The organism is Chloroflexus sp., assembly GCF_034431535.1.
GTDB lineage: Bacteria > Chloroflexota > Chloroflexia > Chloroflexales > Chloroflexaceae > Chloroflexus.
Window position 1 is genome coordinate 1 of sequence record NZ_DAOUDC010000066.1, and the last position, 47563, is coordinate 47563.

Here is a 47563-nt window from a genome sequence, read left to right on the forward strand (position 1 = left end):
GCTGAATTATTCAATCCAACATGCGTTGTGATGGGGCAGGAGACGGACAGCCGTCCGTCGCTGCCATTATCTTCCCTTTGCGTACCTTTGCGCCGTTGCCCTCTCTGCGCCTTGGCGTTGACCCCTTTGCCCCCTCTGCGCCTTGCTACCGCAACGCTACCGCCACTTCACTCAACCGCGCCGCCAGCGGACGCACCGCGGTATCGATCAATTCGGTCATCCACGCCGGGTACAACCCCAACCCCACCAGCACCACCGCCAGAATCAGGGCGCCGGTGTACTCTTGCCACGTCAGCTTGGGCAGGTGCAAAAATTCAGGATTCTTCACCTCATCGTAAAACACCGACCACACCGCGCGCAGAATGTACGCGCCGGTGATCGGGATGCTCAACGCGGCGATCACCGCCACCAACGGGTAGCGTTCCCAGACGCCGATGAAGATGTTGAATTCGGCCCAGAAGCCGGCCAACCCCGGCATACCCATCGAGGAGAGACCGCCAAGAATGAACATCGCCGCTGCAAACGGCATCACCCGGCCCAACCCGCCTAATTCAGGCAATTGGCGGGTATGGGTACGGTCGTAGATCATCCGCCCCACCACCGCAAAGAAGAGGGCCGTCATAATGCCGTGAGCAAACATTTGCAACACCGCCCCCAACAACGCAATCTGAGTGCCGGCGGCCAGTGCCATCACCACCAAGCCCATGTGGCTCACCGACGAATAGCCGATGATGAACTTGGCGTCGCGTTGCACCATTGCGATGCTGGCGCCATAGACGACGTTCAAGATGGTGAGCACGGCAATAATCGGCAGCCAATCGCGCGCTCCCACCGGCATCAGCCACATCGCTGCCCGCAAACAGCCATACGCGCCGAGCTTCATCAGCACCCCGGCGTGTAACATACTCACTGCCGTCGGTGCCGCCACGTGACCGGTCGGGCTCCACGTGTGGAAGGGGAACATACCGGCCAGCACGCCAAACCCAACAAACAACGCCGGGAAGAGCAGCCATTGCAGATTGCCGGAGATGAAGCCTTGCTCGGCCAGCACCAGCATGTTGAAGGTGCGTAAGCCGCTGCCAAAGTAAAGCCCGATCATGCCGATGATTACCAACGCGCTTCCGGCCATCAAAAACAGGGTCAGCTTCATAGCGCCGTACTCTTTGCGCGTGCTGCCCCAAATGCCGATCAGCAAGTACATCGGCAAGACCGCCAGCTCGTAGAAGACAAAGAAGAGGAACAGATCGAGCGCGCTAAAGACGCCATACACACCGGTGGTGAGCAGCAACAGCCAGACCCAATACTCTTTGGTGCGCTCTTCGATGTTCCAGCTCATCAGCGCGCCGGTAAAGATGACGATCCCGTTGAGCAGCAGCATCGGCAAGTTGATCCCATCAACGCCGAGCAAGTAGCTGATGCCGAGCTGCGGAATCCAGTCGAGCTGTTCGATGAACTGGAAGCCGCCCTTCACCGGATCGTAGGCCAAAAAGACCAACAGCGACAAGATGAGCGACAGCAGCGCGAATCCCGCTCCCACCCACCGCATCAGGTCGGGGTAGCGATCGGGAATGACGGCGATGATGATCGCCGGTACCAGCATGCTCAGCCAGATCAGGCTCAGCCACGGCACATCGGCGGGAAGTGTTATCAACCCCATGCAATCACCTTTGCGCAATCCGGCGCTGGTTGCGAGGGTTTCTTGCCAACCACAGCGCCGGTTTCAGACCTACCCCAACACCCGCGTAAAGATAGCGACCAATTGCCCGGCGGCAGCGTTGCCCAAGTTCATCAACGGCGCTGGATAGACACCGATCACCAATGACAAGAGCACGATCGGCGCCATCGTCCAGAATTCCTGCGGACGCAGATCGGCGATTACGCGCGGGTTGCCGGTGGCCGGGCCGAGGAAGATGCGCTGGAACATGAGCAGCAAGGCCAGCGCCGTCACCACCAACCCGATCACCGCCAGCGCGGTGAAGAAGGGCAGGGTCGCCCACGCGCCGCGGAAGATGAAGAATTCGCCCACGAAGCCGGCCAATCCCGGCAAGCCGAGGTTGGCAAAGAGAGCGATCCCCATCACGCCGGCAAAGGTTGGCGCACTTGCCCGCAAGCCACCCAAACCGCTCAGCTCCCAGCGTCCGGTGCGCTCGTACAAGGCCCCCGCCAGATAGAACAGCGCACCGGTGCTGAGGCCGTGGGCCACCATCTGCACCAAAGCGCCGTTGATCGCGCTGGCCCGCGCCGCCACCCCGGCTTCGCCCGCCGCCGCTGCGCCGGCAATCGCCAGCATCACGTAACCCATGTGGTTGATCGAGGTGTAGCCGATCAGGCGCTTGATGTCGCCATTAACGTGGTTCAACGCACCGAAGGCCCCCGCCACCACGCCAACCACTGCTAGCGCCGCCAGCACCGGCGCGAAATACTGCGCCGCGTCAGGGGTGAACGGCAGCAACAGCCGCAGCATGCCATACGCCCCCATCTTGCTCATCACCGCCGAGAGCAAGATGCTGGCCGCGATTGGCCCTTCGGCGTAGGCATCGGGCAACCACGTGTGGAATGGCCATACCGCCAGCTTGATCGCAAAGGCAATGAAAATCGCCCACATCGCGATGCTGCTGTAGAGCAGCGGATAGCGGCCCAGCGCATTGGTCACGCCGAGCTGTTCAAGGTAGGCAAAGAGAATATCGCGCAAATTGCCTTCGACCCCGGCCACCGGCAAGCCTTGCCCCAACCGGCCCAGCGCGATCAGATCGAAGGTCGGATAGCCGGCCTGCCGCACCGACAGATAGATTAGTTGGAAGAGCAGCAGCATACCGAGCGAGCCGGCCATCGTGTAGACAAAGAACTTGAAGGCGGCGTAGCGGCGCTGTTCACGGCCCCAGTTTTGAATCAGGAAGAAGGCCGGCACCAGACTGAATTCCCAAAAGATGAAGAAAAAGAAGAAATCAAGCGCGACAAAGTAGCCGAGCATCGCCGCTTCAAGCAAGAACAGCAGCGCCAGATGCGCTCGCACCCGCTCGCTGACGCCCCAACTGGCGATCACCGCCACCGGCGTCATCACTGCGGTCAACAACACCAGCGGCAGACTCAGACCATCAACGCCGAGAAAATAGTCAACCCGGATGGCCTGAATCCACGGCACCCGCTCGACCAACTGCACCACGCCTTGCCCGCTCGCCACCGCGTTCGGATCGAACCGCGCCCAGATCAAGCCGGCCAACAACAGCGGCACCCCCGTCCAAGTCAGCACGCCGGTCTTGATCGTCCGCTCATCGAGCTTAAGCAGCCATGACAGTCCGATCAAGGCAATGCCAACCAGCGGCGACAGCACTAGCAACGTCAGCCACGGCACGCCATCGGCGGCAGGAAGAAGATACTCTGGCAGATTCATACGCTATCGCCCAATCACATACAGCCAGAACACAGCCAGCGCCAAGAGACCGCTAAAGACATAGATCAAGTAATCTTGGGCCTTGCCAGTCTGCAACCGGCGCGCTTGGCGGCCAGTGCCTTGGGTGCCGCTCGCCAAGCCATCCGGCCCGTCGTTGAGCAAGGTATCGTCAATGATGAAGTTGACCTTGCCCAAACCGAAGGTAAAGCGGCCCATCCCATCAACCAGCCGGTCAATCACCGAACGGTCGATCAGCGACCATGCCGTTGCGAGGCTAGCGGTCAGTCGGCCCAACGTCGCCGCGTACAACTCATCGATCCGGTATTTGGCATTGAGAATGGCAAACACCCCCGGCGCACGCGCCGCCAGCGGGTCGGTATCCGCCGCAGTCGCGAAGGCGTTGCGGTAGCTATACCAGCCCAACCCAATCCCGGCCAGCGCGATCAGCAACGACAACCCGGCCACTAGCGGATTCAGCTTGGCCGCCTCTTGCCCCCACAGGCTCGCCAGCCAATGCCCGCCGGGGCCGTCGAACGGCAGGTTAAACGCGCCGGCAGTGACGGCAAAGCTGGCCAGCACCACCAACGCCGCAATCATGCGCGGATCTTCGTGCCAGTGCTCGCCGTGATCGTGGTGATGGTCGTCGTGGTGATGGTCATCGTGCCCATGTTTAGCATAGCCAGCGGGAGCGTCAGGGTTCTGGAACACCACCGGATGCGCGCCGCGATACTCGCCAAAGAAAACCAGCCACCACTGGCGGGTCATATAGACCGCGGTCAAGAACGCCGCTGCGCTCAGGGTCAGATACACGGCCAGATTATGCGTAAAGGCGTCGAGCAAAATCTCGTCTTTGCTCCAGAAGCCGGCAAACGGCACAATGCCGGCCAGCGCCAGATAACCGGCGGTATACGTCCAGAACGTCCACGGCAAGCGGGTGCGTAACCCGCCCATATTGCGAATGTCTTGGGCCGTCTGTTGGGCGGCGTATTCGTCGTGGTGATGGATGCGCTGGATCGAGGGCTGCTGCTCCATGGCGTGAATAATCGATCCCGACCCAAGGAAGAGCAGGGCCTTAAAGAAGGCATGGGTAATCAGGTGGAACATGGCCGCCACCCAACCTCCCACGCCGAGCGCCGCCACCATAAAGCCGAGCTGCGAGAGCGTGCTATAGGCCAGAATGCGCTTGATATCAAATTGGGCCAAGGCAATCGTCGCCGCGAAGAGAGCGGTAAATGCGCCGATAAAGGCCACCACTCCCAACGAGGTCGGGTCGACGGCGAAGATGGGGAAGGTGCGCGCCACCAGAAAAACGCCGGCAGCCACCATTGTCGCGGCGTGAATGAGGGCCGACACCGGCGTCGGACCTTCCATCGCGTCGGGCAACCAGACGTGCAGCGGGAACTGGGCCGATTTGCCGACCGTACCGCCAAAGATCAGCAGCGCAATTCCGGCAGCGTGGCTCAGACCGAGCGCACCAGTTTCGCTCGCCAGTCGCTCAAGCAGCGGCGGATAGAAGACGCCGCCCTCTTCATTGCCGAAGGAGATCCCGCCAGCCTGCGCATAGAGGTAAACAATCCCCAACAGCAACAAAACATCGCCGATGCGGGTGGTAATAAACGCCTTCACCGCGGCGCGGGCCGCGCTAGGCCGCTCGTAGAGGAACCCGATCAGCAGGTACGAGCAGAGACCCATAATCTCCCACGCCATAAAGAAGAGGAGCAGATTATCGGCCATGCTCATCAGCAACATCGCCGCCGTAAAGAGCGCGATAAAGCTGAAGAAGCGGCTCTGGCGCGGGTGCGCGGCCATATACCCGATCGAGAAGAGGTGAATGCAGGTCGAGGTAATCGTCACCATGGCCAGCATCGCTGCTGCTGCGCCATCAATGTAGATCCCCATCTGCAACACCGTATCGCCGATCGGCGCCCACACCAGCCGCTGCACCACATTCGGTTCGGGGAAGGCAAACGCGCCGTGCTCGCCGTGATGGGCCGCGAGTTGCACCAGCTCACCGTGGTGCAATGCCCACCCGCCGGCCACCGCCGCCAACAAGCCGAGCGCCAGCACCGTCGCCACCATCATCAGGCCGGTGGCCAGCCACGCGCTCGCCATCGCCTGCCGCCGGATCGGCGTGAGCGTAATGATGGCGCTGGCCAATAACGGCAACAGCGGAATCAGCCAAGCATTTTGCAAGAAAAATGCCATACGCGCTCCGGGTTAGATCAACACCACCACACTCATTCGCTCGTACCGTTACCCACGCAATTGATCCACTTCATCGGCATTGACGGTCACATAATGGCGATAGACCGCAATCACCATCGCCAAGCCGACCGCCGCTTCGGCAGCGGCTACCGCAATAATAAAGATGGCAAAGGTCTGGCCGGTGATGTAGCGCGGCTCGAAATAGCGCCAAAACGCGATCAAATTGATATTGACGGCATTGAGCATCAACTCAACCCCCATCAACACCCCAATCAGATTGCGGCGCGAGAGCGCGCCAAACAACCCAATGCAAAAGAGGGCGGCGGCCAGCGTCAGCACCGCCGGCAATGGCACTGCATTCAGCATCTGTCACCCCTCACTGGCGGGGCGCGTCTCGCGCGCCACCGGCTCGGCCTCTACCGGTTCAAGCATTTCGGTCTGGGTTGCGCGTTCACGCAGGCGCTTCAACTCCAACTCTTCGGCCAACGTCAACACTCTGCGCCGCCGCGCCCGCTCTTCAAACGCAATTACAATCGCGCCGATCAGGGCCACCGTCAACAGCACACCAACCACTTGAAACTGGATCAGGAACTCGTTCACAAACCCGCGACCCAACTCGGCGGGGCCGGCGATCGGTTCCGGCGTGCCCAACGGCGGGGCCGGCGGCACATTCCACTGCTGGTTGATCAAGGTCGGCGCCATCACCGTCGCAAAGAGCAACACAGTGACAACCAGCACCACCGGCCAGCGCGAGGTCAGTTGGCGCACCCCCTCGCCGCTGATTTGGCGGGTGAGCATAATCGCAAACAAGATCAGCACCGACACTGCGCCGACGTAGACCAGCACCTGCACCACCGCCAAAAACTCGGCTTGGAGCAGCAGATAGAGCGCGCCAACGCCAAAGAAACAGGCGATCAGCCACAGCGCCGAGTGGATCACGTTGCGCACCGAGACCACCATCGCCGCCGCGACCAGAATAAAGAGGGCTATGAGCCCAAAGACAACTTGAACAACGACTTCCATCACACGTTCCTGCTGTCTGAATTGCGTAACGCAACGACGCAAAGGCGCAGCGATGCCATCACGACCCCGCCGCAATCAACTCTTCCAGCTCGACCCGGCGCCGTTCAGCCTGCGACGCCGCGTAGACTCGCGTCAGCCACAGATAGACACCCAGATTGATCGCCAACGTTACCACAAACGCCGCGAGCCAGCGCAATACTGGCGACCAACCAACCGTGATCAGCATGCCTTCAGCGGGGCCCCAGCGGGCGAAGGCCACCCACAACGCGGCGCTAAACAGATTGGCCAGCGTCAACGGAATGAGAAACTTCCAGCCGAAATCCATCAACTGGTCGATACGCAGCCGGGGGAAGGCGCCGCGCAACCAGACCATCACAAAGAAGAAGATGTAGGTTTTGAGCAAGAAGTAGAACACTCCCAGCACCCCAGCCAGCACATTGAACAAACCGTTCCCGTTGGGATTTTCCGGCGTAATGCCTTGCGCGTAGAGCCAATCGACCCCCGGCCCTTGCCAGCCGCCAAAGAAGATGATCGCCGTGATCGCGCAGAGCAGGAAATTCAACACGTATTGGGCAAGGTAGAAGAGACCAAACTTCATGCCGCTATACTCGGTCATATAGCCGGCGACAATCTCTGAGTCGGCTTCGGGAATATCAAACGGGGTGCGTTCGCCTTCGGCTAAGGCAGCAATAAAGAAGGCGATAAAGGCGACAAAGCCAACCGGCGTAAACACAAACCAACCCAACCCCAGATCGGGAATGCCGGGCAAGTCGCGGTTGCTCACAATCAAGCCAGTCTGATAGGCGATAATATCATTAATCGAGAGCGACCCAACGATCATCACAATTGCAATCAGGGCCAATACCGCTGGAATCTCGTATGACACCATCTGGGCCACGGCCCGCATCGCCCCCAACAGGGAAAACTTGTTGTTGCTGGCCCAACCGGCCATCATCAGCCCCACCGCACTGATCGACGAGATCGCAAAAAAGAAGAGCAGGCCGGTCGGCAGGTCAACCGGCACCATCCCCGGTCCCCACGGCACCACCGCAAACATCAACACCGTCGGCGCCACGACCACGCATGGAGCGAGGAAATGCACGATCCGGTCGGCAGCCTGCGGCACGATGTCTTCCTTGGTAAACATCTTGACGCCGTCGGCAATCGGTTGCCAAATGCCTTCGGGGCCGACCCGGTTCGGGCCGACGCGGTCTTGCATGCGCGCAATCACGCGACGCTCGTAGTAGGTGAAGAAGAGCATCTGGAGCGGCGCTACCACGAGCACGATCGTCACGACCAAGATATAACTGAGCAGGTTCAGCGCCCATTCCGGCCATCCCCAACCCAACGTGCCGTTGATCAAGGCAGCGAGCATATCGTACATGGATGTCTCCATCTATGGGGCCGCACACCGTGCGGCTGCACATCCCTCTCTCCATAGGAGCCGCACCGCCGTGCGACTGCACATCCCTCGCTCTGGCTTATTATCAGGAGCCGTACGCCGTGCGGCTGTCCTATGCGGCATTGGTCATATCTTTGGGAGCCGCACCGCCGTGCGGCTCTACGAGCCGTTGCCGGATTGTTGTTTCTTGGCCGCATTGGCGGCGCGGATGGCCGCCAGCCGGGCGGCTTTGTCGCTCGGTGGCGCGGCGGGTGGCGCGTCTGCCGGTGTATCTGCTGCCGTGCCGCTCTCCGGTGCGGCGGGTGGCGTGGCCGGCGCTTCGCCCGCCGCCGCCTTCTTGGCCGCATTGGCGGCGCGGATGGCTGCTAGCTTTGCCGCTTTGTCAGCCGGCGGGGCAGCTTCGGCAGCCGGGGCCGGCGGCGGTGTGGCCGGCGCAGCTTCTGCCGGCAGTGCGCCTTCGCCGGCCTGCGCTGCCTTAGCGGCGCGGATGGCCGCTAGCTTCGCCGCCTTCTCTTCTGGCGTCAACTTACGCCCTTCCACCGGGGCCGGTGCAGCCGCTGGCGCCGCTTGCGCTGCTGCCGCTGCTTGGGCCGCCTGCGCTGCCAATTCAGCCCGCCGTGCCGCGATCTTCTCGGTCAGGTGCGGCGCTAACCCGATCACATCAGGCCGGCGGCGGATGTTACCCTGCAACTTCTTCAACGCCCCCTCGCGCACCTCGGCCCACATCGTGGGCGCGATCTGGGCGTAATAGCCGATTGGCCGGTTCAACCGCTCTTTATGAACGGTCAGGCTGGCATGATCGTCAGTTGACAGCTCAAACTCGTGATCCATCTTGATCGCGTCGAACGGGCAGACTTCAGCACAAAAGCCGCAACTCATGCAGGCATCGTACTCGATGATAAACTCGGCCACTGCCGGCACCGGCTTGCCGGTAGCCGGATCTTTAGCCTGCGTCATGTGGATCACCTGCGGCGGGCAGATCCGTTCGCATTGGAAGCACGAGGTGCAAAGTTCATGCCCCGTCTCGTCATCGTAGAGCAGGATCGGCATGTTGCGGTAGGCTTCCGGGATGCGTGGCTGCTCTTCCGGGTACTCGATCGTAAATGTGCCGTGGATCTGGCTGTAACTGCGATTGAGCTTAAATGACTCCTTCCAGTGCTTCCAGATCACCGCCATCCCGCGCAGCAGACCGCCGCCGCGCCGCACGCGGGTATCGTCGCGCTGCACTTCGATCACCCGTCCACGCGGAATCTCGATCTCAAACGGCGAGGCTGTCATCGATCCACCTCCCCCATCACGATGTCAATACTGCCAAGGATGACCACAATATCGGCCACCTTATACCCGCGGCACATATCGGCCAGCGGGGTGAGATTGATGAACGACGGCGCGCGCACTTTGTAGCGGTACGGTCGGGGGCTGCCATCGCTGACCAGATAGAAGCCAAGTTCTCCTTTAGGCGATTCAATGCGGGCGTAGGCATCACCAACCGGCGGGCGCACATTCTGGCGAGCTTTGGGGTTAATGTGGCCGCCTTTCGCGTCAGGCAACTGCTCAAGCACCTGCTCGATAATCCGCTTGCTCTGGCGCATCTCCTCGATCCGCACCAGAAAGCGGTCGTACACATCGCCAACCTTGCCGACCGGCACATCAAAATCAAACCGGTCATAGACACTGTACGGCTCAGCTTTGCGCACATCGTAGGGGATGCCGGAACCGCGCAGCACCGGGCCGCTAACACCATACGACAAAGCAACTTCCGGCGGCAGAATACCGATCCCGATCGCCCGTTGCAGCAAAATCTCGTTATCGCGCAGTAACCGCTCCAGCTCATCGATATACGCCGGCAGCGCGCGCAGCAACTCGCGCACATTGGGAATAAATTCCGGCGGCAGATCGCGCACCACGCCGCCGAACCGGAAATAATTGCACATCAAACGCGCGCCGCTCGCCATCTCGAACAGATCGAGGATCTTCTCGCGCTCGCGCATCCCAAACGCCAGCGGCGTCTGCCACGCACCCATGTCGTTGATCATGAAGCCGACTGCGCTGGCGTGATTAAGAATGCGAGTCAGTTCGACCATCAACACCCGGATATACTCGGCCCGTTCGGGCACTTCAATCCCGGCCAGTCGCTCAACCGCCATCGCATAGGCGTGATTATTAGCCATCGAATTGAAATAATCGAGCCGGTCGGTGTAGGGCATATTCTGCAAATACGAATTCACCTCGGCGATCTGCTCGTGGTTGCGATGCAGATAGCCAAACACCGGCTTCAGATCAATCACCGTCTCACCGTCCACCGTCACCAGCATGCGAAACACGCCGTGGGTGGACGGATGTTGCGGGCCGATATTGACTTGCAGCTCTTGGGTCTGAAGCATAGCAGCACCGGTTTTTTTCTATGCTGATAGCCCATTCGCTTGTGGCGATATCAGGCTATGTTGATTGATTGAGCGTCAAACGATCGACGAGTGTCACTGATCGTTTCGCGAATGCGGCAGTTTCACAGTCACACTCCCTACGTATCAGCCTGCATTCGGCGCACCCAGTGAATCCACGATGATGTTCACTGGCAAGGAAGCCAACAACGACAGCGCCATCACTACTCTCTCAACCCTCGCTCTCACCACCCAAATACTTATCACCCTGCCGGGGAAAGTCTTTGCGCATAGGGAAACCTTCAAACTCATCCCACATATAGATGCGGCGCAAGAAGGGATGGCCGGTAAACTCGATCCCAAACAGATCGAACGCCTCGCGCTCGTGGAAGTTGGCGGCGGGCCAGTGCGGCGTCAGCGACGGCACCACCGCCTCATCACGCGACACGCGCACGCGCAATACGATACTAGGGCCGCCGGATGGATGGTAGAAGCGGTAGACCAGCTCGAAGCAACCGGCATACAGGTAATCGACCACAACAATATCGGACAGATAGGCATAGCCGAGCGTGTCGCGCACAAAGAGCGCCGCGGCGACCAATTGATCGGGTCGCACCATCGGATCAGGCGGGTTAAACAGGCCGGGTTGAGGGCCATGCGCAGGTGGCGGCGTAATCGCCAGCGGTTCCGCCTCGACCAACGCAGCTGGCAATGACTCGGCAAGGCGGGCGCGCAGCTCAGCAGGAGTCATCTCAGGCATCGCTCACCCCGCTCCGCTTCAAATCATCGGCGGCGATCTCAGGCGAGATACCGCGCGCCTTCAAGGCATGCTCCAATTCAACTTCCGGATCCATAATCGGGAACTGGCGCACCACTTCGGGATGCTCGATCTGGCCCGACCGCCGTTCGCCGTGGCTGGGTGAGGTATACGAGCTGAGCAACGGCAACCCGCCGACCGGATCGACCAGCTTGCCATCAATCTCAAGCCCTTTCGCGCCGAAGGTCGGCACCGGAAAATCGTCCGTTTGCGGTTTCTCGCCGCTGCCGTACCAGCGCACCCGGCCAAGCTTCTGCTGATCGATCTGCTCTTGCAAAGTCATCAGCGCATGGAGGAGGGCTTCAGGGCGCGGCGGGCAACCGGGAACGTACACATCAACCGGGACGAGCAAATCGATCCCGCGCAACACGTTGTAGCCATCGCGAAATGGGCCGCCGGACGTAGCGCACGCCCCCATCGAAATCACATAGCGCGGCTCGGCCATCTGATTATACAGCCGCACCACCTGCGGGGCCATCTTCTTGGTCACAGTGCCGGCCACGATCATCAGATCGGCTTGGCGCGGCGACGCGCGAAACAGCTCAGCGCCAAAGCGAGCGACATCGTAGCGACTCAGACCAAACGCCATCATCTCGATCGCGCAACAGGCCAATCCAAACGCCATTGGCCAGATCGACGAACGGCGGCCCCAGTTGTAAAATCGATTGACGGTCGTTAACAACACACCCTGCCGCTCAAGTTCGAGCTGGGTCGGATCGACATCAGCCATAATCACACCCACTCTAGAGCGCCTTTGCGCCATTCGTAGAGCAAGCCGGCAAACAGCATGAGGAGGAAGATCGTCGCCGCAATCAGGCCATAGAGACCCACTGCATTAAATGCTACCGCCCACGGATACAAGAAGATCACTTCAATATCGAAAATCACGAAGGCAAGCGCATAGAGGTAATACTGCACCTTGAATTGGACGTGGACATCGCCGAGTGCTTCCAACCCGCACTCGTAGGTGCTGGTTTTCAGCGGCGTCGGTCGTTTGGGGCGCAGGAAGAAGGCGAGCACGAGCGGGATCAGCGGGAAGCTGATCGCAGCAAGCAGAAAGATGCCTATCAGAGCATAATCGGCAAGCATTGCCTATCCTCCGTTGGGCGGGTGAAACAAAAAGGCGATGAGAAGTATATCACAAATGCGTACCAACCGGCGCAACCTTCCGGCTAGAATTGTAATGAGTATTTATCATAGTTGGTAGCGAAATGACAACTATCTGCCGACTGACGGCTCGAAGCGCAGTTCGACCCGGCCAACCCGAATCGCATCACCGGGATGGACTTCGGTCGGCTCGGTCACTTCAAAGCCGTTGAGGAAGGTGCCGTTGGTGCTATTGAGGTCTTCGAGGATCCAGACGTTGCTGCGACGCTTGAGGCGCGCATGCTCGCTGGAGAGAAAGGTATCATTCAGCACAATATCACAGTGCGGGCTCCGCCCGATCAAGGTATCGGGATTGAGCGGAAAAGTCTTGCCAACCGCTACCCCGCTTTGACCAGAAATCGTTACCACCAACTGGCCATACGGGCTCACGACAGTGGGAGCTACGGCGGGACGAGCCAGATCACGCCGGATCACCTGCACGACCTGCCAGAGAAAGAAGTACAGCAGAAAGACAACCGCTACCCGCAGCAAGAGCAAGATAATGCCGATCGAGATGCTGGCGATATCGAAAAACATCGGCTAGCCCTCGCGAAAGGTCAACTCAAGCCCGCCCAACGAGACGACATCACCATCGCGCAGCGCGCGTTCGGCAATCCGTTCGCCATTCACAAACGTCCCGTTGGTACTGCCAAGATCAAACAGCCAGAACTGGCGTTGGCGGTAGCGCAACTGGGCATGCTTGCGCGACACACGCGTATCTTCGAGGATAATATCGTTGTCGAGGCCGCGGCCAATCGTCACCGTGGTCGTCTCGATCGGCAGCGCCTGCGGTTCGTGACCGGTATGCAAGAGCAAAAACGCTCCTGACGAGCGGCCAACACCCCGATCAGCCTGCATAATCATCGTCATATTCGGCTGTTCGGCTTGACTATCGCTCATTTCGGCCACCACCTGTATCGAACGGCGCGGCACCGAGGGGTCTTCGGCCAGCACGACCCGCGGCTGGTCAAGCAGGGTGAAGTTGCGTTCGGCAGCCAGTTCGCTCAGGTACGTTGCCATCTCTTGTTCGAGCTGCTGGCGCACCGGTTGGAACGCGGCAAAATCTTGCGGATGCAGATAGGCACGGTAAAAACTCGGCACAATTACCCGCTTGATACTAATCTTCTGATTGCTCTCCATGGCCCTCTCAAGCCGGCGAGCAATTTCGACGGGCTGGATCGGGCTGCGGAACATCCGCGCCACCGATCCTTCGACCATCTGCTCCATAAACTGTTCAAAGCGACGTAGGGCAGACATAGCTTCCCCCCGCAGAAGATCAGCTTGGCCGCGCACCGGCAGCAGGCGCGCGCACGGGTTCGCCAAGGTAGATTGGTTCAAGCGTGGCCAGATCGTCGTAACGCTGTTCGAGGTGGCGGTGCCATGCCAGCTCGGCCAAAAAGGCGGGCCGGCGCAAACGAGCGGCGGGCAGCGGCAGCAGCGCCCGGTCACCCAAACCGCGTTGCAAACCGGCGATCGTGGCCGCGTCAAGATCGCCGCAGAACAACGCCGGGCCGTTCATCTCAGCGCACAGCTCGCTGAGCGTCAGATTACGGTCAGGAGCAAGGCGTTCGAGCCGGTCGCGCGCAGTAAATGGCGCGGTCGCGTAACGTTCCCGGCCCAACCGGATCAGCGGATAGATCGGCAACGTTGTAGGCAGATACTGATACGCCAGCGCATCGAGCGTCGGGATGCCAATCAACGGGAGATCACCGGCCAAGGCCATCCCCTTCGCCAGACTCAACCCGACCCGCAAGCCACTCCAGCTCCCCGGCCCCAACCCCACGGCGAGCACGGTAAGATCAGCCGGCGCCGCGCCGGCATAGCGTAACAACGCATCGATCTGCGGCAACAGTTGAGCAGTATGGTTCCGACCTGACTCCCACACGCTTTCGGCGAGTGGGCCATGGGGGCCATAGAGCGCCAGACCGGTGAGGGCGGTAGCGGTATCGATCGCGAGCAACATTAGCCGAACGTCGCCTCCTTAAACATTGCCAGCAACTCACGGTAGCGAACGCCGTGCGGCGCCAACCGCAACCGCCGCTTGGTTTCACTCACATAACTTAGGGTAATATGCACATGGTCGGGCGGCAACGCCGCTGCCGCGCGTTCAGGCCATTCGATCAAGCACACGCCATCGGCCAGCCAGAGTTCATCAAGACCGATCGTGGCCAGCTCGGTAATGCCGCTGACGCGGTAGAGATCAACGTGATAGATCGGCAACCGGCCATGCGCGGCATCGGTGCGATACTCATTGATCAGCACAAAGGTGGGGCTGGTCACCGGGCCGTCATACCCCAACCCGCGAGCAATTCCCTTGATCAGATGCGTCTTGCCGGTGCCGAGCGGCCCCGACAACAGCACCACATCGCCAGCGCACAACAAATGGCCGAGCCGGGCGCCGATCCGTTCGGTTTGCGCCGGGCTATGGCTGATAAAATCGAGCTCGTGCGGCGTTTGCGCCGCCGGTAACAATGGTTCGGTCATAGCACTATTGTACCATAGGGGAGAACGTGGATCAGAGCAGCATTAAGGGCGGGTGTGCAACCCGCCCTTGCTCCATGCGCCAAGCTATCCACTCCGATTACCCAAGATCGATCGCCGGATTAAGATCGGTGGCCGCAATCGTACTAGCCGGGGGGAGATCAGTGGCGAGCGTCATCGAAACGTGGCGCAACTCTTGGGCGGTGCGACGGGCTTCATTACTAAAGACGCCATCAACCGCAACCAGCAGGCCGCAAGTCAGGCGACGGAGGAAGAGCATTTCAGCGAAATCTTGCACATCAGCGGCGGTAATGAGCGCGCGGCGCTGAACCAGCACTGCAAACGGTTGGTTAGATGATTCGGCCAAGACCAACAAGCAGCGCGTCGCGCGCAACTGTTCGGCAGTGATCACCTGATAGCCAAGCCGGCGAGCATGGCCGGCGGCTTCACGAGCAACTACATCCATCGTTATCCTCCTCCATTGAGGACACTGGCCTCGTACGCGGGCAACGTGGCATTACGCTGATGGGGGAGATATTCAATTCATAGTATACCATACTTTACGCAGATTTTGGCAAACTCGCTTGAGATGATGTTGCTTTTGGCAACAACGATGCGCGGCTGCGCTGGCAAGAGCGCGTAGCGCTGTCTGTCATTGCGAGGGCGCGCAGCCCCCGAAGCAATCTCCTCCTGCAGCGGATTGGATACCTAAGCGGTTCGCTCCCGTGCTCGCGGGAGATTGCTTCGCCTCGCGGGGCAGAGCGCTGCTCTGCCCTTACGCTCGGCTCGCAATGACAGGGGGGCGGGATGGCGTCGCCACCGGTGGCGGCTCGCAATGACAGGAGGGGCGGGATGGCGCTCCTCAATACGCATTCTCTTGCCGGCCAGTGATGAAGTTAATAATAGTGCGCAAAATGATCTTAATATCGAAGAGCAGCGACCAATTTTCCACGTAATACAGATCGTAGCGGGTGCGTTCTTCGATGCTGGTATCGCCACGCAAGCCATGCACCTGCGCCCAACCGGTCAGACCGGCCTTCTCTTTATGGCGGCGCATATAGCGTGGAATCTGCTGGCGGAACTGCTCAACCCAGCGCGCCTGTTCGGGACGGGGGCCGACGATCGACATCTCGCCGATCAAGACATTGATCAACTGCGGCAATTCATCGAGGCTGGTGCGGCGTAACCAGCGCCCGACGCGCGTCACCCGCGGATCGTTTTGCACCGTCCATGTACTAAACCGTTCAGCATCGGGGCGCATGGTGCGAAACTTAATCATCCAGAACGGCTTGCCATCGAGACCAACGCGCTCTTGCAAAAAGAAGACCGGGCCCCGCGACTCAAGCCGGATAGCGAGGGCAATCAACAGCATCACCGGCGACGCAAACAACAACACCAGCGATGCTACCACCAGATCGAGGCCGCGCTTGAGCGCCCGATTCCACGGATTATCGAGCGCGGCATTCTTAACGCTGACCAGCGGCAAATCGCGCAGATCGCCGATCGACACCTCGTTGTTGGTGATCAGTTGGAAGGTATCAGGATAGACCTTAATCTCGACCGACTCATCTTCGGCCAGCGCAATCACTTCCACCAGATCCTGCGAGGAACGGCCAGAAAGGGCGATAATCACCTCATCAGCGCGGGTCGCCCGGATCACGCGGCAAATATGTTCGGCGCGACCGAGCACCGGCAAGCCATCGACGATCTCACCAATCGGGACGGTATCGGACAGAAAGCCCTGCACCCGATAGCCCAATTCGGGCCGGCGGCGAATGGTATTCCACACCAAGCGACCGGGTTCACGTGCGCCGACGATCAACACCCGACGGGTATCAATGTCGAAATAGCGGCGCAACACATAGACCAGCGCGCGATGCAGGAAACGGCCAAACAGGCAGGCCACCGCTGCCAAGCCCCAACCTTGAAAGAGAATATCGCGCGTCCATGGCATCTCTTCGCCGCCGAACTCGCCGATGAGGGCATTGATGAAAATGACCAAGACCATCGTAAACGACACCGCCGTCACTACCTTCACCGCTTCATCGAGGCGTGAGGCACCGCGTTTCATCTCATAGAGGCCATGGCTGGCAAACACGATCAGGGCGGTGACACTGCCGATCACACTCAGGCGGATCGGAGTCAACGGATCGGCAGGCATGCGAAAGCCGGCGGCAGCGAGCGAATCGGCGCCGAAGGCATAGGCAAGCTGCGCTGCCAGATTCAGCGCCGCCACATCAATTGCGACTAACAGCAAGCGCAGCAGCGCGCGCCATGAGCGCGGGCGCAGCAACGACCGCGCTTTAACTGGCGCGACGCGCGTTGGATGGGAGGAGGAGATTGCGGCCAAGTGCCCACAGCTCCTTTACCGTAATACCCAGCTCGATCAGGCCATTGAGCGGTGCCGGCGTGGTTGCGGCGTAATGTTTGCGATGAAACAGCCGCATCGCATCGTAAAAGGCGCGGATCGACGGGATCGGGCGGCGGCTCGAAGCGGCCCGCTTGTAGTGGTAGACCGTCACCGCGGGATAATAGACGATCTTCCAGCCATATTGCTTGATCCGGTAGGCCCAATCGAGATCTTCGCCATACATAAAAAACGTCTCGTCGAGCAGGCCAACTTCGCGCACCACTGACGTGCGCACCATCATACAGGCCCCCACCACCGAATCGACTTCGGTCTCAACATCAGGATCGAGGTAGGTCATGTTGTAGGCGGCGAAACGGCGGTTGCGCGGGAAGAGACGGGACAGACCGAACAGGCGGTAGAAAGCGATGGCCGGGGTGGGAAAACTCCGCCGGCAGGCCAGATCGAGCGAGCCATCGGGCAAGAGCAATTTTGGCCCCACTGCGCCTACTGCCGGATGGCGTTCGAGATAATCAACCAAGCCGTCAAGCGCACCCGGCGGCACAATCGTATCGTTATTCAGCAACAGGATATAGGCCGGCGGATCGGGCAAGGCCAGAATTTGGCGCAAGGCCAGATTATTGCCGGCAGAAAAGCCGCCGTTGACCGGACTTTCAATTAAATGCACCCATGGAAACCGCTCGCGCACCAGCGCCGCACTGCCATCGGTCGAAGCATTATCAACCACCCATACCGACAGCATACCACGGCTGGGAGCGGCGGCGATCGAGGCCAAACAATCAGTGAGTAGATCGGCCCGGTTATAGTTCAGAATGACAACGGCAAGACTGGTCATTGAACGCCCGTTCGGTCAGTTTTGGCTTGCTGACGCACCCTCAGTATACCATAAGTCCCTCTTGTTTTATATGCAAGAAGTAAACAAGAGATGTTCAAGGTGCAAGTAACGTGTTTTGAGGCTTTATAATGCAAAATTAAATATCGACACCTGTAGCTTGACAATGCCTGTCAAGCGTATTATACTGGCCGAAAAGGGCGCGAGATTTTGCTTATCATTACACGCTGTCGCTGTCAGGGCAGTGGAAAGGCGCGATGAAGAAGGCGGTCGCCGCGCCAGCCGTCAGCAGAGGGAGTCGCTATGAGCAGAGCAAAAGCGAAAGACCCCCGCTTTCCCGACTTTTCGTTCACCGTGGTTGAAGGTGCGCGATCGACACGGGTGCCGGGAGGGCGCACGATCGAAGAAATCGAACCGGATTACAAGATCAAAGGGCGCACAACGTTTAGCGCGATCTTCCGCTACGATCCCTTCGATTTCTGGGTAGGCCCGTTCTACGTCGGCTTCTGGGGCTTTATCTCGGTCATTGGTATCATTTTTGGGACATACTTCTACGTCGATGCCGCCATCTTGAACGGCCCCTACTCGATTCCGCAAAACTTCTTCGCCGGGCGCATCGATCCGCCGCCGGCTGAACTTGGGCTTGGGTTTGCAATGCCGGGCCAACAGGGGTTTGCGTGGCAGATGACGGTGCTATTCGCAACTATTGCTTTCTTCGGCTGGATGATGCGGCAGGTTGACATCAGCATGAAGCTCGATATGGGCTACCATATCGCAGTAGCCTACGGTGTGGTCTTCTCGGCGTGGCTGGTGTTGCAAGTGATCCGCCCGATCGCGCTCGGGATGTGGCACGAAGGCTTCGTGCTCGGCGTGATGCCGCACCTCGACTGGGTGTCGAACTTCGGCTACCGCTACAACAACTTTTTCTACAACCCCTTCCACGCGATAGGGATCACGGGTCTCTTCGCCTCCACATGGCTGCTGGCCTGCCACGGCTCGCTGATCCTGAGCGCGGCGCAGTACCGCGGCCCCGAAGGCGGCGACATCGAGAACGTCTTCTTCCGTGATGTGCAATACTACTCGGTCGGCGAAGCCGGCGTCCACCGCCTTGGCTTTATCTTCGCCTGCGGCGGCGTCTTGTCAGCCGATCTGTGCATCTTGTTGTCGGGTTGGCCGGTGCACGACTGGGTGAGCTTCTGGAACTTCTGGAATAACCTCCCCTTCTGGAGCGGCGTCTAGAGAGGAGCAACGTAATATGGCGACAATCAATATGGCGCCGGGCGATCTGGAACTAGGCCGTGATCGCGGTCGCATCGGCAAACCAATCGAGATTCCGCTGCTTGAGAACTTTGGGTTCGATAGCCAGCTTGGCCCGTTCTACCTTGGTTTCTGGAACGCAGTGGCCTACATCACCGGCGGTATCTTCACCTTCATCTGGTTGGTGGTGATGCTGGCGCAGGTGAACTATAATCCGGTGGCGTTTATCAAGTATTTTGCGGTGTTGCAGATCGACCCGCCATCATCGCGCTATGGGCTGAGCTTCCCACCGCTGAACGAGGGCGGTTGGTGGTTGATCGCCACCTTCTTCCTCACGGTGTCGATCTTCGCGTGGTATATGCATCTCTATACCCGCGCCAAGGCGCTCGGTATTAAGCCCTATCTAGCTTACGGCTTCACCGGCGCAATCGCACTCTATCTGGTGATCTACATCATTCGCCCGATGTGGATGGGTGATTGGTCAGAGGCACCGGCCCACGGGATCAAGGCCCTGCTCGATTGGACGAATAACGTGAGCGTGCGCTACGGCAACTTCTACTACAACCCGTTCCACATGCTCTCGATCTTCTTCCTGCTCGGCTCGACCGTCTTGTTGGCGATGCATGCCGGCACGATTTGGGCGCTTGAGAAGTATGCCGCCCACGAGGAGTGGAATGAGATTCAAGCTCCCGGCACCGGTACCGAACGGGCGCAACTCTTCTGGCGCTGGTGCATGGGCTTCAATGCCAATGCGTACTCGATCCACCTGTGGGCCTTCTGGTTCGCATGGCTGTGCGGTATTACCGGCGCGCTCGGTGTCTTCTTCTCGATGCCTGATTTCGTCAATAACTGGTTCCAGTGGGGTGTCGAGGCTGGCATTGCTTATCCGCAAGGGCCAACACCCTTGCCCTAACCCGTACACCTTCCACCTTCCTCCCACCGTACGCCCGCCGGTTGGCGGGCGTACGGTTTTGGTAACGCAAAGGCGCGCCATCAGCGACCTTGGACTAACGCAGCTCGTTGACCCGCTCGACCGGCATCCCCAATGCTAGCACCATCGCATTGACCAGCGGTTGCAACGCCGCCGGCACGACGGCGCTATCAATAATCCACACTTCATCGCCAACTAGCAGCTCAAACGCTAGCACCGGCTGCAGGCGGCGAACCAGACCGCCGGCGACGATCCGGTAGGGGCGCAAACGCAACCCCGTGATTGCAGCACGATCGATCTGCTGCTCGCGTGGCCGCCCGACCCGGCTAATTTGGCGAATGGTGAAGGTCTCGGCGTCGAGCGTAATTTCATTGGCGGTAGTGGCAATCGCATAACCGCCAATCAACCGCTGGATCGCCAAACCGCCAAACAACCCACCGGCAGCGGCGCTGAGACCAGCCGTGGCAAAACCCAACTCTTGCAACGATGCTAACACGCCAGCGAGTAACGCGACCACAGCAATGGCCATTAACACCCCGCCACCCACAAAGAGCGGGAGCGCCGCGGCCCGATTCGCTTGCGGGTACGACCGTAAATGCACGCGATCAGGTTCCGCAACAACAACTTGATAGTACGGGGTAAGGCCGAGACGGCGACCGAGGCGTTGGCGCAGAGATGATGATGTCATAGCATTCCACATGAACGATCAAGGCTTCCTTGCACCGATCCTACCACACTTGCACGAATCGACAGATCGTGCTATACTCTAAGCGCGATGCGGGAGTGGCTCAGTTGGTAGAGCGACACCTTGCCAAGGTGTAGGTCGCGGGTTCGAATCCCGTCTCCCGCTCCAATCAAGACCGGCGCCGGCGCGCTGGTCTTTTCTATTGTAAGAACCAAACTTATGACCCTGCTCAACGCAACCAATCTCAGCAAATACTACGGCGCTGAGCTGATCTTCCAAGATGTCAGCTTCCAAATTGCGCGGGGTGAGAAGGTGGCGATCGTTGGCATGAACGGCGCCGGCAAGAGCACTTTGCTGCGCATGATCGCCGGCTATGAGACACCGGATAGCGGCAGCCTCAGCCTTGCCCGCGGCGCCCGCGTCGCCTATCTGGCCCAAGAGACGCGCTTCAGCGGCGATCTGACCCTCTGGCAAGAGATGGAAGCGGCGCTGGCCGAGATCCATCACTGGCGGGCCGAGCTAGCCGCCCTTGAGGCCCGGCTGGCCGATACGTCCGCCCCCGATTGGGAAGCGGTGATGGAACGTTACGGCGAACTGAGCGCTCGCTTTGAGCACGCCGGCGGCTACGAGATCGAGCATCGCATCGAGCGCACCCTGCACGGCCTCGGCTTCCGGCCCGACCAGTTCCACCAGCATATGGGCCAGTTTTCCGGCGGGCAAAAGACGCGGGCCGCACTGGCCGCCGCCTTGCTCAGCGACCCTGACCTGCTGCTGCTTGACGAGCCGACCAATCATCTTGATATGCAGGCGCTCGAATGGCTCGAACAGTTCTTGCGCACGTGGGACGGCACGCTGGTTGTGGTCTCGCACGACCGCTACTTCCTTGAGCGGGTGACGAAGCGCACGCTGGAGATCAGCTTTAACCGGCTAGAGGATTACCCCGGCAGCTATGAAAAGTACTTGGCGCTGAAGGCCGAGCGTATAGAACGGCGGCTGAAAGAGTACCAAGCCCAGCAAGCGTTCATTGCCCGCACCGAAGAGTTCATCCGGCGCTATAAGGCCGGCCAGCGCGCGCGCGAGGCTAAAGGGCGCGAAAAGCGGTTAGAGCGGCTCAAACGCGAGCAGTTGCTCGACCGCCCGAAAGAGGCGGCCAAACTGCGCGTTGTGCTCGACAGCCAATTGCGGTCGGGAGAGCTAGTCTTGCGCCTCGATGGGTTGGTGGTTGGCTATCAGGGGCCGCGCGGCGAGGGCAAGACGCTGCTGCGGGCCGATGATTTGACTATCCGGCGCGGCGAGCGGGTCGGGTTGCTAGGGCCAAACGGCTGCGGCAAGACGACGCTGCTCCGCACGCTGATCGGCCAATTACCGCCGCTGCAAGGCGCGGCCCGCTTTGGTCACGAAGTGCGGGTAGGGTATTACGCCCAAGGCCACGACGTGCTGGAATGGAACAACACCGTACTGGATGAGGTGCTGCGGGTCGCGCCGAGCCTCGGCGAGGGACCGGCCCGCAACCTGCTCGCCCGGTTTCTCTTCACCGGCGACGATGTGTTCAAGCGGATCGCCGACCTCAGCGGCGGCGAACGATCGCGGGTGGCGCTAGCCCAACTAACGCTGCTGCCGGGCAATCTGCTCTTGCTCGACGAGCCGACCAACCACCTTGATATCGATGCGCGCGAGGCGCTCGAAGCGGTGTTGAAAGAGTACACCGGCTCGATCCTGTTTGTCTCGCACGACCGCTACTTCATCGACACACTGGCCGACAAGTTGTGGATCGTCGAGCAAGGCCGGATCAAGCAGTTTGCCGGCAACTACAGCGAGTATATGGCTGCGCAGAACGCCGCGCCGCCCGCGCCCAAAGCCGCCGAACCGAAGGCGGCGCCGGCCAAACCGGCCCGGCCCGACGACGCCGAGCGGGCCAAGCAGCGCCGGCTGGCTGCCTTGGAAGCCGAAGTGACCGCGTTGGAACAAGACCTTGCCCGCCTCAGCAGCGAACTTGACGCGGCCAGCCAAGCGCGGGACGTATCCCGGCTGACGGCGCTGGGGGCGCAGTACGCCGAACTGGAGCGGTTGCTGGCCGAAAAATACGCCCAGTGGGAACAACTGGCGGCGTGAGCGGGCACGGCGAACCGCTCAAAGAGTCTATGATCTACCACGACTACGCTCCGATCTACCATGCCGCCGGCCAAGCGGCATTTGGCACGGCGCTGGCGCAAATCATCCTTGCCCAACTGCCAGCGCCGCCGCAGCGCGTACTTGATCTCGCTTGCGGCACTGGCGCTGCGGCGTTAGTGCTGGCGGCTGCCGGAGCGACGGTGGTGGGAGTTGACGGCTCGCCGGCGATGCTGGCCATTGCCCGCGCGCAGGCACGCCAACGCGGGTTGGTGATCGAATGGATTGAAGCCGACATCCGCGCACTGCCGGATGACGCGCGGCTGCCGCCAGCGAGCTTCGACCTCTGCACCTGCCTCTTTGACAGCCTCAACCATCTCACTGATGATGATGATCTGGTCAAGGTCTGCCGGGCAGTAGGCCGATTATTGCGTCCCGGCGGACAATTCATCTTTGACCTCAACACCCTTGCCGGCTTCCGCACGTGGTACGAGTATGATCAGGTGCTCTTCGACGGGCCTGATCTGCTGGTCGTCAACCGGCTCCACTTTGACCACGAGCAACAGCGCGCGTATGGCCGCTTCGTATGGTTCCAGCGTCGCGGCGAGCGGTGGTGGCGCAGTGAAGAGACCCACTGCGAACGGCCATGGCACGATGATGAGATCGCCGCGGCGTTAGCGAGCGGTGGCTTGCGGTTGGCAGCGCGCCTCACCTCAGCCTGGACGCCGGCAGCAGACGATGCGTCGCGGGTGGTGTATGTGGCTGAGCGACAGCGAGATAACTAAAGGTCGTCTATGCTAGCAAGCACGTTGCTAACTGATGGCGCTGCTCAATGAAAGATGATTATCTTCACTCGGGGCTTTCCTGCTACGTTTGGTAAAACCTAGTCGCCAAACTTTTAACAACATCTTTACCAAATCACAAAAATCTGCTAACATTTATCATATAAACTTCGTCAGCAATCACGAGTAAGTGAGCTTGACAAGCATTGTCGCTACTGCTGCTCTCGCGTAATTACAGATTTGGCAGACGTTGGTTGGGTATCAAGCTACCATGCTCGCGTGATGACGATAATCCTAAGCAATATCTCGCGAAACTGCACAGCGCAAGCGCTCCAGTAGAAGCAAGTTTTATTGATTAATAAACCAAACGAGCAAAGCACTGACTCTTGCAGAGGAGAAAGCTGTGCCAAACCCCTCAAACCGCTTACCCTCCTTGTATTCTTCGATCCGCGAGATCGTAGCACCAGACGTCGAGCCATTCATGGCCACGAAAACCACGCTGGTTGACTTGAGCCACACCTTAGAAAATTGCATTCTGCGCAACAAGTTGCCGAGCGTTATCTTCACCGGCTTTCAAGAGAGCAGTCACTGGCGGGCAGAAACGCAACGCTACCTCGAATTAGCGAATATTGCCACTGCGATTTGCATTTTTGCCGGCGGCATACCGCCAGTGCCCGAAGAGCGTCACATCGCAGTGACATTAGAGCCAAGCGATCCGCTGCGCCAAGAATGGTTTCTGCTAGTGCTGACGGAATGGTTTTGTGCGTTACTGTGCGGGCTTGACAATCAACTCCCGGTCACGGAAGAAGGCGACCGCAGCTTTGAAACGCTGCTCACGTTTCAGCCGGAAGTGATTGAGAAAGCGCTCGACTTTCTGATTCCGGCAGTCTATCGTTACCGGCCCGATCGGGCAGAAGAGCTGGAACAAGCCCGCCGGCGCTTCCCGCCGCGCGTGCCAAGCGGGCCATTCTTTACACAGATTATAATCGATATCGTGAGCCACATGCAACGGCGAAACGATCGGCAACGCCAACTGCTGAGCGAACTCCAAGCGCTGTATGAACAGCAACAAACGCTCGAAGATACCATCGCGCAACTCGCGGTGCCGGTCGTGCCTCTGTTTGAGGGGGTACTGCTCTTGCCACTGATTGGCAATATCGACTCACGGCGCGCGCAGCAAGTGATGGAACACCTCCTCACCAGCATTGCCGAACGGGCGGCAGATGTGGTGATTATTGACATTACCGGCGTGCCACTAGTTGATTCGGCAGTGGCAAACTATCTTTTGCAAACCATTCGCGCCGCCCGGCTCTTAGGGACGCAAGTGATTATCACCGGCATCAGGGCCGCCATTGCGCAAACCATGATCAACCTTGGGATTGACCTTGGCAGCATCATGACCCGGAATACGTTGCGCGAAGGGATTGCAGCGGCGCTTGCGGTGTTGGGGTATGAGATACAGCCCAAGAAGAGTATCTGAAAGAAATGGCATGCGGCAGGGGGACTACCGAATGCCATAATCGATCACACGTACTCGCGGTCACGCCGCTGCGACGTGATAGTAGCATCCAGAGGCGGCAGCGGGACTGCCGCACTCCACAACAGAATCACTCGCCGTAGAGTTGGAGCAACTCGCGCCACTCGCCGGTCAATTCTTCGCGGCGGGCAGCGTAGTAGACGTGAGTGACCCCCTGCTCGTCAACATAGACCAGATCGACTTGCGAGCGCATCGGGCGGAGGTAGCCGATATTGCCCCACCAGCGCACCTTGTCTTGGTCGAGCGGTATATCTTGGTGGAACATACGCGCCGCATACTCACGCACCGTGCCGGGTTCGATATCTTGCAAGCGCCATGGCGCGCTGCTGACATCACCGGTGCGCAGATTGCGGAAGACGTACAGCCACTCACCCTCTTCGTTGCGAGTGGCGCTCACGACCTCGATGCCGGTGCGCGGACGGGGCACCCGGATCAGCGCCAGCCATGCGTCAGAGAGCTTCTCACGGGGCACGTTGTTATACTCTTGCACCACGCCAGTCTCTTTATCCTTCATGACTAGATCGAAGCGCGGCTGGCCGTCGTTATCGACCGAAATCCGCACCAAACCGCCTCTACCGCGCCAGCGGACGCGGCGTTCACCCCACGTCTCAATTTCAGACGGCGGCGGCACTTCAACCGTCTCTTCCTGATCGAAATCGGCGGTATCGGTCTCAACGCGGGTACCGGCCTCGTTGAGCAGGCTCATCCACGCTTCACCCAACCCCCAATCGCTCACACCGTAGAAGATATGGTCGATCACACCATTCTGGTCGCGATGCACCAGATCGTACTTCACACGCGAACCTTGCCGGTAAGCGCGCCAGAGACCAAGCCGGCCCCGCCAGCGCACTTGGCTTTGCAGATCGATCCGGCCTTCGCGCAAATCCTCGTGGCGACCAATTGCATAGGCCCACAACCCCTGCGCGCGGTCGCGGGTCACGCCGGCAGTCGTGCGGAGATCGCGCACCTCGTAGACCCACGTCCCGCCGCGGCGCTGGCTGGCGACAATCTCGACGCCAGAGCGGGGCAGTTCGAGCGTCTCGCCATTATCAAGCGGCGACGGCTCGCCAGCGGCGATCGCCTGCCGGCAAAGCTGGATAATCTCGCTGCGATTAGCGGCAACCGTCTCGCTATCGCGGCGGACATACACCGTGCCGTTGCTGCCGACATAGGGCGGCGGCTCATTCGCCTTCACCTCAACCCGGATCACATCACGACCCTCATAATGCATCAGCTCGAACGACAAATAGGGTGCGGGGGTCAGATTATCAACCACACTCTGGCGGAGCGCCTCGGTAATCTGGTCAGGCCGTTCGACCCCAATCACCTTGCCGCCGGGATCGCACCCCACGATCAGCACCCCGCCGCCGATATTCGCCAACGCCGCCACATCGGGCCAGAGCGCCGCCGCCGCGGATGGATCGGCCACCGCGCGCAGCAATTGGCGATCGGTGCTGCCGCTGAAGCGGGCAACATCGAGCGACCACTGCTTCTGATCGCGCTTAGGCACGCGCACCCGATCGAAATCTTGGCTGGAAAAGAGCGCCTTGAGGGCCTCGAAACTACGGTCAGGCAAGAGAGCCTCGAAATAGCGATCGCCGATACCGTGGCGGTGAGTCGCCTGCGCGTCAGACTCGGCCAAGCGGCGCAGACGGTGCGCATCACTGCCTTGGATGCAGAACATGCGCCGCTCGTAATGCTCGGTCTTGCCGTTGTAGAAGCCGGGTGAAGTAAACTTCTCGTGATCGGTGTAGAAATTGACAAACTCCAGCGCGTGGAGGTAGGGGCTTTGCGTCACCGCCACGCGCGCTTGACCGCTGGTACCCATGCGCAAGGTCTCGGTAATCACGCCGTTGGGGCCATTGGCATGGGCGGCGATCACAATACCGCCAGCGCGATGAATGATCTCGTAGGCCTCGGTGACGTGGCGGGTATTGGCCACGCTGCACACCCCACCCTTCAGCGACTCGGCGGGAATACCGAGCTGGAGCAAAGTAGCTTCAATCAGGCTCAGCGGACGGTTAGGCGGAAAGATGCCAAGAATATGCGCGCCAAAGTGTGACGTAAACTCAAAGCCGGGCAATACGGTGATCTTGGCCAGCAAACGGCGGTACTCGGCCAAGCGCGCCTCTTCCTCACCCGTGAGCCGCCCAGCCTTTTCGAGCGTAGTCAGAAATTCAATCTCGCGTTGAAACTGCTCGTAGCCAGCGACGGTATTATGATCGGTAAAGGCGATGATTTCAAGACCGCGCCGTTCAGCTTCCTGTAGAATTTCAAGGTAAGAAACGTTTGGTTCGGCGTAATCCTCAGACGCAGGCGTGTGCAGATGCAAATCAACCCGGATCCAGCGCATCCCGTTGCGCGCTTCTCCTACTGTATTCATATTATGAAAACCTTAGATATTCAGATCTTTTTTAGCCATGTTTTTCTGTCTTTTTTGTTTTTATCTTGGCTCTTCTTGTGATCAAACGATAGGAAGCTCCTCCTTCCTAACGACAGAGTGAGCCGACCGCACAGGGTCATAGACACACTTTTCACTATGTACCGATAGTATACCAGATCAACGCGGGGTTGATAACACAAACCGCTGCTCGCGCAAGAGAGTCCGGCAACGTGGCGCCTGCTTGACCAACGGCGGCGGCGAAATTAATCACGCTCGCCGGCGCTGGGACGCAGCCATTGCTTGAAACCAGCATAGCCAGCTCATGACCGCCGGTGCTTCCCAACAATCTGTTGCTGTCATTGATTTGGCTGCAAACTTGATTCAAAGCCATTGTCAATATTTAATCAATAGCAAAAATATTCATTTTTAGAACTAGCATGATGTCAAAGTATTTGCTATAATGCAAGCAACGCTGAATATGACGCTGATGTAACGCTTTTGCGCGCCGAGGCCGCGCCATTATGGCTGTGACCGGCAAGCAATGGGTAGCCACTGCGCGCGGCTTGTCTCCGGCAAGCAAGCCGTCTTCCCACCGGCTCGCTCAGCAAGCGCTGCGGACGGGAGCGCGCAAGTAATGGTTGGCACACCGGCAGGCGGGAAGATGGATGACCGGGCATCAGTTTGCGTCAATGGTTTATGCACTGATGTTGCTCAGTACAGCGAAGACACCTTACGCAATCGGGAAGATTGCGGTGGTTGGTCGCGATACTGCACGGATCGCGGCCTTTGCCATACCACAACACACACTTGCGCTTCATCGCAGAAGCGACAGCATCGCAACCCTACCGCTCGCTGGCAAGCGCATCATCTGGCGCGGCGAGCAGCTCGCTGCGGATGACATCGATTGCCGAGCGCTGTCATCACGGCAGGAGAGAGGAGAGTCCTATGTCTAATGCAAGCGGATTCGGCCTGCAGCAGGCGCGCACCATCATCAGCGAGTTAGAACAGTTTCTGGCCGATCTGAAGCAGGAAGATGGGTTGAGCGAAAACACCATCACCTCGTACCGTTGCGATTTGCGCACGGCGGGAACCGCCTTGAGCCAAGATCTCACGGCCATCACCACCAGCGATATCCAACACTTTCTGGCCAGCCGGCAAGAACAGCCGGGCACGACGAACCGGCGGATTGCGAGTCTGGGCCGGTTTTTCCGCTGGGCGCTGGCGCGCGGGTATATCAGCCATAATCCGGTCGAGCAGATCAACAGCCGGATTCCGACCGAACACCATCCGCAACCGATTGCCAACGAGGCCGAACTGCGCGCGCTGGATCAGGCGATCGCAACCGCGCCGCAACCCTACCGGCTGATCTTCACCCTATTGCGCGAGATCGGCATTCGCACCGACGAGGTACTCAACCTCAACCTTGGCGATGTCATCCTTGAGCCGGGGCGCGAGATGTTGCTGGTGCGCGACAGCAAGAGCGGGAATAAACGGATGATTGCGCTGACCCCTGACGCGATGCCTCGTTCGTTGCGCGGGTTGCGCAGTTGGGTGCGCGAGATGGAGCATTTGCCGCCCGATACGCCACTCTTCCGGTCGTCACGCGGCACGCGCGCATCGTACGATACGCTGCACCGGCGCTGGGTGGCGGTATGCAAGGCGGCCCGGCTGATCGATATTGTCGATGGGCGCGAACAGCCGCGCTACACGTTGCATCATCTACGCCACACCGCTGCCGCCGAGCTGATCACGTTTTACCCAGAACAGGTGGTGCGCCGGATTTTGGGCCATCGCGATCCGCGCTCAACCCGCCGCTACAGCGAGCTAGTGCGCAACCAGCCACGAGCCGCCGAGCGGACGGCCAATCTACACACGCCACCCCGGCGCGAGGCAATGTGAGGTTACGACAACGGTGCGGCGAGGAAGGCGCGGATGGCCGCATACGTCGGGCCATACCCCGGCCCGCGCAGCATATTGTGATTCGTGCCGGGAATGAGCTGCATTTGCACGAGACCCGGCGACGCAGCGGCCAGTAGTTCGGCTTGCACTGCCGGCGGTACAATCGTGTACTCCGGTTCGGCCAGCAAGATCAGCAGCGGCGCCTGCACCAGTCTAATCCGCGGCGCCAGCGTCCAGTCTTCTGGCATAAGGAATAAGCCGGCCACTTGCTCGTAGCGGCACTCGACTAACGCCTGCGCTTTCCAATAGTAATCGCACGGATGCCAATCCGGGTTGGTCTCGCGCAACATCGGCAAGGTCACTTCCGGCGGCTCACCCACCCCCCGGCTAAACTGCGGCAGCCACGACGGGGTCACCGCCGCTTCTTGCCGGATCAGTGGATCGACCAGCACGGCCCGCCGTACAGCGGCCCGCGCCGGATGGTCGCTGCTCAGCAAGGCCAGCGTCGTCGCCCCGCCCCACGAATGGCCAACCAACGCTATGTCGCTCAGGGCCAAGGTCTGGATCAGATCACCCACAATGTTCGCCACCGTATCAATATCGTAGGCCGGGCTCAGATCGCTCTGGCCATGGCCGGGCATATCAATCGCGATCACCCGCCAGCCTTCAGCGGCCAAATCGGCCCCCAACCGCCAGAGGGTAACGGCGCTGCTGGTGATACCGTGGCAAAGCAGCACGGTGGGGCCGGCGTTGGGCCATTCGAGAAAACTGACCCGGCCATGGCCAAGTTGGACAAAGTGGCGTTGGGCATTGATGCGGCATGGTTCGGTCATTGGCTTGCTCCCTCTGGCGCAATGGTGACGAAATCGGCCAGCACCGCCTTAAGCGCCGCTAATGATGTTTCCTGAATGTACATCATGTGGCCGGCAGGGTAGAAGCTCTCGCTGATCTGGCTGCGCAACGCCGGCTCGAGGGCGAGATGGTTGAGCGTATAGCGAGTGGCGAAGTAGGGTGTCGCCAGATCGTAGTAACCGCTAGCGACATGCACCCGCAACGCCGGGTTGCGGTGCATCGCTCGCCGCAGCGTCTCGGCGACATCAACGTAGCGGTTTTGGTGATCGTTGAAACTCCACGGCCACACCCGCTCGGTGAGGATTTCGTAGGGCAGATCGCTGCTAAAGCCCAACTGCTCGCGCACATAATGGTTGAGCGCGGCAGTGTAGGGGCCGGTAATCGCGGCGAGGCTCGGATCGAATTCAACCGTCTCGCCTACTGCGTCGCGGTCGCTACCGGTAAACCGGCTGTCGAGCCGGCCCACCGTGCGGTACTGGTCGCGCAGCAACTCCTTCACAAATCGATCGTCGCGAATCCGCAAGCGCGAGCGGGCAATATAGTCGCGGCTGAGACCGGTGTAGCGGGCCAGTTGGGTGACGATGCGATCGAAGGTGGCCGGATCGAGCCGATCGCCCTGCAACAAGGCCAACGCATAGTCGCCGAACGCAAACGCTTCAGCAGCGTGCAGGGTCTCGATCAGATCACGTTGCAATTCCGGTTCGAGCCGGCGGTGATAAAAGGCGGTGGCGGTATAGGCCGGCAAAAAGAGCATGTAAGGCAGATCGTTGCCGTAATCGAACGAGAGGGTCTGAAAGTGCAACACCGCCGAGATCAGCATCAGGCCATTGAGGTAGAGACCGTGCCGTTCTTGCAGATAGCCGGCCAAGCCGGCGGCGCGGGTGGTGCCATAGCTCTCGCCGGCCAGATACTTGGGTGACAGCCAACGCCCGTAGCGGCTAGTGTACAGCCGGATAAAATCACCCACCGACTCGATATCTTTGCGGAAATCGTGAAACTGCTTGGCCGACTCGCCGGCGACGGGACGGCTATAGCCGGTACTGACCGGATCGATAAAGACTAAATCGCTCACATCGAGCAACGAGTACGGGTTAGGCGCGAGACGACCGGGAGGCGGCAACGGCCAGCCCTCTGCATTCAGCAGCACCCGCTGCGGGCCAAGCAAACCGAGGTGCAGCCAGACCGATGATGAGCCGGGGCCGCCGTTGAAAGCAAAGGTAATCGGACGCCGGCTATGATCGCTCACATCATCGCGGGTATAGGCGACAAAGAAGATCCCGGCGCGCGCCTGCTCACCGGCGCTGACACCATCCTTCTCCGCCTCCTCCTTCATAATGATCACGCCGGCGGTGGCCGTATACGCGATCTCAACACCATTGATCACCACCGTGTGTTGGGTCTGCACCAGCTGATCGGCGGGTGGCGTCGCCGGAGCAGCAGCAGGTTGGGTTGTTGTCATGCGATATGCCGTCCGCTATCATCCCACACCAATTCGGCGCGCCCAATGCGCACCAGATCACCATCTTGAACGCCAGCCGCCATCAGGGCCTCGTTAATGCCGCTCGCTTCGAGCACGCGCTGAATCCGGTCAAGCGCCTCGTCTTGGTTGAGATTGCTCATCGCAATCAGGCGTTCGATCTTGACGCCGCGCACCCGGAACGCATCACCTTCGCGCTCGATGGTAAAGGCATTCTCATCAACCGGCGGCAGCGGCCACTCGAGCGGCGGTTCATCAGGATCGACCGGCTCGCGCTGGGGCGGCGGATCGGCGCGCAACAACTCGGCCACCCGCTGCAAGAGCAGTTCGATGCCGGCGCCGGTTGCCGCCGAAATCACAAGCAGATCCTCCGGCGTCACCGGCAAGCGGGCACGCAAGATAGGCAGGTGTTCTTGGGCGGCGGGCAGATCGGCCTTATTGAGCGCCACCACCTGCTTGCGCAAGGCCAATTCAGGCTGGTACAGGCGCAGTTCGGTATTAATCTGCTCGTAGTCATCCCACGGCGCGCGACCATCAACCCCGGCGGCATCGATGATGTGAATGAGCACGCGCGTGCGCTCGACATGGCGGAGAAAATCGTGACCGAGACCGACGCCAGCATGCGCCCCTTCGATCAAACCGGGAATATCGGCCACCACAAACCGCTGCAAGCCAACCTCGACAATACCGAGATTGGGGGTGAGGGTGGTAAACGGGTAGGCGGCAATCTTGGGCCGGGCGGCACTGATCACCGAGAGCAGAGTCGATTTGCCGGCATTCGGAAAGCCGACCAATCCCACATCCGCCAGCATCTTCAGCTCAAGCTCAAGCGTCAACTCTTGGCCGGGTTCGCCCAACTCGGCGAGCCGCGGCGCTTGGCGGGTAGGGGTGGCAAAATGGATATTACCCAAGCCGCCGCGTCCGCCGCGCGCGGCGAGCAGGCGCTGGCCGGGCCGGGCAAGATCGACGGTATAGGTCACGCCATCGATTGTGGCCCGCACCACCGTACCGGGAGGCACAGGCACAACGACATCGGCGCCATTGCGGCCATGCATCGCATTCTTGCCGCCGTGACCACCATTCTCGGCGACAAACTTGCGCTGATAGCGAAAGTGCAGCAGGGTATTGTATTCAGGGTCGGCGACGAGGTAAACGTGGCCGCCGCGCCCGCCATCGCCGCCATTGGGGCCGCCGCGCGGCACATACTTCTCGCGGCGAAAGGTCGCTGCGCCGTTACCGCCATTGCCGGCCCGCACCACAATGGTTGCCTGATCAAAAAAATCGGTTGTCATACGCAAACAGCTTGAGGCGCGTTGCACCGCGCCCGGTTTTTGTCCACTAACAATCATACAAATACGTTGATTTCTCAGTAGGCTTCCCCTGCATACGTCAAGGGGATGGGCGTAAGGGGGTGCAAATCTCGCGATACCGCACAATGCCAAGGGAATGAGCAAACCGTTACCAGCGCCAAGCAAGCGGGCGTTGTTCACAATGAAGGTTACGCCATAAGCCTTACCACAAATGTGTAACGTTGGGCAAAAAAACTGCTTCCTCGATCAAGCCATTATGGAGTGCGGCAGTTTAATTGCCGCACTCCATAGAGGAGCCGTTTCTTATGGATGATCACGCATTCACCACATGCACCGCGCCGTTACAGCAGGTGATCAGCCCAACCACATCGCAACGGATTGGAAACCGGCCGCTATGAGGGGTTACAAACCCGCCGCTACGCTTTGGTTTCGCCCTCGGTTTTGGCGTCATTGCGCGACTCTTCGTCGCCCTTCACCGCCTTGCGAAACTCGCGGATGCTGCTGCCGAGCGCGCCGCCGAGGCCGGCCAGCTTGCCGGCGCCAAAGATCGCAATCACGATCACGAGGATAATTAACAGCTCACCCCAGCCAAGACCACCAATCATAACCTGCACTCCTTCCTCGTGCAACCGGCGCGCACCAGCGATGCGCGTCCCGAATCATTATACCCCAGCGCGGGGGTGTGTCAACGTAAGCGGTGACAGTTGGTGTTGGGCATCGCCGCCAAGCAACCCCGCTAGCGACCGATCCCTACACCGTTACCGCCTCGCGATAGGCCGCCAGCGTCTTGGCGGCGGTATCCGCCCACGAAAAGCGGCGGGCGCGGGCCAAGCCGCGTTGGCGCAATTCGGCACGGAGATCGACATCAACCAACACGCACCGGATCGCCTCGGCCAGCCCGATCGTGTCGGTAGGCGCGACCATCAACCCCGCATCACCAACCACTTCGGGCAAGCTCGACGTATTGGAAGTAATCACCGGCGTGCCGCAGGACATCGCCTCAAGCGGCGGCATACCAAACCCCTCATAGATCGACGGAAAGACGAAGACGGTAGCCGCCGCATACCAGAGCGGTAACTCCTCTTCGGGAAGATAGCCGGCAAACTTCACCCGATCACGCAGATTCAACTGTTCCAGCCGGGCAAAGATCGGCTCGTACATCCAACCCTTGCCGCCACCGATCAACAACGGCACATCAGGCACGCTCCGGCTCACCAGCGCGAACGCCTCGAGCAGCGTGGTCAGATTCTTGCGCGGCTCCAGCGTGCCGACATAGAGCACAAATCGCTCTGGCAAGCCATGGAAGGCGCGCAATTGTTCGATAGCTGCCGGCGCTGGCGGGCGGAAATGGCTGCGGGCGGCGTTCGGCGTCACGATCACCCGCTCAGGCGGAATGCCGAGTAGCCCAACCACTTCGCGCTTGGTATGTTCGGAAACCGCCAAAATCCGGCTCGCGCGGCGAGCGCTCAACCGGGTCGCCAAATCGAGATAAATGCGGTTATAGGCACGAAACGTCTGCGGGAAGCGGATAAAGGCCAGATCGTGGATCGTGATCACCGTCGGCACCGGGCTGAGCAGGGGGGCCACGTTGAGGCAGCCGTGGTAGAGATCGGCCCTGCCGCACAAGATCAGCGGCGCAATCCCCTGTTCCCATGGAATCCGCACCCGCGGATTGATCGTCGGCAACCGGGACGGCTTCACGACAAAATTGGCCGGCAAACCCAGCGCCGTCTGATCAAGGCCGCGGGTAGTATACACAGTATAGTGATTGACGCGATCGATCTGGGCCAAATGGAGCAACACCTGCTCGATATAGTGCGAAACGCCAGCCCGGCGAAACGAACGGGTATGAGCAAGGAGGTGGGCATTAACGGCAATGCGCATAGCAACAAACAATTCTTACGGCGTAGCAGCGGTAACGGTATCGTAGCGATGGTGCGGCACCAAGCCCCAATCGCTGAAGGGAAAATAGATCAGCCACGCCTGCCCGACCACTCGATCGAGCGGCAGCGCATCCCATTCTCGCGAATCGGAGCTATTACCGCGATTGTCTCCCATCACAAAAATCGAACCGGGCGGCACGGTGATCGGCCCCTGCGCGCAGGGATAACCGCCGAGACAGTAGGTAAACGCGCCGCGCAAGTAGGGCTCGTCGAGCAGCTCGCTATTGACATAGACCCGGCCCTCGCGGAATTCGAGCACATCGCCGGGCAAACCGATCACGCGCTTGATATAATCTTTCCGCACATCACGCGGATACTCAAAGACCACAATATCGCCGCGTTGCGGTGGGCGGAAGGGATAGACCACCCGCGGCGGCAAATCGGCTTGGCCGGGGAGCAGGCGTAGCGGCGCATTCAAATCAAAGTGAAAATAGATCAGTTTATTGACCAGAATGTACTGGCCTGTATGAAGCGTCGGCTCCATACTTGAGCCTTCGATCTTAAAATTCTGCACCACGCCGCGCACGATCAGAAAGACCAGCAGAATAAAGATCGCCGTCTCGAGCAATTCGCGTACCACATAGCGCAACGGCGCGCGCGGATGGCGCACCGGCTTAGCCTCAAGGGGAGGAACCAATGGATCGGGTGAAGAATGACTGTCACTCATAACACCGTTTTGCGCGCTCTATGCTACACTACAGGGTAGAGCGCAAGGCGAGAATGGCGCGCGGAGGGAAGGTTTCCCTCCGCAATCACTGGCATTATACTCGAACGCGGGGCAAATTGCCAATCCATACCGATGGGTGATGGCGTGAAGCGCTGCAAACAATGCAAAGCGAGAAAGGTCTTGAGGAGCGATGATGAAGCGCCGGTTGATAGCTTTCCGTTTGGCTGGCCGGCAAATCGCGCTATTACCAGTATCCTGTGCGTGTTCGGAGCGGATGCTGCCCAGATTCATCCCGCTGGGTGCAAGGATGGACAGGACACATAAGCGCAGATGTGGTTGATGGCTTTGGGAGGCGCTGGTTCGCCCTCACCCCTAGCCCCTCTCCCACTGACACGGGCGAGGGAGCGGAGAGTCGAGCGGCGAGGCATTGCACAACGATCAACGGTTGTACTCGACTAAATGTTCTGCCCGCCCCTCAACCCCGCTGGGTTTCAGGGTAGACAGAACGTAGGAGCATCGATGTGATTGATGGCTTTGGGATGCACCGGTGTACCCTCACCCCCAGCCCCTCTCCCACTGACACGGGCGAGGGAGCGGAGAGTCGAGCGGCGAGGCATCGCACAACGATCAACGGTTGTACTCGACTAAATGTTCTGCCCGCCCCTCAACCCCGCTGGGGGGGAGGAGCGAGCATAAGCGTTCGTTTGGCACTCGCGCACCTTGCTTAAAGATAGAGGAAAGCTGAGATTATGTCATCGCTGGCCACCTTAGCACAGCCGCTTGCCGAGGGTAGCTTTCAGTGTCTAGCCTGCCAATGGCGTTGCACACTCGCGCCGGGAGAGGTTGGGCGCTGCCAAATGCGCGTCGGGAGCGCCGATGGGATCAAGCTGCTGAATCATGGCATGATCAGCGGCGCCGCCATCGGCCCGATCGAAGATCACCGGCTCTGGCACTTCTTTCCCGACACCATTGCGTTGACCATCGGCGGCTGGGGCTATGCGTTGCCGGTTGATCAACAACGCGGCCAATACGGCGCGTTGCCCACTGACCCAGCCAAACAACGACGGCTTGACCCGCAGCGCGCTGCCGACTTCGCGCTCGAACGGCTCTGCCGTGGCGTGGTGTGGGCGTTTGGCGAGCCGGCAGTTAACTTTGAATACCTGCTCGCCTTGCTGCAACTGAGCCGCGCCGCTAGCCGCTACACCGCTATTGTCACCAGTGGCATGCTGAGCAGCGAGGCGCTGAGCGAGTTAGGGCCGTACCTGCACGGCGTCAGCCTTGATCTGCGCGGCTTTTCCGATAATGCGTACCAACGGCTGGGCGGGATCAGCAACTGGCGGCAGATTTTGCGCTTCGCCGAAGAGGCGCAACAACGCTGGCAGTGCCATATCGAAGTAACGACCCGCATCCACCACGGCGTCAATGATCATCCCGACGAGCTGCGCGAGATGGTCAGTTGGATCAAGACGACCCTCGGCGAGGGCACGCCATGGCACGTCTTGCCGGGTGATGCCGGCAGTGAGACCGCCGCGGCGACTATGCGCGCGCGCCGGATCGGGCACGAGAGCGGGTTGCAGTTTATCTATGGACCGGAACCCAACCAAACCACCCGTTGCCCGGTGTGCCAAGCCACCCTGATTAGCCGGCAGAACGGGGTGAGCCGGAAGGTGGGGCTTGATGGTAATCGCTGCACCAGTTGCGGTTACGCGGCGAATTTGTATTTGTCGATTTTTAAGGTACATCGGGGATGATGGCGACGCGATCATCTCATGGAACAATCAGCCATGCGCAAGCCTGAGATTATGAGTCCCGCCGGCTACTGGCCGCAATTGCACGCCGCGATTGAAGCCGGCGCCGACGCGATCTATTTTGGGTTGACCCATTTCACCGCCCGCGCCAAGGTGGGTTTTACGCTTGATGAACTGCCAGAGGTGATGAAGACGTTACACCGGCGGGGGGTGAAGGGGTATGTCACCTTCAATACGCTCGTGTTTGACCACGAGTTGCGCGCGGCGGCGACGGCGCTGGCCGAGATTGCCGCTGCCGGAGCCGATGCGATTATCGTGCAAGATGTAGGTGTTGCGGCGCTGGCCCGCCGGATCGCGCCTGATCTGCCAATTCACGGCAGCACCCAGATGAGTATTACTAGCGCCGAGGGAGTAGTCTTGGCCGCTCGCTACGGCGTGTCGCGGGTGGTCTTGGCCCGCGAGCTCTCGCTAGCCGAAGTCGCGGCGATTCGCGCCCACAGCCCGATCGAACTGGAAATCTTCGTCCACGGCGCGCTCTGTGTCTCGTATTCCGGCCAGTGCTTTTCATCCGAAGCATGGGGCGGGCGCAGCGCCAACCGCGGCCAGTGCGCCCAAGCCTGCCGGCTGCCGTACGATCTGATCGTTGACGGCCAGCAGCACCCGCTCGGCGCAGCTCGTTACCTGCTCTCGCCCGGCGATTTGGCAGCGATTGATGAGATGGCGACAATTGCTCGCCTCGGCGTGAGCGCGCTCAAGATCGAGGGCCGCTATAAAGACGCCGAATACGTGGCGATTACCACCGACGCCTACCGCCGCGCGCTCGATGCAGCGTGGGCCGGTCTGCCGCCCGATCTGACCAGCGCCGACCGGTTGCACCTCGAACAGGTCTATTCGCGTGGGTTAGGGCCGCACTTCTTGCGCGGCACCAACCATCAGGCGGTCGTGGAGGGTCGCGCGCCGCGCCATCGCGGCTTATTGATGGGCCGGGTAGTGCGGGTGCGGCCAGACGCCATTCTCATCGCGCCGGAACCGGGCCGCGAGGCGGCGCCGCTTAAGCCCGGCGATGGGGTGGTGTTCGATGCCGCCGATTGGCGCAGCCCGGAAGAGACGGAAGAGGGAGGGCGCATCTTTACCGTCAACCCGGTAGGCGACGGCCTGCTGGCGCTGACCTTTGCCAAAGGCGCGGTCAACCCGCGCCGCATTCGCGCCGGCGATCTGCTCTGGCGCACCAGCGACCCGCAAACCGAACGGGTGGCCCAGCCATTCGTGCAGCCAGCCGCACCGGTGCGCCGCCAGCCGGTGCGGGTGGAAGCTGTCGCCCGCACTGGCGCGCCGCTCGAACTGCGCTGGACGCTGGTTGACCGGCCAGACCTCACAGTTACGGTGCAGAGTGCGGAACCACTGGCAACAGCCCAAAATCGCCCGCTCGATGAAGCGACGTTGCGCGACCAGTTGGGCCGCTTGGGTGACACGGCCTACCAGTTAGCCGAACTGGCTGCCGTGATCGAGGGCAACCCATTCGCACCGGTTTCGCTGCTCAACCAGTTGCGCCGGCAAGCGGTCGCTGCCCTCGCCGAACTACAAGGCCAACCGCCAGCCATCACCATCCACGACCCGGTGCGCGTTCTCGACGAGATGCTGGCCGCCGTAGCGCCGGACGCGCCGCCGGACACTACCCAGATCCATCTGCTCATCCGCTCGCCTGACCAACTCGCAGCGGCGATTGCCTTGCGTCCAGCCAGCATTACGCTCGACTACCTCGATTTGGAAGGGCTGAAGCCGGCGCTGGCGCAAGTGCGCGCCGCTGGCATCGCCGCTCGCATCGCCGCGCCGCGGGTGCTCAAGCCGGAAGACGAGCGCGTCGTGCGCTTCTTGCGCAAACTCGACGCACCGCTCTTGGTACGCTCGACCGGCCTGCTCGAAATGTTGCGCGACGATCCGGCGGTGGGATTGACCGGCGATTTCAGTCTGAATGCAGCGAACATTCTTACCGCCGATTTGCTGCTAGGGCTAGGTTTGCAACGGCTTACCCTGACGCACGACCTCAACGCCGAGCAGATTGCGCATCTCGCCGAGCGGATCGGCGGCAGCCGGTTGGAAGCGATCGCCTACCACCACCTGCCCGTCTTCCACACCGAACACTGCATCTTCTGCCGCTTCTTGTCGAACGGCACCAGCTACAAAGATTGTGGTCGCCCATGCGAACGGCACCGGGTGGCGTTGCGCGACGCGCATGGCCGCGCCCACCCGGTGATCGCTGATGTCGGCTGCCGCAACACTGTGTTCGGCGCCGAAGCGCAAGAGGCGAGCAAATACCTCGACCGCTGGCGCGCTGCTGGCATTGCCCACTACCGGCTCGAATTCGTGCATGAATCGGCAGCGCAGATCACCGCCGTCACCGAAGCGTTCTGCGCCTATCTCAACCAGCAGATCGACGCTGCCGAATTGGGCCGGCGCTGGCGGCAGAGCGCGCCGCAAGGCGTGACCGAAGGCAGCTTCTTTGTGCCATCGAGCTACCAGTACATTCCGTTGATGTAAGGAGATTAGCCATGGCCGAGAGTTTGTGGGATCAACTGGCAGCGCGGCTAGTTGATGCGCTCGGCGCGCAGCGCGGCGAATTGGTCGAGGTGCGCGATGAGGCGGGTAATCAACGCCTGCTGCACGCTGTCTTGCTGGCGTTGGAAGGCATCGGCGCTGAGCCGCTGGTCGCTATTCTGCCAGCGCAGCATATCGAACGACTGTTGGCGACAACCTCGCCAGACATCCTCGCTGAACGTGACCGGCGGCGAATAGAGTGGCTACAGCGCGTGGATCGCTCGCTGGCCTTGATCGGCGCACAACCCGATCTACGCCGCGTGCCGGACGAAGCGTTGCGCGCGTTTACGACCACGTACAACCAGCTCGAAGTGATCCGGCGCGAACGCCGCATCCCGCAAGTGATCGCCGCCATCCCCACCATCGGCAAAGCGGCCCAGCTCGGCCTCAGCCACGAAGATTTGGAACTGCGCATCATGCCGGCACTGCTGGTTGATCCGGCAACGTTGGTCGCAGCCAGCGAGCGGGTGCAGAGCGTGCTGGCAACGGCCAAGACCATCACCATTACCAGCGGGCCGGGGTACGAACTGCGCGTGCAGCATGGCGAGCGGTCATGGCTGCGCGATGCAGGCCGGCTGGAAACGACCGGCGGAACTGCAGGAGCGCTTGTGAGTAACGTGCCGACTGGCTTGCTCTACACCACGATCGTTGAGGAGAGCGCCGAGGGTGATCTCTTCCTGCCGGTGGCCGGCCCAGCGCGCGCCGCCCATCTCCAATTCCACAATGGCCGCCTCACCCGCATTGAAGCGGCCAGCGGCGGCGAACAGCTTGCCGCGCTCTTTGCCCAGCACAGCGGTGAATCGGGCCGGATCGGCGCGATCGGGATCGGCCTCAACCCACACCTGCGCCAGCCGATTGGCTGGCTGCTAGTTGACCGGCACATTCAGGGGGCGATCAGCGTCTCGTTTGGTGAAAACCGGTATCTCGGCGGGGCAAATGTCTCGTCGCTCGCGATTGACTTCGCCACCACCGCCGCCAGCCTGCGCGCCGATGATTGGGTGATTGTGGATGGGGGCAGATTGGTGGTATAGGGGATTGACACTCACCCCTAGCCCCTTTCCCTATACGCTTCAAGGGCGGACAGAGCATCTGACCCGGAACCGGCCCTTCAGAGCCGGGCTATGGTTACGAAGCCCGCTGCACGGGCTGATGCCTGCCCCCCCGACCCCCTCTCCCACCTCACGGCGGAAGAGGGGGAGCCGCTGGATGGCGATCAGGGCATTGCGGTTATATGCGTGTCCTCATGTCATTGCGAGGGCGCGCGGCGCTCGAAGCAATCCCCTGCTTCTACGGGAACGATGCCTGCACGGACTGAATAGGACGCCTCTCTCCCGCGCTAGTGGGAAATGACTCAGAGGGAGGAATACGGCAGTTTCACTGCCGCACTCCATAAAGCATCTCGCTACAAGCAGGAAAAGGGAGAGCCGCTTTTTTCACGATATGAACCATTGCGCAGCCATAAATGCTCTCGTTACACGAGGAGCGATCTGCTGCGACAGTTGCCAGCAACATATTGCTATTCTTTATTTGCTCACCCACCCTGCTGCGCAGCGGCCACGATCCGGCCCTGCGCAACCAGTTCGCTAATGGCGGTGATGTAGGGATGCAGCAGCGTATCCGCGGCCACAAACGGCACGTGGCGGCGGATCAGCTCGTAGACCGGGCCGGTTCCACGGCCCAGCCGGGCTTGCGCCCCTAGCTCTTGGCGGCGGAAATCAATGCCCTGCGCTGCGGCAAACAGCTCTAGCGCCAACATCTGGCTGACATTATCGAGAATCGTGCGCAGTTTGAGGCCGGCGGTCAGGCCCATGCTGACATGATCTTCGACGTTGGCCGAGGTGGGAATGCTATCAACGCTGGCTGGATGGGCCAGAACTTTGTTTTCGGTCGCCAGCGCCGCCGCCGTATACTGCACAATCATAAAGCCGGAATTGAGGCCGCCGGCGCGGGTGAGAAAAGCCGGCAAAACGTGCGTATTCGAGGCTTCGTCAGTCAGCCGCATCAGTCGCCGCTCGGCGATATTGCCCAACTCGGCCACTGCCAACCCCAAATAATCGAGCGCAATCGCTAGCGGCTCGCCGTGAAAATTGCCGCCGGAGATGACCTCAACCGTACCATCATCACTCACAAAGAGCAGCGGGTTATCGGTGACAGCGTTCAATTCAATCTCAAACACCCACCGCGCATAGGCGATCGCGTCGCGCACCGCGCCATGCACCTGCGGAATGCAGCGCAAGGTATAGGCGTCTTGCACGTGGCGCGGGTCGTTGTTGCGGACAAATTCGCTGCCGGCCAGCAACTGGCGCAAGTGCGCCGCACACTCGATCTGGCGGGGGAACGGACGCAACGCATGCAAACGCTCATCAAAAGCCGCTGGCGTGCCGTAGAGCGCTTCAAGGCTGAGACAGCCGGCAATATCGGCAGTAGCGCTAAGCAACTCGGCGCGCGCGGTTTCGAGCACGCCGAGCGCACACATCACTGCGGTGCCGTTCGTCAAGGCCAAGCCCTCTTTGGCCGCCAGCGTGAGCGGCTGCCAACCGAGCCGTTCAAGCACAGCGGCGGCTGGCATCACCTCACCCTGCCATTCAACCTCGCCCAACCCGATCAGCGGCAGCGCCATGTGAGCCAACGGCGCTAAATCACCGCTCGCGCCGAGCGAGCCTTTGCTGGGGATACGAGGATGCACCCCGGCGTTAAGCAGATCGATCAACCGTTCGAGGGTCGCAAGACGGACACCCGAATGGCCGCGGGCAAGAGTGTTAGCCCGGATCAGCATAATGGCGCGGGTGGTAGGAACATCAAAGACCGGCCCCACCCCCACCGCGTGGCTCACCAGAATGTTGTACTGCAACTGCTCAACCTGCTCAGGCGCAATCACGCGATCCTTAAATGCGCCGAAGCCGGTGGTAATGCCATACGCCACCACCCCACGCGCCAGCAGATCTTGCACCGCTTGCGCCGCCCGTTCTACCCGCTCATGGGCAGATGGCGCCAAACGCACTGCCGGCGCGTCGGGTTGGCCATAGGCCACTGCCAATACCTGTTCGATGGCCAGACTAGCTCCATCGAGAAGAATGTCGTTCATAACACCTCGGTCGTTCATACTAAAAGGGCTGTCGGCCCGCATGAGACACCGTTACCCTCACCCCCAGCCCCTCTCCCGCTGGGGCGAGAGAGGGGAGTCTTATTCAGTTCGTGCCGGCATCCTTCCCGCTGAAGAATGACATTTAGGATACGCCCCGCTCCGCCGCTGTTATGACGCAGAAACCATCACTCACTCTCCCCGACCACGACCTGCCCGCGCTTGATTACCCGCTCGATTGGCGACCCGCCCAATTCGTACATCAACCAGCGATAATCCGCTTCGGCCAGCACCAGCAGATCGGCCTGCATGCCCGGTATAATCGCGCCAACCCGGCCACCCAAGCCGATCGCATGCGCGGCATTGACCGTCGTCGCTAGCAATGCCTCGGCGGGGAGCATGCGCATGTAGCGGCAGGCGATCGCCATCGTCAACGGCAACGACAGCGACGGCGCCGAACCGGGGTTGGCGTCGGTGCTGAGCGCCACGGCGACGCCAGCGTCGATCATCTGGCGAGCGGCGGCAACGTGGCTCAGACCGAGGTTGAGCGAGACTAATGGCAACAAGACGGCGACCGTAGCGCTCGCGGCCAACGCCGAGAACATTACCGGACTCGTTACGTCGAGATGATCGACCGAGGTTGCGCCGAGTTCGAGCGCCATCGCCAACCCACCCAACTCGGCAAACTCGTCAACGTGCGCCTTAAGCGGAAATCCGAGCGCCTGCGCCGCAGCCAACACCCGCCGGCTTTGGGCCACATCGAACGCGCTGCGCTCGCAGAAGACATCGGCGAAGAGCGGGATGCCGCGGGCGGCAAACGACGAAACGCGGTACCAGTCGCAGGCAAGAGGCAACATCTCTTCAATCACGAGATCGACATAGGCATCCGCTCGTCCGGCAAACTCCGGCGGCACCGCATGGGCCGGCAAGAAGGTCGGCACGAGTTCGACCGGTTGGGCGGCGGCCAGCAACGCGATTGCCGCCAACTGGCGCAGCTCAGCATCACGTGCGAGACCATAGCCGGTTTTGACTTCAGCAGTCGTGGTACCGAGGCGCAACATCTGCTGCAGGCGGGGCAGCGTCGCCTCAACCAACTCGGCGGTCGTGGCGGCGCGGGTGAGGCGCATCGTGCGCAGAATCCCGCCGCCGGCAGCCATGATCTCTTGGTAGGTCGCGCCAGCGCAGCGTTGTTCAAACTCGGCCACCCGATCGCCGGCATAGACGATATGGGTATGGCAATCGACCAGACCGGGGCAGACGGCGCGGCCACGGGCATTGACCTCACGGACTGGGTGAAACCGGCGGCGCAGGTCGGCGCTTGGCCCCACGGCGACGATCGTCGTGCCGCGGATCGCTACTGCACCGTCGCTGATGATGCCAAGCTCGCGCATGGCCGCACCCCGGCGGGGGCCGGGAGGGCCGGTACAGGTAACCACCTGCGCGGCGGAATGGATAAGCAGGTCGCAAGGTTCCATGATGTTCCTCGAAAAGGCGGGCGCCACATCGACTACGGCGCGAGCATCGGCATATCGATCCCGTGGCGGTGAGCGAAGGCAATCGCTTCCGGGTAGCCGGCGTCGGCGTGACGCACCACCCCCATACCGGGATCGGCCGTCAACACCCGTTCGATCCGGCGAGCCGCTTCGGGCGTGCCGTCGGCCACAATCACTTGCCCGGCGTGGATGCTGTAGCCAATCCCCACCCCACCGCCGTGATGGATGCTGACCCACGTCGCCCCGCCAACCGCGTTGATCAATGCGTTGAGCAACGGCCAATCGGCGATCGCATCGGAACCGTCACGCATACCTTCGGTTTCGCGGTTGGGACTCGCCACCGAGCCGGCATCGAGATGATCACGCCCAATCACAATCGGCGCTTTCACGGCGCCGCTGGAAACCAGATCATTAAGCAGCAAACCAGCTTTAGCCCGCTCGCCATAGCCGAGCCAGCAGATCCGGGCGGGCAGACCCTGAAACGCCACGTAGTCGCGGGCCAGCCGCAACCAGCGGCCAAGATGCTCGTCGTGGGGGAACAACTCACTGATTGCGCGGTCGGTCACGTAAATATCTTTGGGTTCGCCAGAGAGGGCTACCCAACGGAACGGCCCCTTCCCTTCACAGAAGAGCGGGCGAATGTAGGCCGGCACGAAACCGGGGTAGCTAAAGGCATCGCTCACGCCGGCATCAAAGGCGCGCTGGCGCAGATTGTTGCCGTAATCAAACACGACGCAACCGCGCCGCTGCCATTCAAGCAACACGCGCACGTGCTCGGCCATCGAAGCCATCGCGCGGCGGTCGTACTCTTCGGGGTCGCGTTCGCGCAACTCGGCGGCCTCGGCCAGCGACAATTCGGCGGGAATATAGCCATAACGCACATCGTGGGCGCTGGTCTGGTCGGTCGCCACATCAGGAGTGACACCCCGGCGGAGCATGTCGGGCAACACCTCGCTCGCATTGCCGATTAACGCAATCGAGAGCGGCTTACCGGCAGTGCGAGCCTCTTCGGCCCACGTCATCGCCTCTTCCAGATCATCGCTCAGCCGGTCAACTTGGCGCAAACGCAACCGGCGCTCAGCCCGCCAGCGATCAATCTCAACGGCAATCAATACGCCTTCATTCAGCGTCACCGCCAACGGTTGCGCGCCACCCATCTCGCCCAAACCGGCCGTCACCACCAGCTTGCCGCGTAGCGTCCCCCAACCAGCCGAGCGGGCCAGCGCGCCAAAGGTCTCGTAGGTGCCTTGCAAAATACCCTGCGTACCGATATAGATCCAACTTCCCGCCGTCATCTGGCCGTACATCGTCAACCCAGCCGCCTCCCAGCGATCGAAATTGACCTGCGTCGCCCATGCCGGCACCAGATTGGAGTTGGCCAGCAACACCCGCGGCGCATCGGGGTGGGTGCGGAACACGGCGACTGGCTTACCCGACTGCACGAGCAGCGTCTCGTCGGGTTTGAGCCGGCGCAGCGTGGCAAGGATGGCGTCAAAGCATTCCCAATTGCGGGCCGCGCGCCCGCGCCCGCCATAGACGATCAGGTTGTCAGGGTCAAACGCTACATCGGGGTCGAGGTTATTTTGGATCATGCGGTACGCCGCCTCGATCTGCCAATTGGCGCAGGTCAAGGTCGTACCGCGCGGCGCGCGGATGGTGCGAGTCATAACGTACCTCCTTGTACGGTGAAGGCATGCGTTGCCGGTATGACGCTATGGTACCGTGAAATGAGGCGTGAGGCAAGCGTGTGCCGAACTCAGCAACGCTCATCTAGCCCGCTTGCACCGCCGCATAACGATGAAAGATGGTTGCCGCATTCTCGCTCAGAGCCGGTCCGTGACCAAAGCAGAGGGTCGTAAACTGGCAGCGATCGAGCCGGGCCAGACTGTGGGCCGCTGCCGTTTCATCTTCGAGCACAATCGGCGACTGCAAGCCCTTGCCGCGATACATCACCGCATCGGCGGCGAAGAGCACCTGCTGCGCCGGCCAGCGCAGCCCGATCTGTCCGGCGCTATGGCCGGGAATATGGATCACTTCGAGACCACCGGCGACCGGAATCACCGTGCCATCGGTGACCAGCCGATCAACGCGAGCCGGCGTGAACGTGGCCGGCATCAGCCATTTACCCACACCAAACGCCAGCCGGTTAAACCAACCATTGGCGCTATGCGCCGTTGGCCGCAGCGCCTGCCCTTGCCCAACCAACTCAGCATCGAGCGGGTGCATCCAGACCGCGGCGCTAGTGAGTGCTTGCAGCGTGGCCAGATTACCGGCGTGATCGATGTGATGATGGGTGACAATAATGTGCTGCACATCTTCTGGCCGGCGCCCCAGCGCAGCTAACCCAGCCAGCACCCCGACGCCGCGATCGGGATAGCCGGTGTCGATCAGATTCACGCCACTCGCCGTCAGCATGAAAAAGACATTGACCGATCCCAGCGGGATTGGCAACGCCAGCTCGTACAATCCGGGCAGAATCAGGCGCGGCGCTGGCATAAAGGGTGCTCCTTTTTTTCAATGATGGAGACGGACAGACGTCCGTCGCTACGGCGATTTGGTGTGCTGGTGTTGACCTCACCCTCGATCCCTCAACCCCGTTGGGGGAGGGGTAGTCCCCTTTCGGGGGTAGGTATTTCATCGGATCACCTCCTGCTGCGAGAACCGGTGCTCGGTGGCCATCGGTGCGGACGGGTGATCCCGCGCGCGAGGGCGGGGTCATCGGCCACGGTTCGGGAACCACCTGCTGTGGCATGGGCAGCGGCGCCTG

40 protein-coding genes and 1 tRNA gene are annotated in these 47563 nt (G+C 60.6%); 11 read left to right on the forward strand and 30 right to left on the reverse strand.

The features are described 5' to 3' along the window. Positions 1–145: 145 nt before the first annotated feature. The 18 genes from U9R61_RS15800 to U9R61_RS15885 form a co-directional block, all read right to left on the reverse strand. Positions 146–1657: an NADH-quinone oxidoreductase subunit M gene (locus U9R61_RS15800; RefSeq protein ID WP_322489772.1), complete on the reverse strand. Its 1512-nt coding sequence runs from the start codon at positions 1655–1657 to the stop codon at positions 146–148. A gap of 69 nt (positions 1658–1726) precedes the next feature. Next, positions 1727–3391 (reverse strand): NADH-quinone oxidoreductase subunit M, encoded by a 1665-nt coding sequence (locus U9R61_RS15805; RefSeq protein ID WP_322489773.1) that lies wholly within the window; start codon positions 3389–3391, stop codon positions 1727–1729. Between the two features lie 3 nt (positions 3392–3394). Further along, complete coding sequence (nuoL, locus tag U9R61_RS15810) at positions 3395–5596, reverse strand: NADH-quinone oxidoreductase subunit L (RefSeq protein ID WP_322489774.1); 2202 nt, start codon at positions 5594–5596, stop codon at positions 3395–3397. Positions 5597–5644: 48 nt separating this feature from the next. Continuing rightward, the gene (gene nuoK, locus U9R61_RS15815) at positions 5645–5962 is read right to left on the reverse strand and encodes an NADH-quinone oxidoreductase subunit NuoK (protein WP_322489775.1); all 318 of its coding nucleotides are present in this window, start codon (positions 5960–5962) and stop codon (positions 5645–5647) included. A gap of 3 nt (positions 5963–5965) precedes the next feature. Next, positions 5966–6619: an NADH-quinone oxidoreductase subunit J gene (locus U9R61_RS15820; protein WP_322489776.1), complete on the reverse strand. Its 654-nt coding sequence runs from the start codon at positions 6617–6619 to the stop codon at positions 5966–5968. Between the two features lie 58 nt (positions 6620–6677). Next, entirely contained in the window at positions 6678–8003 is a 1326-nt protein-coding gene (nuoH, locus tag U9R61_RS15825) for an NADH-quinone oxidoreductase subunit NuoH (RefSeq protein ID WP_322489777.1), read from the reverse strand. Between the two features lie 177 nt (positions 8004–8180). Then, positions 8181–9299 (reverse strand): 4Fe-4S dicluster domain-containing protein, encoded by a 1119-nt coding sequence (locus tag U9R61_RS15830; protein WP_322489778.1) that lies wholly within the window; start codon positions 9297–9299, stop codon positions 8181–8183. Continuing rightward, a complete protein-coding gene (locus U9R61_RS15835; RefSeq protein ID WP_322489779.1) occupies positions 9296–10405 on the reverse strand; it encodes an NADH-quinone oxidoreductase subunit D in 1110 nt (369 codons plus the stop codon). Before U9R61_RS15835 ends, U9R61_RS15830 begins: the two co-directional genes overlap by 4 nt. Positions 10406–10634: 229 nt before the next feature. Next, positions 10635–11162, reverse strand: a complete 528-nt coding sequence (locus tag U9R61_RS15840) for an NADH-quinone oxidoreductase subunit C (protein ID WP_322489780.1) — start codon at positions 11160–11162, stop codon at positions 10635–10637. Beyond that, the gene (locus U9R61_RS15845) at positions 11155–11949 is read right to left on the reverse strand and encodes an NADH-quinone oxidoreductase subunit B (RefSeq protein WP_322489781.1); all 795 of its coding nucleotides are present in this window, start codon (positions 11947–11949) and stop codon (positions 11155–11157) included. The genes U9R61_RS15840 and U9R61_RS15845 overlap by 8 nt, the downstream gene beginning before the upstream one ends. Positions 11950–11951: 2 nt before the next feature. Continuing rightward, positions 11952–12308, reverse strand: a complete 357-nt coding sequence (locus tag U9R61_RS15850) for an NADH-quinone oxidoreductase subunit A (RefSeq protein WP_066791367.1) — start codon at positions 12306–12308, stop codon at positions 11952–11954. A 129-nt stretch (positions 12309–12437) separates the two neighbouring features. Beyond that, positions 12438–12902 carry an FHA domain-containing protein gene (locus tag U9R61_RS15855; RefSeq protein WP_322489782.1) on the reverse strand — a complete coding sequence of 155 codons (465 nt, stop codon included), beginning with the start codon at positions 12900–12902 and terminating at the stop codon, positions 12438–12440. A gap of 3 nt (positions 12903–12905) precedes the next feature. Continuing rightward, positions 12906–13622, reverse strand: a complete 717-nt coding sequence (locus tag U9R61_RS15860) for an FhaA domain-containing protein (RefSeq protein ID WP_066791514.1) — start codon at positions 13620–13622, stop codon at positions 12906–12908. Between the two features lie 19 nt (positions 13623–13641). After that, positions 13642–14328: a tRNA (adenosine(37)-N6)-threonylcarbamoyltransferase complex dimerization subunit type 1 TsaB gene (gene tsaB / locus U9R61_RS15865; protein ID WP_322489783.1), complete on the reverse strand. Its 687-nt coding sequence runs from the start codon at positions 14326–14328 to the stop codon at positions 13642–13644. Further along, positions 14328–14849: a tRNA (adenosine(37)-N6)-threonylcarbamoyltransferase complex ATPase subunit type 1 TsaE gene (tsaE, locus tag U9R61_RS15870; protein ID WP_322489784.1), complete on the reverse strand. Its 522-nt coding sequence runs from the start codon at positions 14847–14849 to the stop codon at positions 14328–14330. The genes tsaB and tsaE overlap by 1 nt, the downstream gene beginning before the upstream one ends. A 97-nt stretch (positions 14850–14946) precedes the next feature. Next, complete coding sequence (locus U9R61_RS15875) at positions 14947–15312, reverse strand: hypothetical protein (RefSeq protein ID WP_322489785.1); 366 nt, start codon at positions 15310–15312, stop codon at positions 14947–14949. 396 nt (positions 15313–15708) lie between these two features. Beyond that, positions 15709–17139: an undecaprenyl-phosphate glucose phosphotransferase gene (locus U9R61_RS15880; protein ID WP_416208863.1), complete on the reverse strand. Its 1431-nt coding sequence runs from the start codon at positions 17137–17139 to the stop codon at positions 15709–15711. Between the two features lie 10 nt (positions 17140–17149). After that, entirely contained in the window at positions 17150–18049 is a 900-nt protein-coding gene (locus tag U9R61_RS15885) for a glycosyltransferase family 2 protein (protein WP_322489787.1), read from the reverse strand. Positions 18050–18349: 300 nt separating this feature from the next. Here U9R61_RS15885 and U9R61_RS15890 point away from each other — a divergent pair, with 300 nt between their 5' ends. Together U9R61_RS15890 and pufM are read left to right on the forward strand one after the other, a co-directional pair. Next, positions 18350–19285 (forward strand): photosynthetic reaction center subunit L, encoded by a 936-nt coding sequence (locus U9R61_RS15890; protein WP_322489788.1) that lies wholly within the window; start codon positions 18350–18352, stop codon positions 19283–19285. A gap of 16 nt (positions 19286–19301) precedes the next feature. Then, on the forward strand, positions 19302–20216 hold the full coding sequence (pufM, locus tag U9R61_RS15895; protein WP_322489789.1) for a photosynthetic reaction center subunit M: 915 nt from the start codon (positions 19302–19304) through the stop codon (positions 20214–20216). 94 nt (positions 20217–20310) lie between these two features. Here the strand turns inward: pufM and U9R61_RS15900 are convergent, their stop codons facing one another. Beyond that, complete coding sequence (locus U9R61_RS15900; protein WP_322489790.1) at positions 20311–20922, reverse strand: hypothetical protein; 612 nt, start codon at positions 20920–20922, stop codon at positions 20311–20313. Between the two features lie 89 nt (positions 20923–21011). Between U9R61_RS15900 and U9R61_RS15905 the strand changes: the two genes are divergently transcribed. The 4 genes from U9R61_RS15905 to U9R61_RS15920 all read left to right on the forward strand — a co-directional run bounded on the left by U9R61_RS15905 (position 21012) and on the right by U9R61_RS15920 (position 25290). Continuing rightward, a tRNA-Gly gene (locus tag U9R61_RS15905) sits at positions 21012–21087 on the forward strand. 51 nt (positions 21088–21138) lie between these two features. Further along, positions 21139–23031 carry a ribosomal protection-like ABC-F family protein gene (gene abc-f, locus U9R61_RS15910; RefSeq protein WP_322489791.1) on the forward strand — a complete coding sequence of 631 codons (1893 nt, stop codon included), beginning with the start codon at positions 21139–21141 and terminating at the stop codon, positions 23029–23031. A 29-nt stretch (positions 23032–23060) separates the two neighbouring features. Beyond that, positions 23061–23813 carry a class I SAM-dependent methyltransferase gene (locus tag U9R61_RS15915; protein WP_322489792.1) on the forward strand — a complete coding sequence of 251 codons (753 nt, stop codon included), beginning with the start codon at positions 23061–23063 and terminating at the stop codon, positions 23811–23813. Positions 23814–24213: 400 nt separating this feature from the next. Beyond that, positions 24214–25290: a DICT sensory domain-containing protein gene (locus U9R61_RS15920; protein WP_322489793.1), complete on the forward strand. Its 1077-nt coding sequence runs from the start codon at positions 24214–24216 to the stop codon at positions 25288–25290. 127 nt (positions 25291–25417) lie between these two features. Here the strand turns inward: U9R61_RS15920 and U9R61_RS15925 are convergent, their stop codons facing one another. Beyond that, on the reverse strand, positions 25418–27730 hold the full coding sequence (locus tag U9R61_RS15925; RefSeq protein WP_322489794.1) for an RNA-binding domain-containing protein: 2313 nt from the start codon (positions 27728–27730) through the stop codon (positions 25418–25420). 665 nt (positions 27731–28395) lie between these two features. Between U9R61_RS15925 and U9R61_RS15930 the strand changes: the two genes are divergently transcribed. Both U9R61_RS15930 and U9R61_RS15935 read left to right on the forward strand, forming a co-directional pair. Further along, a complete protein-coding gene (locus U9R61_RS15930; RefSeq protein WP_322489795.1) occupies positions 28396–28683 on the forward strand; it encodes a hypothetical protein in 288 nt (95 codons plus the stop codon). Then, positions 28676–29629 (forward strand): tyrosine-type recombinase/integrase, encoded by a 954-nt coding sequence (locus U9R61_RS15935; protein WP_322489796.1) that lies wholly within the window; start codon positions 28676–28678, stop codon positions 29627–29629. Before U9R61_RS15930 ends, U9R61_RS15935 begins: the two co-directional genes overlap by 8 nt. A gap of 2 nt (positions 29630–29631) precedes the next feature. On the opposite strand, the gene U9R61_RS15940 is transcribed toward U9R61_RS15935, so the two are convergent. The 6 genes from U9R61_RS15940 to lepB all read right to left on the reverse strand — a co-directional run bounded on the left by U9R61_RS15940 (position 29632) and on the right by lepB (position 35878). Then, positions 29632–30462: an alpha/beta hydrolase gene (locus U9R61_RS15940; RefSeq protein WP_322489797.1), complete on the reverse strand. Its 831-nt coding sequence runs from the start codon at positions 30460–30462 to the stop codon at positions 29632–29634. Then, on the reverse strand, positions 30459–31940 hold the full coding sequence (locus tag U9R61_RS15945; protein WP_322489798.1) for a S10 family peptidase: 1482 nt from the start codon (positions 31938–31940) through the stop codon (positions 30459–30461). The genes U9R61_RS15940 and U9R61_RS15945 overlap by 4 nt, the downstream gene beginning before the upstream one ends. Beyond that, positions 31937–33256, reverse strand: coding sequence for a GTPase ObgE (gene obgE / locus U9R61_RS15950; RefSeq protein WP_322489809.1), 1320 nt, complete (start codon positions 33254–33256; stop codon positions 31937–31939). The genes U9R61_RS15945 and obgE overlap by 4 nt, the downstream gene beginning before the upstream one ends. Before the next feature lie 428 nt (positions 33257–33684). Beyond that, entirely contained in the window at positions 33685–33873 is a 189-nt protein-coding gene (gene tatA / locus U9R61_RS15955) for a twin-arginine translocase TatA/TatE family subunit (protein WP_322489799.1), read from the reverse strand. A gap of 145 nt (positions 33874–34018) precedes the next feature. Next, the gene (locus tag U9R61_RS15960; protein WP_322489800.1) at positions 34019–35152 is read right to left on the reverse strand and encodes a glycosyltransferase family 1 protein; all 1134 of its coding nucleotides are present in this window, start codon (positions 35150–35152) and stop codon (positions 34019–34021) included. 15 nt (positions 35153–35167) lie between these two features. Then, positions 35168–35878, reverse strand: coding sequence for a signal peptidase I (lepB, locus tag U9R61_RS15965; RefSeq protein ID WP_322489801.1), 711 nt, complete (start codon positions 35876–35878; stop codon positions 35168–35170). A 749-nt stretch (positions 35879–36627) separates the two neighbouring features. Between lepB and U9R61_RS15970 the strand changes: the two genes are divergently transcribed. The 3 genes from U9R61_RS15970 to U9R61_RS15980 are packed head-to-tail and all read left to right on the forward strand — an operon-like array spanning position 36628 to position 41252. Next, positions 36628–37629, forward strand: coding sequence for a radical SAM protein (locus U9R61_RS15970; protein ID WP_322489802.1), 1002 nt, complete (start codon positions 36628–36630; stop codon positions 37627–37629). Positions 37630–37662: 33 nt separating this feature from the next. Then, on the forward strand, positions 37663–40164 hold the full coding sequence (locus tag U9R61_RS15975; RefSeq protein WP_416208864.1) for a DUF3656 domain-containing U32 family peptidase: 2502 nt from the start codon (positions 37663–37665) through the stop codon (positions 40162–40164). A gap of 11 nt (positions 40165–40175) precedes the next feature. Beyond that, a complete protein-coding gene (locus tag U9R61_RS15980) occupies positions 40176–41252 on the forward strand; it encodes an aminopeptidase (RefSeq protein ID WP_322489804.1) in 1077 nt (358 codons plus the stop codon). A gap of 500 nt (positions 41253–41752) precedes the next feature. On the opposite strand, the gene hutH is transcribed toward U9R61_RS15980, so the two are convergent. From hutH to U9R61_RS16000, 4 genes are all read right to left on the reverse strand, one after another. Continuing rightward, positions 41753–43306: a histidine ammonia-lyase gene (hutH, locus tag U9R61_RS15985; RefSeq protein ID WP_322489805.1), complete on the reverse strand. Its 1554-nt coding sequence runs from the start codon at positions 43304–43306 to the stop codon at positions 41753–41755. Positions 43307–43491: 185 nt separating this feature from the next. Next, positions 43492–44778 (reverse strand): imidazolonepropionase, encoded by a 1287-nt coding sequence (hutI, locus tag U9R61_RS15990; RefSeq protein WP_322489806.1) that lies wholly within the window; start codon positions 44776–44778, stop codon positions 43492–43494. Positions 44779–44810: 32 nt separating this feature from the next. Next, positions 44811–46463 carry a urocanate hydratase gene (hutU, locus tag U9R61_RS15995; RefSeq protein WP_322489807.1) on the reverse strand — a complete coding sequence of 551 codons (1653 nt, stop codon included), beginning with the start codon at positions 46461–46463 and terminating at the stop codon, positions 44811–44813. A gap of 103 nt (positions 46464–46566) precedes the next feature. Continuing rightward, positions 46567–47292, reverse strand: a complete 726-nt coding sequence (locus tag U9R61_RS16000) for an MBL fold metallo-hydrolase (protein WP_322489808.1) — start codon at positions 47290–47292, stop codon at positions 46567–46569. Positions 47293–47563 lie beyond the last annotated feature (271 nt).

Bases quoted from the DNA above. Each gene is read 5' to 3' on its own strand.
- hutH (WP_322489805.1), bottom strand. From the start codon at position 43,306: ATGAACGACATTCTTCTCGATGGAGCTAGTCTGGCCATCGAACAGGTA.
- U9R61_RS15915 (WP_322489792.1), top strand. From the start codon at position 23,061: ATGATCTACCACGACTACGCTCCGATCTACCATGCCGCCGGCCAAGCG.
- U9R61_RS15860 (WP_066791514.1), bottom strand. From the start codon at position 13,622: ATGTCTGCCCTACGTCGCTTTGAACAGTTTATGGAGCAGATGGTCGAA.
- U9R61_RS15925 (WP_322489794.1), bottom strand. From the start codon at position 27,730: ATGAATACAGTAGGAGAAGCGCGCAACGGGATGCGCTGGATCCGGGTT.
- U9R61_RS15960 (WP_322489800.1), bottom strand. From the start codon at position 35,152: ATGCGCATTGCCGTTAATGCCCACCTCCTTGCTCATACCCGTTCGTTT.
- U9R61_RS15805 (WP_322489773.1), bottom strand. From the start codon at position 3,391: ATGAATCTGCCAGAGTATCTTCTTCCTGCCGCCGATGGCGTGCCGTGG.
- U9R61_RS15875 (WP_322489785.1), bottom strand. From the start codon at position 15,312: ATGGATGTAGTTGCTCGTGAAGCCGCCGGCCATGCTCGCCGGCTTGGC.
- nuoK (WP_322489775.1), bottom strand. From the start codon at position 5,962: ATGCTGAATGCAGTGCCATTGCCGGCGGTGCTGACGCTGGCCGCCGCC.
- U9R61_RS15845 (WP_322489781.1), bottom strand. From the start codon at position 11,949: ATGGCTGATGTCGATCCGACCCAGCTCGAACTTGAGCGGCAGGGTGTG.
- hutU (WP_322489807.1), bottom strand. From the start codon at position 46,463: ATGACTCGCACCATCCGCGCGCCGCGCGGTACGACCTTGACCTGCGCC.
- U9R61_RS15890 (WP_322489788.1), top strand. From the start codon at position 18,350: ATGAGCAGAGCAAAAGCGAAAGACCCCCGCTTTCCCGACTTTTCGTTC.
- U9R61_RS15855 (WP_322489782.1), bottom strand. From the start codon at position 12,902: ATGTTTTTCGATATCGCCAGCATCTCGATCGGCATTATCTTGCTCTTG.
- abc-f (WP_322489791.1), top strand. From the start codon at position 21,139: ATGACCCTGCTCAACGCAACCAATCTCAGCAAATACTACGGCGCTGAG.
- U9R61_RS15840 (WP_322489780.1), bottom strand. From the start codon at position 11,162: ATGCCTGAGATGACTCCTGCTGAGCTGCGCGCCCGCCTTGCCGAGTCA.
- pufM (WP_322489789.1), top strand. From the start codon at position 19,302: ATGGCGACAATCAATATGGCGCCGGGCGATCTGGAACTAGGCCGTGAT.
- lepB (WP_322489801.1), bottom strand. From the start codon at position 35,878: ATGAGTGACAGTCATTCTTCACCCGATCCATTGGTTCCTCCCCTTGAG.
- U9R61_RS15930 (WP_322489795.1), top strand. From the start codon at position 28,396: ATGACCGGGCATCAGTTTGCGTCAATGGTTTATGCACTGATGTTGCTC.
- tsaB (WP_322489783.1), bottom strand. From the start codon at position 14,328: ATGTTGCTCGCGATCGATACCGCTACCGCCCTCACCGGTCTGGCGCTC.
- tatA (WP_322489799.1), bottom strand. From the start codon at position 33,873: ATGATTGGTGGTCTTGGCTGGGGTGAGCTGTTAATTATCCTCGTGATC.
- nuoL (WP_322489774.1), bottom strand. From the start codon at position 5,596: ATGGCATTTTTCTTGCAAAATGCTTGGCTGATTCCGCTGTTGCCGTTA.
- tsaE (WP_322489784.1), bottom strand. From the start codon at position 14,849: ATGACCGAACCATTGTTACCGGCGGCGCAAACGCCGCACGAGCTCGAT.
- U9R61_RS15935 (WP_322489796.1), top strand. From the start codon at position 28,676: ATGTCTAATGCAAGCGGATTCGGCCTGCAGCAGGCGCGCACCATCATC.
- U9R61_RS15800 (WP_322489772.1), bottom strand. From the start codon at position 1,657: ATGGGGTTGATAACACTTCCCGCCGATGTGCCGTGGCTGAGCCTGATC.
- U9R61_RS15900 (WP_322489790.1), bottom strand. From the start codon at position 20,922: ATGACATCATCATCTCTGCGCCAACGCCTCGGTCGCCGTCTCGGCCTT.
- U9R61_RS15835 (WP_322489779.1), bottom strand. From the start codon at position 10,405: ATGCTTCAGACCCAAGAGCTGCAAGTCAATATCGGCCCGCAACATCCG.
- U9R61_RS15820 (WP_322489776.1), bottom strand. From the start codon at position 6,619: ATGGAAGTCGTTGTTCAAGTTGTCTTTGGGCTCATAGCCCTCTTTATT.
- U9R61_RS15975 (WP_416208864.1), top strand. From the start codon at position 37,663: ATGCGCAAGCCTGAGATTATGAGTCCCGCCGGCTACTGGCCGCAATTG.
- U9R61_RS16000 (WP_322489808.1), bottom strand. From the start codon at position 47,292: ATGCCAGCGCCGCGCCTGATTCTGCCCGGATTGTACGAGCTGGCGTTG.
- hutI (WP_322489806.1), bottom strand. From the start codon at position 44,778: ATGGAACCTTGCGACCTGCTTATCCATTCCGCCGCGCAGGTGGTTACC.
- U9R61_RS15850 (WP_066791367.1), bottom strand. From the start codon at position 12,308: ATGCTTGCCGATTATGCTCTGATAGGCATCTTTCTGCTTGCTGCGATC.
- U9R61_RS15980 (WP_322489804.1), top strand. From the start codon at position 40,176: ATGGCCGAGAGTTTGTGGGATCAACTGGCAGCGCGGCTAGTTGATGCG.
- U9R61_RS15945 (WP_322489798.1), bottom strand. From the start codon at position 31,940: ATGACAACAACCCAACCTGCTGCTGCTCCGGCGACGCCACCCGCCGAT.
- U9R61_RS15830 (WP_322489778.1), bottom strand. From the start codon at position 9,299: ATGACAGCCTCGCCGTTTGAGATCGAGATTCCGCGTGGACGGGTGATC.
- nuoH (WP_322489777.1), bottom strand. From the start codon at position 8,003: ATGTACGATATGCTCGCTGCCTTGATCAACGGCACGTTGGGTTGGGGA.
- U9R61_RS15940 (WP_322489797.1), bottom strand. From the start codon at position 30,462: ATGACCGAACCATGCCGCATCAATGCCCAACGCCACTTTGTCCAACTT.
- U9R61_RS15970 (WP_322489802.1), top strand. From the start codon at position 36,628: ATGTCATCGCTGGCCACCTTAGCACAGCCGCTTGCCGAGGGTAGCTTT.
- U9R61_RS15885 (WP_322489787.1), bottom strand. From the start codon at position 18,049: ATGACCAGTCTTGCCGTTGTCATTCTGAACTATAACCGGGCCGATCTA.